The sequence below is a fragment of the Streptomyces sp. RKND-216 genome, assembly GCF_004795255.1.
Taxonomy (GTDB): domain Bacteria; phylum Actinomycetota; class Actinomycetes; order Streptomycetales; family Streptomycetaceae; genus Streptomyces; species Streptomyces hazeniae.
This window is the reverse complement of record NZ_SSBQ01000002.1, coordinates 3,635,634-3,692,579: the sequence shown is the minus strand read 5'-3', so window position 1 is coordinate 3,692,579 and position 56,946 is coordinate 3,635,634. Positions and strand designations below refer to the sequence as shown.

At 72.9% G+C, this 56,946-nt stretch carries 50 protein-coding genes and 1 tRNA gene (1 of these 51 cut by a window edge); 17 read left to right on the top strand and 34 right to left on the bottom strand.

The features are described 5' to 3' along the window. Positions 1–41 precede the first annotated feature (41 nt). Positions 42–548 carry an ATP-binding protein gene (locus tag E4198_RS16500; protein ID WP_136183836.1) on the bottom strand — a complete coding sequence of 169 codons (507 nt, stop codon included), beginning with the start codon at positions 546–548 and terminating at the stop codon, positions 42–44. A gap of 131 nt (positions 549–679) precedes the next feature. Beyond that, complete coding sequence (locus tag E4198_RS16495; RefSeq protein WP_027764008.1) at positions 680–1,060, bottom strand: STAS domain-containing protein; 381 nt, start codon at positions 1,058–1,060, stop codon at positions 680–682. 247 nt (positions 1,061–1,307) lie between these two features. On the opposite strand from E4198_RS16495, the gene E4198_RS16490 reads away from it, so the two are divergent. Beyond that, positions 1,308–2,297 carry an RNA polymerase sigma factor SigF gene (locus E4198_RS16490; protein ID WP_136183835.1) on the top strand — a complete coding sequence of 330 codons (990 nt, stop codon included), beginning with the start codon at positions 1,308–1,310 and terminating at the stop codon, positions 2,295–2,297. Positions 2,298–2,375: 78 nt separating this feature from the next. Here E4198_RS16490 and E4198_RS16485 read toward each other — a convergent pair whose 3' ends face one another. The 5 genes from E4198_RS16485 to hutU all read right to left on the bottom strand — a co-directional run bounded on the left by E4198_RS16485 (position 2,376) and on the right by hutU (position 8,878). After that, positions 2,376–3,326 (bottom strand): GNAT family protein, encoded by a 951-nt coding sequence (locus E4198_RS16485; protein ID WP_136183834.1) that lies wholly within the window; start codon positions 3,324–3,326, stop codon positions 2,376–2,378. Between the two features lie 58 nt (positions 3,327–3,384). Next, complete coding sequence (hutI, locus tag E4198_RS16480) at positions 3,385–4,557, bottom strand: imidazolonepropionase (protein ID WP_136183833.1); 1,173 nt, start codon at positions 4,555–4,557, stop codon at positions 3,385–3,387. A gap of 75 nt (positions 4,558–4,632) precedes the next feature. After that, positions 4,633–5,997 (bottom strand): formimidoylglutamate deiminase, encoded by a 1,365-nt coding sequence (locus E4198_RS16475; protein ID WP_247597715.1) that lies wholly within the window; start codon positions 5,995–5,997, stop codon positions 4,633–4,635. Next, complete coding sequence (locus E4198_RS16470; RefSeq protein ID WP_136185429.1) at positions 5,973–7,175, bottom strand: allantoate amidohydrolase; 1,203 nt, start codon at positions 7,173–7,175, stop codon at positions 5,973–5,975. Before E4198_RS16470 ends, E4198_RS16475 begins: the two co-directional genes overlap by 25 nt. 38 nt (positions 7,176–7,213) lie before the next feature. After that, entirely contained in the window at positions 7,214–8,878 is a 1,665-nt protein-coding gene (gene hutU / locus E4198_RS16465; RefSeq protein ID WP_136183832.1) for a urocanate hydratase, read from the bottom strand. A 184-nt stretch (positions 8,879–9,062) separates the two neighbouring features. Between hutU and E4198_RS16460 the strand changes: the two genes are divergently transcribed. The 4 genes from E4198_RS16460 (at position 9,063) to E4198_RS16445 (ending at position 13,044) form a co-directional block, all read left to right on the top strand. Further along, positions 9,063–10,439 (top strand): diaminopimelate decarboxylase, encoded by a 1,377-nt coding sequence (locus E4198_RS16460; protein ID WP_136183831.1) that lies wholly within the window; start codon positions 9,063–9,065, stop codon positions 10,437–10,439. Positions 10,440–10,548: 109 nt separating this feature from the next. Next, positions 10,549–11,979 (top strand): APC family permease, encoded by a 1,431-nt coding sequence (locus tag E4198_RS16455; RefSeq protein ID WP_136183830.1) that lies wholly within the window; start codon positions 10,549–10,551, stop codon positions 11,977–11,979. Between the two features lie 81 nt (positions 11,980–12,060). Beyond that, on the top strand, positions 12,061–12,441 hold the full coding sequence (locus E4198_RS16450; RefSeq protein ID WP_136183829.1) for a VOC family protein: 381 nt from the start codon (positions 12,061–12,063) through the stop codon (positions 12,439–12,441). A gap of 9 nt (positions 12,442–12,450) precedes the next feature. Further along, complete coding sequence (locus E4198_RS16445) at positions 12,451–13,044, top strand: TIGR03086 family metal-binding protein (protein ID WP_136183828.1); 594 nt, start codon at positions 12,451–12,453, stop codon at positions 13,042–13,044. Positions 13,045–13,089: 45 nt separating this feature from the next. Here E4198_RS16445 and E4198_RS16440 read toward each other — a convergent pair whose 3' ends face one another. Beyond that, positions 13,090–13,962, bottom strand: coding sequence for a MurR/RpiR family transcriptional regulator (locus tag E4198_RS16440; protein WP_136183827.1), 873 nt, complete (start codon positions 13,960–13,962; stop codon positions 13,090–13,092). Between the two features lie 115 nt (positions 13,963–14,077). On the opposite strand from E4198_RS16440, the gene E4198_RS16435 reads away from it, so the two are divergent. Beyond that, positions 14,078–14,524 (top strand): hypothetical protein, encoded by a 447-nt coding sequence (locus E4198_RS16435; RefSeq protein WP_168711454.1) that lies wholly within the window; start codon positions 14,078–14,080, stop codon positions 14,522–14,524. An 86-nt stretch (positions 14,525–14,610) separates the two neighbouring features. Here E4198_RS16435 and E4198_RS16430 read toward each other — a convergent pair whose 3' ends face one another. Further along, a complete protein-coding gene (locus E4198_RS16430; protein WP_136183826.1) occupies positions 14,611–15,996 on the bottom strand; it encodes a cystathionine beta-synthase in 1,386 nt (461 codons plus the stop codon). Between the two features lie 246 nt (positions 15,997–16,242). On the opposite strand from E4198_RS16430, the gene E4198_RS16425 reads away from it, so the two are divergent. The 3 genes from E4198_RS16425 (at position 16,243) to E4198_RS16415 (ending at position 20,227) form a co-directional block, all read left to right on the top strand. After that, the gene (locus E4198_RS16425) at positions 16,243–17,307 is read left to right on the top strand and encodes an SGNH/GDSL hydrolase family protein (RefSeq protein WP_136183825.1); all 1,065 of its coding nucleotides are present in this window, start codon (positions 16,243–16,245) and stop codon (positions 17,305–17,307) included. Positions 17,308–17,640: 333 nt separating this feature from the next. Continuing rightward, positions 17,641–18,861, top strand: coding sequence for an acetyl-CoA C-acetyltransferase (locus E4198_RS16420; protein WP_136183824.1), 1,221 nt, complete (start codon positions 17,641–17,643; stop codon positions 18,859–18,861). 322 nt (positions 18,862–19,183) lie between these two features. Beyond that, on the top strand, positions 19,184–20,227 hold the full coding sequence (locus E4198_RS16415; protein ID WP_136183823.1) for a hypothetical protein: 1,044 nt from the start codon (positions 19,184–19,186) through the stop codon (positions 20,225–20,227). A gap of 19 nt (positions 20,228–20,246) precedes the next feature. Here E4198_RS16415 and E4198_RS16410 read toward each other — a convergent pair whose 3' ends face one another. After that, a complete protein-coding gene (locus tag E4198_RS16410) occupies positions 20,247–20,561 on the bottom strand; it encodes a hypothetical protein (protein ID WP_168711453.1) in 315 nt (104 codons plus the stop codon). A gap of 130 nt (positions 20,562–20,691) precedes the next feature. On the opposite strand from E4198_RS16410, the gene E4198_RS16405 reads away from it, so the two are divergent. Further along, positions 20,692–20,919 carry a DUF4287 domain-containing protein gene (locus E4198_RS16405; RefSeq protein ID WP_027764025.1) on the top strand — a complete coding sequence of 76 codons (228 nt, stop codon included), beginning with the start codon at positions 20,692–20,694 and terminating at the stop codon, positions 20,917–20,919. Between the two features lie 111 nt (positions 20,920–21,030). Here the strand turns inward: E4198_RS16405 and E4198_RS16400 are convergent, their stop codons facing one another. Then, a complete protein-coding gene (locus E4198_RS16400) occupies positions 21,031–21,900 on the bottom strand; it encodes a Bax inhibitor-1/YccA family protein (protein ID WP_136183822.1) in 870 nt (289 codons plus the stop codon). A 240-nt stretch (positions 21,901–22,140) separates the two neighbouring features. On the opposite strand from E4198_RS16400, the gene E4198_RS16395 reads away from it, so the two are divergent. Continuing rightward, the gene (locus E4198_RS16395; RefSeq protein WP_136183821.1) at positions 22,141–22,905 is read left to right on the top strand and encodes a GvpL/GvpF family gas vesicle protein; all 765 of its coding nucleotides are present in this window, start codon (positions 22,141–22,143) and stop codon (positions 22,903–22,905) included. A gap of 20 nt (positions 22,906–22,925) precedes the next feature. Here E4198_RS16395 and E4198_RS16390 read toward each other — a convergent pair whose 3' ends face one another. The 5 genes from E4198_RS16390 to E4198_RS16370 all read right to left on the bottom strand — a co-directional run bounded on the left by E4198_RS16390 (position 22,926) and on the right by E4198_RS16370 (position 26,031). Continuing rightward, positions 22,926–23,396, bottom strand: a complete 471-nt coding sequence (locus E4198_RS16390) for a hypothetical protein (protein WP_136183820.1) — start codon at positions 23,394–23,396, stop codon at positions 22,926–22,928. 83 nt (positions 23,397–23,479) lie between these two features. Next, positions 23,480–23,977 carry a hypothetical protein gene (locus E4198_RS16385; RefSeq protein ID WP_136183819.1) on the bottom strand — a complete coding sequence of 166 codons (498 nt, stop codon included), beginning with the start codon at positions 23,975–23,977 and terminating at the stop codon, positions 23,480–23,482. Positions 23,978–24,188: 211 nt separating this feature from the next. Further along, positions 24,189–24,698: a M23 family metallopeptidase gene (locus E4198_RS16380; protein WP_136183818.1), complete on the bottom strand. Its 510-nt coding sequence runs from the start codon at positions 24,696–24,698 to the stop codon at positions 24,189–24,191. A 153-nt stretch (positions 24,699–24,851) separates the two neighbouring features. Then, positions 24,852–25,421, bottom strand: a complete 570-nt coding sequence (locus tag E4198_RS16375; RefSeq protein WP_136183817.1) for a hypothetical protein — start codon at positions 25,419–25,421, stop codon at positions 24,852–24,854. Between the two features lie 524 nt (positions 25,422–25,945). Then, positions 25,946–26,031: transfer RNA gene (locus E4198_RS16370), tRNA-Leu, on the bottom strand. 428 nt (positions 26,032–26,459) lie between these two features. Between E4198_RS16370 and E4198_RS16365 the strand changes: the two genes are divergently transcribed. Then, positions 26,460–27,239, top strand: a complete 780-nt coding sequence (locus E4198_RS16365) for an ABC transporter ATP-binding protein (protein WP_247597714.1) — start codon at positions 26,460–26,462, stop codon at positions 27,237–27,239. A gap of 125 nt (positions 27,240–27,364) precedes the next feature. After that, positions 27,365–29,902 carry an ABC transporter permease gene (locus tag E4198_RS16360; protein ID WP_136183815.1) on the top strand — a complete coding sequence of 846 codons (2,538 nt, stop codon included), beginning with the start codon at positions 27,365–27,367 and terminating at the stop codon, positions 29,900–29,902. A gap of 96 nt (positions 29,903–29,998) precedes the next feature. Here the strand turns inward: E4198_RS16360 and E4198_RS16355 are convergent, their stop codons facing one another. From E4198_RS16355 to mfd, 14 genes are all read right to left on the bottom strand, one after another. Continuing rightward, positions 29,999–31,315: a cyclopropane-fatty-acyl-phospholipid synthase family protein gene (locus E4198_RS16355; RefSeq protein ID WP_136183814.1), complete on the bottom strand. Its 1,317-nt coding sequence runs from the start codon at positions 31,313–31,315 to the stop codon at positions 29,999–30,001. Between the two features lie 172 nt (positions 31,316–31,487). Then, the gene (locus E4198_RS16350) at positions 31,488–32,885 is read right to left on the bottom strand and encodes an NAD(P)/FAD-dependent oxidoreductase (protein WP_136183813.1); all 1,398 of its coding nucleotides are present in this window, start codon (positions 32,883–32,885) and stop codon (positions 31,488–31,490) included. A gap of 529 nt (positions 32,886–33,414) precedes the next feature. After that, positions 33,415–34,188, bottom strand: a complete 774-nt coding sequence (locus E4198_RS16345; RefSeq protein WP_136183812.1) for an endonuclease/exonuclease/phosphatase family protein — start codon at positions 34,186–34,188, stop codon at positions 33,415–33,417. 309 nt (positions 34,189–34,497) lie between these two features. Next, positions 34,498–35,439 (bottom strand): Ppx/GppA phosphatase family protein, encoded by a 942-nt coding sequence (locus E4198_RS16340; RefSeq protein ID WP_136183811.1) that lies wholly within the window; start codon positions 35,437–35,439, stop codon positions 34,498–34,500. After that, positions 35,436–36,002: a DUF501 domain-containing protein gene (locus tag E4198_RS16335; protein ID WP_136185426.1), complete on the bottom strand. Its 567-nt coding sequence runs from the start codon at positions 36,000–36,002 to the stop codon at positions 35,436–35,438. Before E4198_RS16335 ends, E4198_RS16340 begins: the two co-directional genes overlap by 4 nt. 139 nt (positions 36,003–36,141) lie before the next feature. Beyond that, the gene (locus E4198_RS16330; RefSeq protein WP_136183810.1) at positions 36,142–36,669 is read right to left on the bottom strand and encodes a septum formation initiator family protein; all 528 of its coding nucleotides are present in this window, start codon (positions 36,667–36,669) and stop codon (positions 36,142–36,144) included. Between the two features lie 167 nt (positions 36,670–36,836). Continuing rightward, positions 36,837–38,117 carry a phosphopyruvate hydratase gene (eno, locus tag E4198_RS16325; RefSeq protein WP_136183809.1) on the bottom strand — a complete coding sequence of 427 codons (1,281 nt, stop codon included), beginning with the start codon at positions 38,115–38,117 and terminating at the stop codon, positions 36,837–36,839. A gap of 225 nt (positions 38,118–38,342) precedes the next feature. Beyond that, the gene (locus tag E4198_RS16320; RefSeq protein WP_281727989.1) at positions 38,343–39,317 is read right to left on the bottom strand and encodes a transglycosylase family protein; all 975 of its coding nucleotides are present in this window, start codon (positions 39,315–39,317) and stop codon (positions 38,343–38,345) included. A 149-nt stretch (positions 39,318–39,466) separates the two neighbouring features. Next, positions 39,467–40,702 carry a cytochrome P450 gene (locus tag E4198_RS16315; protein WP_136185425.1) on the bottom strand — a complete coding sequence of 412 codons (1,236 nt, stop codon included), beginning with the start codon at positions 40,700–40,702 and terminating at the stop codon, positions 39,467–39,469. Positions 40,703–40,861: 159 nt separating this feature from the next. Next, a complete protein-coding gene (locus tag E4198_RS16310; protein WP_136183807.1) occupies positions 40,862–41,854 on the bottom strand; it encodes a nucleoside triphosphate pyrophosphohydrolase in 993 nt (330 codons plus the stop codon). Positions 41,855–41,907: 53 nt separating this feature from the next. After that, entirely contained in the window at positions 41,908–42,561 is a 654-nt protein-coding gene (locus E4198_RS16305) for a SurA N-terminal domain-containing protein (RefSeq protein WP_136183806.1), read from the bottom strand. A 151-nt stretch (positions 42,562–42,712) separates the two neighbouring features. Next, the gene (locus E4198_RS16300) at positions 42,713–43,363 is read right to left on the bottom strand and encodes an HNH endonuclease family protein (RefSeq protein ID WP_247597713.1); all 651 of its coding nucleotides are present in this window, start codon (positions 43,361–43,363) and stop codon (positions 42,713–42,715) included. 190 nt (positions 43,364–43,553) lie between these two features. Further along, positions 43,554–43,898 (bottom strand): isocitrate lyase/phosphoenolpyruvate mutase family protein, encoded by a 345-nt coding sequence (locus E4198_RS16295; RefSeq protein WP_136183805.1) that lies wholly within the window; start codon positions 43,896–43,898, stop codon positions 43,554–43,556. A gap of 188 nt (positions 43,899–44,086) precedes the next feature. Continuing rightward, positions 44,087–47,632, bottom strand: coding sequence for a transcription-repair coupling factor (gene mfd / locus E4198_RS16290; RefSeq protein WP_136183804.1), 3,546 nt, complete (start codon positions 47,630–47,632; stop codon positions 44,087–44,089). A gap of 187 nt (positions 47,633–47,819) precedes the next feature. Between mfd and E4198_RS16285 the strand changes: the two genes are divergently transcribed. Beyond that, the gene (locus E4198_RS16285) at positions 47,820–48,062 is read left to right on the top strand and encodes a type II toxin-antitoxin system prevent-host-death family antitoxin (RefSeq protein ID WP_027764043.1); all 243 of its coding nucleotides are present in this window, start codon (positions 47,820–47,822) and stop codon (positions 48,060–48,062) included. Next, positions 48,062–48,436: a type II toxin-antitoxin system VapC family toxin gene (locus E4198_RS16280; protein WP_136183803.1), complete on the top strand. Its 375-nt coding sequence runs from the start codon at positions 48,062–48,064 to the stop codon at positions 48,434–48,436. The genes E4198_RS16285 and E4198_RS16280 overlap by 1 nt, the downstream gene beginning before the upstream one ends. A gap of 57 nt (positions 48,437–48,493) precedes the next feature. Here the strand turns inward: E4198_RS16280 and E4198_RS16275 are convergent, their stop codons facing one another. The 4 genes from E4198_RS16275 to E4198_RS16260 all read right to left on the bottom strand — a co-directional run bounded on the left by E4198_RS16275 (position 48,494) and on the right by E4198_RS16260 (position 53,474). Continuing rightward, the gene (locus E4198_RS16275; RefSeq protein WP_136183802.1) at positions 48,494–51,073 is read right to left on the bottom strand and encodes an FtsX-like permease family protein; all 2,580 of its coding nucleotides are present in this window, start codon (positions 51,071–51,073) and stop codon (positions 48,494–48,496) included. Then, complete coding sequence (locus E4198_RS16270; RefSeq protein WP_136183801.1) at positions 51,070–51,906, bottom strand: ABC transporter ATP-binding protein; 837 nt, start codon at positions 51,904–51,906, stop codon at positions 51,070–51,072. The genes E4198_RS16275 and E4198_RS16270 overlap by 4 nt, the downstream gene beginning before the upstream one ends. A 528-nt stretch (positions 51,907–52,434) precedes the next feature. Then, complete coding sequence (locus E4198_RS16265) at positions 52,435–52,956, bottom strand: SUKH-3 domain-containing protein (protein WP_136183800.1); 522 nt, start codon at positions 52,954–52,956, stop codon at positions 52,435–52,437. Next, entirely contained in the window at positions 52,953–53,474 is a 522-nt protein-coding gene (locus E4198_RS16260) for a YwqJ-related putative deaminase (protein ID WP_247597933.1), read from the bottom strand. The genes E4198_RS16265 and E4198_RS16260 overlap by 4 nt, the downstream gene beginning before the upstream one ends. A gap of 247 nt (positions 53,475–53,721) precedes the next feature. On the opposite strand from E4198_RS16260, the gene E4198_RS16255 reads away from it, so the two are divergent. Both E4198_RS16255 and E4198_RS16250 read left to right on the top strand, forming a co-directional pair. Further along, positions 53,722–54,696, top strand: a complete 975-nt coding sequence (locus E4198_RS16255; protein WP_136183798.1) for an SMI1/KNR4 family protein — start codon at positions 53,722–53,724, stop codon at positions 54,694–54,696. A gap of 5 nt (positions 54,697–54,701) precedes the next feature. Further along, on the top strand, positions 54,702–56,946 hold the 5' portion of the coding sequence (locus E4198_RS16250) for an SUKH-4 family immunity protein (protein WP_136185423.1). It continues 128 nt past the right edge of the window; only the first 2,245 of its 2,373 coding nucleotides appear in the window; its start codon is at positions 54,702–54,704; its stop codon lies beyond the right edge, outside the window.

Here is a 56,946-nt window from a genome sequence, read left to right as displayed (position 1 = left end):
TCGGGGGCCTCACCCGTGGTGCGGGAGGGTCGGGCGGGGGATCAGGCAGGGGCGGCCAGTTCGGCCCAGACCGTCTTGCCGGCGCCGTCGGCGTTGCGGACGACGCCCCAGTCCATGCAGAGCCGCTGAACGATGAACATGCCGTGCCCGCCGGGACGGCCGGGCCGGTGCGGGGTGCGGGTGGAGGGGGCGCCGCTGCCGGCGTCCACGACCTCCAGCCGCAGCAGCTTCGGGCCGCTGCCGATACGCAGTTCCTCGGGACCGCCGGCGTGCAGGCAGGCATTGGTGACCAGCTCGGAGACGACGAGCAGCACGTCCTCGGCCGCGGCACGCTGATCCGCGTTCACAGCGGGCAGCCAGCCCCAGTCCTGGAGCGCTCTGCGAGTGAAGTCACGTGCTCGCGAGACGGTGCCGCCGGCACCGACGAGGCGCAGCCTGCGCACCTGGCTCAGCGGCCGCTCCCGCTCGGCCTCCGGCACCGCAGCGGACGGCGCGGCGCCGTCGGGCTCCTGGCCGCGGTCCGCCGGAAACGGCCGGGTGGTGCTCATCAGTGGTTCACCTCACCGGGTACCTTGAAGATTCGAAAGGTCTCCTGCCCTGCCGGACGATGAGAACACCCACGGATTCGGACGGGATGGTGTGATGCGCATAACGCGCGGATCACGGACAGGCGAAGGGGCTACGCACCGGCAGCGCTCGACAGCGCGCTGTCGAGGTCCGGATGCACGGTGAACACGGCGTCCGCCCCGGTGATCTCGAACACCCGGGCGACGGCCGGGCGCATCCCGGCCAGGTGGACGGCACCTCCGGCGGCCTCCGCCCGGAGGCGGGCGCCGAGCAGCACGTTGAGGCCCGTCGAGTCGCAGAACTCCAGCCGCGAGCAGTCGACGACGAGGCGGCTGTACCCCTCCTCGACGCAACGCTCCAGCGGCTCGCTGAACAGCTCGGCCGTGTGGTGATCAAGCTCACCCGCAGGCGTCAGTACGGCGCTGGCGCCCCGGTGCCGGACGTCGACCGTCAGCCGACCTCGGCTCGCTCCCCCGGGTACCCCGCGGTCCATGAAAAGCCCTTCCGATCGCATGACATGAGCCCCCTCTGCTGCCCACGGCAGACGTTCCGAACCCTACGCCCTCACCGTCGCATGCGGTAGCCGAGTGCCCGCGCACCCGGACAAAGCGGCCATCGCAGACTTGCCATGCACGTGCATCTGCCGGTAGGACCTATAGAGATATTCGAAACCACGTCGGCTTGGAGGCGCCGCACTCCGCAGTGCACGTCACGGCTCCGGCAGCCATATGCCGAGAATCATGGAGGACACCATGTCACCCCGGCTCGATCACGGGATATCGGAGACCACCGACCCGGCCGTTACGGACGCTCTGTCCCTGGAGTCCCTGGGCACGAGCCCGGACGCGAGCCCGGACACCCTCGCTCACGCCGTCGAGGCGTCCGCGGTCCACGCCCCCGAGGGGGTCGTCGGCGACATCCTCGAACAGCTCCACCTGCCGGAACTGCCCTCCTTCGAGGACGTCGGACCGGTCGACGCGCGGGCCCTGTCCAAGACCCTCTTCGAGCGCCTCGAGAGCCTCGACGAAGGGACGCACGAGTACTCCTACGTCCGCAACACGCTGGTCGAGCTCAACCTCGCGCTGGTGAAGTTCGCGGCCTCCCGCTTCCGCTCCCGCAGCGAGCCGATGGAGGACATCGTCCAGGTGGGCACGATCGGCCTGATCAAGGCGATCGACCGCTTCGAGACCGACCGCGGCGTGGAGTTCCCCACCTTCGCGATGCCGACCATCGTCGGCGAGATCAAGCGCTTCTTCCGCGACACCTCGTGGTCCGTGCGCGTCCCGCGCCGGCTGCAGGAGCTCCGCCTCGACCTGGCCAAGGCCGGCGACGAGCTCGCCCAGCGCCTGGACCGCGCCCCCACCGTGGACGAGCTGGCCGAACGGCTCGGCCTCTGCCGCGACGAGGTGGTCGAGGGCATGGCCGCCTCCAACGCCTACACCGCGAGCTCGCTGGACGCGCAGCCGGAGGAGGACGACTCCGAAGGCGCCCTCGCCGACCGCATCGGCTACGAGGACAACGGCCTGGAGGGCATCGAGTACGTCGAGTCCCTGAAGCCGCTGATCGCCGACCTCGCGCCGCGCGACCGCACGATCCTGTCGCTGCGCTTCGTTGCGAACATGACGCAGTCGGAGATCGGCGAGGAGCTGGGCATCTCGCAGATGCACGTCTCCCGGCTGCTCGCCCGCACCCTGGGCAGGCTCCGCAAGGGCCTGATGATCGAGGAGTGAGCCTCCCGGGCCGCCCGCGTACGTGAGGGAGCCCCCGCCTCGGGCGGGGGCTCCCTCACGTACGCGGGCGGCCGGACGCTACGCGGCGTCGTCCCAGAGCAGCGAGCTCATCCGCCAGCCGGCCGGCGTCCGCACGAACTGGGTGGTCTTGGCACCGGAGCCCTCGAACCACTCGCCCGCGAGGTATCCGGACTTGCGGTATGCGCTGAAGCGGTGCGCGATCGAGCCGAAGATCTCGGTCCGCTCGGAGACCTCCCGCTCGGAGAACTCCGTCAGCCTCCCGTCGGTGAGCATCTCCCGCCGGGGCTCGATGAAGGCGTCGAGGTCGTACGTCACGAGGGCGCCCCCGACGTTGCTGATGATCCGCCCCTGCGGGATGAACACCTCACGGATGGCGTCGACGTCCGGCCGGCTACCGCCGGTGTTGGTGAACGCGCCGAGGAACACCCGTGTCAGGGCGTCGATCTCGGCCTTGTCCGAAGAGGCCGGGCGTTCCCACTCCTCGCGGAGCACCGACCAGATCTCGGTGTCGCGCCGCACGCCCCGGTACGCGGAACGCCCCCGCAGCACGCCGTCGCGGGTCATGCCGAGCCGGCGGGCGACGTCGATGCTGCGGTCGTTGCCCGTCGCGACCCACCATTCGACCCGGCTCATGCCGCGCTCCGTGAACGCCCAGTCGATCAGCGCCCGGCACGCCCGGGTCACCAGCCCCCGGCCGGCCCCGTCCGCCTCCAGCCAGCAGCCGACCTCGCACACCCCCTCGGCGGCGTCGAACTTCGTGAACATGACGCCGCCGACCAGCGTGCCGTCCAGCCACACCCCGTAGATCCGGGCTGCGTCCTGGGCCTGGCGGTCGGCGTAGCGCTGGAGGACGGCCGTGGCGGAGGCCAGGTCGGTGCTGAACGTCGCCCAGGGTATCCACGGGTCGACGTGCGGGCGGGCTCTGTCGATGTGGGCGAGGAACTCTTCGGCGTGCGAGGGCTCCAGGGGGCGGAGCTGAGCGTCGTCTCCGAGCGGCAGCGCGAACACGGGCACCTTCCTGATCACGAGGTGACGAGCCGCTCGGCGGGGCGGGCGGCCGGACGGGTCAGACTTCGCGGACGCCGCGGCGCCACACGGCGGCGGTGAGGGGAACGCCCGGACGGTACGCCAGGTGGACGTGGGAGGGGGCGTCGAGCAGGACCAGGTCGGCGTACGCGCCCGGCGACAGCCGGCCCACGTCCTCGCGGCGCAGGGCGCGGGCTCCTCCCGCGGTGGCACCCCACACCGCCTCGTCCGGGGTCATGCCCATCTCCCGCACCGCGACCGCGATGCAGAACGGCATGGACGAGGTGAACGACGACCCCGGGTTACAGTCCGTGGACAGCGCCACGGTCGCGCCCGCGTCGAGCAGCCGCCGGGCGTCCGGGTAGACGGCGCGGGTGGAGAACTCGCAGCCCGGCAGCAGCGTGGCGACCGTCTCCCCCTGGGCCAGGGCGTCCACGTCGGCGTCGGTGAGGTGCGTGCAGTGGTCGGCGGAGGCCGCGCCCAGCTCCACGCCGAGCCGCACCCCCGGACCGTAGGAAAGCTGGTTGGCGTGGATGCGCGGGGTGAGGCCCCTCGCCTTGCCGGCGGTGAGGATGGCGCGGGCCTGGTCGCCGTCGAACGCGCCCTGCTCGCAGAACACGTCCACCCAGCGGGCGTGCGGGGCGCAGGCGTCCAGCATCGGACCGGTGACCTGCGCGACGTATCCGGCCGGGTCGTCGGCGAACTCCGGCGCGACGATGTGCGCGCCGAGGTAGGTCACCTCGTCGGTGTGCTCCCCCGCGATGCGCAGCGCGCGGGCCTCCTGCTCGGGAGTGAGGCCGTAGCCGGACTTGGTCTCCTGCGTGGTGGTGCCCTGACACAGCGCCTCGCGCAGGTAGCGGGCCAGGTTGGCGCCCAGCTCGGCGTCGGAGGCGGCACGGGTCGCGGCGACCGTGCTGCGGATGCCGCCGGCGGTGTAGGGGCGGCCCGACATGCGTGCGGCGAACTCGCGGGTGCGGTCGCCGGCGAAGACCAGGTGCGAGTGGGAGTCGACGAAGCCGGGGAGGACGGCGCGCCCCTCGGCGTCGTGGGCCTCGTCTGTCGCGGGGGCGTCGGCTCCCGGGCCCGCCCAGGCGACGCGGTCCCCGTCGAGGACGAGGGCCGCCCCCTCGATCACGCCGAGGGGACCCTCCCCGAGGGTGGGGTCGTTGGTGACGAGGGTGCCGATGTTGCGGATGAGGGTGCTCTTGGTCATGGGCTTCCTGGGCTTCCTGGGCTTCTGCGGCGTGGCGGGGTCGCGGGGTGGGAGTGGCGTGAGGTGGCCCGTCGGTCACATGTGGACCGCCGCGATGGCGTCGGCCAGCGCTCCGGGGACGTCCGGGACCGTCGTGTGGACACCGTCCCGGACGACGTGCGTGCCGTTGACGACCGTGTGCCGCACGTCGGCCGCCGTCGCCGCGAAGACCACCGCCTCGGTCGCCATCCGGGCCGCGGGCCCGGCCGTCCGCACGGAGTCCAGGGCGACGGTGGTGAAGTCCGCGAGCATCCCGGCCTCCAGCCTGCCCGTCTGCGGCCAGCCCAGCGCCCGATGACCGTCCTCGGTCGCCGCCCGCAGCAGCTGCGCGGCCGTCCAGTGGCCGCGGCTGCGCGTGCGGAGCCGTTCGTCCAGCTCCATCGCGCGGGCCTCTTCCAGCAGGTCGATGACGGCGTGGCTGTCGCTGCCCAGCGAGAGGGGGCTGCCGGCGCGCCGCACGGCGGCCGCCGGGCCGATGCCGTCGGCGAGGTCACGCTCCGTCGTGGGGCACATGCACACGCCGGTCGACGAGCCGCCGAGCAGCGCGATGTCGCCGTCGGTGAGGTGCGTGGCGTGCACGGCCGTCGTGCGCGGGCCGGTGACGCCGTGCTCGGCGAGCAGTTCGGCGGGGGTGCAGCCGTGCGCCTCGCGGCACGCCTCGTTCTCGGCGGGCTGTTCGGAGAGGTGGACGTGCAGCGGCGCCTGCCGCTCCTCCGCCCACTGCGCCACGGTGCCCAGCTCCCGCGCGGGGACGGCGCGCACGGAGTGCACGGCGGCCCCGAGGCGCACGGTGCCGTCCTCGTCGGCGTGCAGCCGTCCCGCCCGTTCCGCCCACGCCTCGGCGGTGCCGTCGGAGAAGCGGAGCTGGTGTCGCTCCGGCTCCCGGCCGAAGCCGGACGAGAGGTAGCAGGTGTCCAGCAGGGTCAGCCGGATGCCGGCCTCCGCCGCCGCCGCGATCAGCGCTCCGCCCATCGCGTTCGGGTCGCCGTAGGGCCGGCCGTCGCGGTCGTGGTGCAGGTAGTGGAACTCGCCGACGCAGGTGATGCCGGCCAGCGCCATCTCCGCGTAGACGGCGCGGGCCAGCGCGAAGTACGACTCGGGGGTGAGCCGCGAGGCGACCTGGTACATGGTCTCCCGCCAGGTCCAGAAGGTGCCGGACCCGACCTGGACGGTGCCGCGCAGCGCGCGGTGGAAGGCGTGACTGTGGGCGTTGGCGAGGCCGGGGATCGTGAGGCCGCGCAGCGGCTCGGCGCCGGGCGGCGGCGCGGTGACGCCGGTGCCGACGGCCAGGATGCGGCCGTCGGCGCTCACGTCGAGGGCGACGCCTGGCTCGACGGTGCCGTCGAGCCAGGCGTACTCGGCCCAGTACGTCGTCGTCACCTGCTGGTTGTCGGCTGACACGCGAGATCCTCCAGTACGTCGGCGAGTGCGGTCACTCCGGCCACGCAGTCGTCCTCCTCCGCGAACTCGGCCGGCGAGTGCGAGACGCCGGTCGGGTTCCGTACGTACAGCATGGCGGTCGGCACGGCGGCGGAGAGGATTCCCGCGTCGTGTCCGGCGCCCGTGGGGAGCACCGGTACCCCGCCGAGGCGTGCCCCAAGCCGGTCGCGCAGGGCGTGCGCGAACTCCACGACCGGGGTGAACGACTCCCGGGTGACGTTCACCCGCACGCCGTCGCGGCCGCCGCGCTCGGTCGCGGCCTGCTCAATCTGGGCGACGACGGCGGCGAGGGTGTCCTCGTCGGCGGCTCGGGAGTCCAGCCAGCCGCGCACCAGCGAGGGGATGGCGTTGACGCCGTTCGGCTCGACGGCCACCTTGCCGAAGGTGGCCAGGGCGCCGGCGAGCCGCGCCTTCTTGCGGGCGGCGAGGACGGTGTTGGCATACGTGAGCATCGGGTCCCGGCGGTCGTCCAGGCGGGTCGTGCCCGCGTGGTTGGCCTCGCCGTGGAAGTCGAACCGCCAGCGGCCGTGCGGCCAGATCGCGGACGCGACGCCCACCGGGTGCGGCGTGTCGGCCAGGGCACGGCCCTGCTCGACGTGCAGCTCAACGAACGCGCCGATGCGGGCGAGGCGTTCGGGGTCGGGGCCGATGGCCTCCGGGTCGTACCCGGCGCGCTCCATCGCCTGCGGCAGCGTCACGCCGTCGGCGTCGCGCAGCGCGTGCGCCTTCTCGACGGTGAGCTGTCCGGCGGCCAGGCGGGAGCCGACGCAGGCCAGGCCGAAGCGGGCGCCCTCCTCGTCGCCGAAGTTGGTGACGGCGAGCGGCCTGCTCGGCCGCGCGCCGCGGGCGAGCATCTCGTCGAGCGCGGCGAAGGACGACACGACGCCCAGCGGGCCGTCGAAGGCTCCGCCGTCCGGCACGGAGTCCAGATGCGAGCCGGTGACGACGGCGTCGCCGGCTGTGGGGTCGCCGAGCCAGGCCCACTGGTTGCCGTTGCGGTCCAGCTCGTAGGTCAGCCCCCGGGACTCGGCCTGTTCCCGGAACCAGGCACGGCAGTCGGCGTCGGCGCCCGTCCAGGCGTAGCGCCGGTAGCCGCGCGTCGCCGTGTCCCGGCCGACGGGTGCGAGGTCCCGCCACATCTCCTGGAAGGACGGCGGCCCCGCCTGGGCGTCGACGGTCACGCGTCGTCACCCTCGCGCATGGGGACGCGGACGCCGCGCTCCGCCGCGACGGCGTCGGCGCGGTCGTAGCCCGCGTCGACGTGGCGGATGACGCCCATCCCCGGGTCGTTCGTCAGGACGCGGCGCAGCTTCTCGCCGGCCAGTGCGGTGCCGTCGGCGACGGTTACCTGCCCGGCGTGGATCGACCGGCCCATGCCGACGCCGCCACCGTGGTGGAGCGACACCCAGGACGCACCGGAGGACACGTTGACCATGGCGTTGAGCAGCGGCCAGTCGGCGATGGCGTCGGACCCGTCGAGCATGGACTCGGTCTCGCGGTACGGGGAGGCCACCGAGCCGCAGTCGAGGTGGTCGCGGCCGAGCGCCAGCGGTGCGGAGAGCTCGCCGCTCGCCACCATGTCGTTGAAGCGTTCGCCCGCGCGGTCGCGTTCGCCGTAGCCGAGCCAGCAGATACGGGCGGGCAGGCCCTGGAAGCGGACGCGTTCACCGGCCATCCGGATCCAGCGGGCGAGCGACTCGTTCTCGGGGAAGAGGTCGAGGATCGCCTTGTCGGTGGCGGCGATGTCCTTGGGGTCGCCGGAGAGCGCGGCCCAGCGGAAGGGGCCCTTGCCCTCGCAGAACAGCGGCCGGATGTAGGCGGGGACGAAGCCGGGGAAGTCGAAGGCGCGCGTGTAGCCCGCTGTCCGGGCCTCGCCGCGGATCGAATTGCCGTAGTCGAAGACCTCCGCGCCGGCGTCCATAAAGCCGACCATCGCCTCGACGTGCCGGGCCATCGACTCCTGCGCACGCTGCGTGAACTCGGCGGGCTTCTCCGCCGCGTAGTCGGCCATGTCGGCGAACTCGACGCCGACGGGAAGGTAGGCGAGCGGGTCGTGGGCGGAGGTCTGGTCGGTGACGATGTCGATGGGGGCGTCCATCTCCAGCATCCGGGGAAGGATCTCCGCGGCGTTGCCGAGCAGGCCGACGGACAGCGGACGGCGGGCGTCCCGCGCCTCGGTGGCGAGCTGGAGGGCGTGCTCGAGGGAGTCGGCGCGCACGTCCAGGTAGCGGTGCTCGATGCGCCGCTCGATCCGCGAGGGGTCGCACTCGACGCAGATGACCACGCCGTCGTTCATCGTCACGGCGAGCGGCTGGGCGCCGCCCATGCCGCCGAGGCCGGCGGTGAGGGTGAGGGTGCCGGCGAGCGTGCCGCCGAACTTCCTGGCGGCGACGGCGGAGAAGGTCTCGTAGGTGCCCTGGAGGATGCCCTGGGTGCCGATGTAGATCCAGGAACCGGCGGTCATCTGGCCGTACATGGTCAGGCCGAGCTGTTCCAGGCGCCGGAACTCCTCCCAGTTCGCCCAGTCGCCGACCAGGTTGGAGTTGGCGAGCAGCACGCGCGGCGCCCACTCGTGGGTCTGCATGACGCCGACGGGGCGACCGGACTGGACGAGCATCGTCTCGTCGTCCTTGAGGGTCTGCAGCGTGCGGACCATCGCGTCGAAGGACCGCCAGTCGCGGGCGGCCTTGCCCGTACCGCCGTAGACGACCAGCTTGTCGGGGTGCTCGGCGACCTCGGGGTCGAGGTTGTTCTGGAGCATCCGCAGGGCGGCCTCCTGCTGCCAGCCCCGTGCGGTCAGCTCGGTGCCGCGCGGCGCCCGTACGGGTCGGGGTCCTGCCATGACGCTGCCTCCCTGGTCGGTGGACGGTCGGTGTGAGTGGTCGGTGTCGGCCCGCTCCTGCCCGCCCGGGTGTCCCCGAGTGTCCGGCACGGAGCATCCATCTATTCATACACCCTACGGAGTGAATATTTTCAGTCAACAACCACCGTCGGATTCCCCCGGCGGGGATGACAGGCTGGGAGTCATGGAACCCGCAGGCCCTCCCGCACCCGCCCCGTCCCGGTCCCTCGCCCACCGCCGTGACCTGGCCGTACGCGCCGCCGTGGCGGACGGCCTGATCGACGGCGGCCGTCTGCCGGTCGCCGCCCTGCTCGACCTCACGACGATCCGGGAGACCGCCGCGGCCCTGCACGCGGCCTTCGCCGAGGTGGCGGGCGAGGGCCAGCGCGTGCTGCACACCTTCGCCGTGAAGGCGGGCTCGCTCGTGCCGGTGCTGCGGCTCCTCGACGACTTCGGCATCGGCGCCGAGGTGGCCAGCCCCGGCGAGCTGGCCCTCGCCCGCGCAGCCGGCGTGCCGGCCTGCCGCACGGTGCTGGACAGCCCGGCCAAGACCATCGCCGAACTGCGCGAGGCCCTGGATCTGGGCATCGCCCTGAACGCCGACAACCCCGAGGAGCTGGCCCGCCTCGACGACCTCCTCTCCGACGGCTCGCGCGGGGCGCGCGCGGCCGGGGAGGAGGCGATCGGCGTGCGCATCAACCCGCAGATCGGCGGCGGCGCCATCGACGCCATGAGCACCGCGACGGCCACCTCGAAGTTCGGCATCGCGCTGCGTGACGAAGGGGCGCGGGCCTGGGTCGTCGAGGCCTACCGGGCCCGCCCCTGGCTGACCCGGCTGCACTGCCACGTCGGTTCGCAGGGCATGCCGTTGGCCGACATGGCGGCCGGGGTCCGGGCGACGTACGAGCTGGCGGAGGAGATCAACGCGGCCGTCGGACGGCAGCAGATCACCGTGCTGGACATCGGCGGCGGCCTGCCGGTCAACTTCGCCACCGACGAGGTCACGCCCGGCTACGCGGACTACGCGCGGCTGCTGGCCGCTCAGGTCCCCGGCCTCTTCGACGGCCGCTACGGGCTGGTCACCGAATTCGGGCGGTCGCTGCTCGCCAAGGCGGGCGTGATCGTGGCGCGGGTCGAGTACGCCAAGTCCGCGGGCGGGCGCCCCATCGCCGTGACGCACGCGGGCGCGCAGGTCGCCGTGCGCACGGTGTTCGCGCCGGATGCCTGGCCGATCCGGGTGGCGGCCTACGACGCCAAGGGGCTGCCCAAGGAGGGCCCTGAGGTCACCCAGGACGTCGCCGGTCCCTGCTGTTTCGCGGGAGACCTGGTCGCCAAGGGCCGCGACCTGCCGCTGCTGGCCGGCGGGGACCACGCGGCCCTGCTGGACACCGGGGCGTACTACTTCTCCAACCCGTTCGGCTACAACTCGCTCCCCCGGCCCGGAGTTCACGGCTTCGTCGCCGAGGGCGACACGGTGCGCTTCCGCACCGTCCGCGCGCCGCAGTCCCTCGGCGACCTCGTCGCCGAGTCCGGCGGTCTCCACCGCGACGCCCTGCTCTGAACGTCGGCCTCCGCACCGTCCGGAGCGCAGGCCCCGCCCGACAGGACCCCGCCATCGCACGGCGGCGCGGAGGAGCATTCTCTGCGAGCGCCGGGGAACCCTTCCGGCCATGGCGAATCAACTCCATGCAGACGGGCCGGGTGCCGTCGGCGGCGCAGAGGACGAGGGCCGTACACCGCTGAAGCGTGCGATCGGACCGAAGCTGCTCGTCCTGTTCGTCGTCGGCGACATCCTGGGCACCGGCATCTACGCGACGACCGGCGAGATCGCCGGACGGGTCGGCGGCGCGCTGTGGCTGCCGTACGCGATCAGCTTCGTGGTGGCACTGCTGACCGCCGCCTCGTACGCGGAACTGGTCGGCAAGTACCCGCGGGCGGCGGGCGCGGCGCTGTACACGCAGAAGGCGTTCCGGGTGCCGTTCCTGACGTTCATCGTGGCGTTCATGGTGATGTCGTCGGGCCTGTCCTCGGCGAGTGCGGCGGCGCGCGCGTTCAGCGGCGACTACCTCCAGACGTTCGTGGACATCCCGCCGACGCTCATCGCGATCCTGTTCGTGCTCGCGCTCGCGGCGCTGACGCTGCGCGGCGTGTCGGAGTCGGTGAAGACCAACGTGGTGCTGACCGTGGTCGAGCTGACGGGCCTGGCGGTCATCCTCGCGATCGGCGTGTGGGCGGTGCTGTCGGGCGACGGCGAGCCCTCGCGGCTGACCGAGATCGATACGGGCACGGGCCAGGCCGTGGTGAGCGGCGTGCTGGGAGCGACGGCGCTGGCGTTCTTCGCCTTCGTCGGCTTCGAGGACTCGGTGAACATGGCCGAGGAGACCCGCAGGCCCTCCCGTACGTTCCCGAAGGCGCTGTTCATCGGCGTGGCCTTCACCGGCACGATCTACATCCTGGTCGCGCTGGTCTCCTCGCTGCTGGTGACACCACAGAGGCTGGAGTCGTCGTCCGGGCCGCTGCTGGAGGTGGTCGAGGCCGGCGGGCTGGACTTCCCGCCCAAGCTGTTCGCCCTGATCGCGCTCTTCGCGGTGACCAACTCCGCCCTGATCAACATCATGATGGCGTCCCGCCTCGTCTACGGCATGGCCAACGAGCGCGTCATCCCGCGCGGCATGGGCCGCGTACTGCCCTCCCGCCGCACGCCCGTGGTGGGCATCGTCTTCGTGTCCCTGATCGCCGTCGGCCTGGTGTCGACGGGGGAGATCGGCGGCCTGGGCGACACCACCTCGTTCCTGCTGCTGTGCGTGTTCTTCGTGGTGAACGTGGCGGTGCTGGTGCTGCGCAAGGACCGCGTCGCGCACCACCACTTCCGCACCCCGACCGTACTGCCGGTCGTCGGCGCGGTCACCGCGCTGGTGCTGGCCAGCCCGCTGGCCGACCGCGACACCGGTGTCTACGTCCGGGCGGGCGTGCTGGTGGCCATCGGCATCGCGCTGTGGGTCGTGAACAAGCTGGTGCTGCGCGCCTCCGCCTCCGACGGGAAGTCCGACGACGGAGCCGGCGAGCGGGCGAAGAGCGACGGGGCCGGCCCCGGCCGATGATTTCCGGGTCCCCCGGGGGTCGGTACGGATGAGCACGGTGCCGCGAGCGCGGACCGTACCGACCCCGGAGGGAGCCCCACCATGGCAGCGACGAAGGACGTCCTCGGCACCAGCGGCGTGCTGATCGCCAGCACCGACCCGGACCGGCTCGTGGCGTGGTACCGGGCGGCGCTGGAGCCGCTCGGCGCGGTGTGGCAGGAGCACATGCTGCTCGTGGCGGGCGGCATGTACGTCGGTTTCGACGGGCGGGACGACATCGAGGGCAAGCCGGCCGAGCCCGGCCGGTACATGGTCAACATCAGCGTCACCGACATCCGCGCCGCCGAGGCGCACCTGAACACCCTCGGCGTGACGTGGGTCCGCCCCGTGGAGGACGTCGGCGACGGGGTGTTCTTCTCCACCGTCATCGACCCGGACGGCAATTTCCTCCAGTTCATCCAGGTGCCCGGCGAAGGCCGCTGACGGCAGGTCATGGCCGGGCGGGGAGAGGAGACGGAGAGCGCGGAACTGCTGGAGCGGGCCGTCGGGTACGCGCTGTGCAGCGTGCGCCAGGTGACCCCGGCGCTGCTGTCCCGGCCGACGCCCTGCCGCGGCTGGGACCTGGCGGCGCTGCTGGGCCACGCGAACGACTCGCTGGCCGCGCTGCACGAGGGCACCGCGGCGGGACGCGTGGGTCTGCTGCCTGCCGCCGAGGCGTGCGGCGACCCGGTGGCGGCGTTCCGTCTGCACGCCTCCCGGCTGCTGGGCGCCTGCGCGGCGCGCGCGCCGGGGCGGGGGCGGCGCGGGCAGGCGGTGGTCACGGTGGACGGGTGGCCGCTGGAGAGCGCCGCCCTCGCGGCGGCGGGCGCGCTGGAGGTCGCCGTGCACGGCTGGGACATCGGCCGCGCGACCGGACTGCCGCGCCCGATACCGCCCGCCCTGGCGGCCGCGCTGCTGCGCGCGGCCCGCGGGCTGGTCCCGGAACCGGCCGAACGGTACCCGCTGTTCGCCCTGCCGGTGGCGGTTCCGGCGCGGGCGGACCCGGGCGATCGGCTGGTGGCGTTCCTGGGGCGCGATCCGCGCTGACCCTGCGGAGCGGCCGCCCCGGGGGGCGCGGGGCAGCGCGCGGGCTCAGTCGAGGAAGAGCCCGCGCGCCGCGGCGCGGGCGTCGAACTCCTCCAGACGGGCCTGCGCGTCGGGCAGGCCGTCGCACATCGCCTCCAGCAGCACCCGGCCCAGCAGCATCGGCGCGCAGGCGGTGTCGAAGGCCAGCCCAGTGCCGACGGCGGCGGGCAGCAGCAGGTCGTCCGGGCCGGCGACGGGCGCGAACGCGCTGTCCGCGACCGTGATCACGCGCAGCCCGGAGCCCCGCGCCTGCTCCAGCGCGTCCGCCAGTTCCCGCGGGTGGCGCGGCAGGGCGAAGCACAGCAGCACGTTCGCCCCGGCGCGTGCCGCCGCCTCCAGCCGGTCGGACAGCATCGAGCCGCTCTCGTCCAGCAGCCGCACGTCCGGATGGACCTTGGCGGCGAAGTACGCGAAGCCCCGCGCCTGCGCGGAGGCGGCGCGCAGGCCGAGGACCGGCAGCGTGGGCGAGGCGGCGAGCAGCCGTCCCGCCCGCTCGACCGGCTCCGGGTCGGCCAGCAGTTCGGCGAGGTGCCGGAGGTTGTCGATCTCCGCCCGCACGGCCTGCTGGTATGCGTTCGGCGGCGCAAACTCGCCCTCCCCGGGGACAGGCGCGGTGGCCGGCACCTCCCGCAGGTGGCGGCGCAGGGCGGGGTAGCCGTCGAAGCCGAGAGCCACCGCGAACCGGGTCACCGACGGCTGGCTGACGCCCGCCAGCTCGGCCAGCTCCACGCTGGACAGGAACGGCGCGTCGGCCGCGCGCCGCACCATGCAGTGCGCGATCCGGCGCTGCGTCGGAGTGAGCCGCCGCCCCTCGAAGAGCTGCTGCAGCCGCCCACTCGCCGGGACGCCGTTCCCCGCAGCCGCCTGGTCACCATTCATCACCCGTCGACTCTGCATGACTCTATGCAGAACGGGCAAGCGGGGGCGTGTCCCCCGGGCGAGTGGGGGGCTGGCCCCACTGTGCGGCACCCGCGCGCTCCGTACGGTGAACACCATGGAGAGCATGGGCGGCAGCGGCGGTGAGCTGCGGAAGGACCTCGACGCGACCTTGCAGACACGCAAGGAGCTGGGTCCCGAGTACGAGGACGAGCTCGTCGAGAGCTTTCTGGAGAAGCTGGACGGCGCGGTGGAACGCCGCGTGCGGCGCCAGCTCGCGGAACGGCAGATGGAGGTCGCCCGCGGCCACGGTGCGGGGGTGCGCGGCGGGGCGCTGTCCTCGGCGTCCCCTGCCTACCCCGACGGCCTCGGTCCACGGCTGTGGCTCGCCGTCACCTCCCTGGTGCTGGCGGTCCCCCTCTCGGCCATCGCCGTCGTCAATGCCGGCCTGGCCGGACTCCTCGTGTGCTGGACCGGCGTCGTCGCGGTCAACGCCGTCCAGGCGGCGCGTGACGTCTTCGGCCGCCGCGGCTCCCGCGACGCGGACGCCGACGGCTGGACCTGACGGGCCGCGCTCCGCACGGCCCGCGCGGGCCGTACACGGCCCCCGAACTCGAGGGCCGCCCCCGGCGGCGGGGGCGGCCCACAGCGCTACTTGTCGCGCGCCAGGAACGCCAGCAGGTCCTGCCGGCTCAGGACGCCCGTCGGCTTCCCGTCCTCCAGGACGAGCGACGCGTCCGCGCCCTCCAGCACCGCCATCAGGTCCCCGACGCTCTCCCCCGAGCCCACGTGGGGCAGCGGCGCGCTCATGTGCTTCTCCAGCGGTTCGCCCAGCGACGCCCGCTGTGTGAACAGCGCGTCCAGCAGTTCCCGCTCCACGACCGAGCCGACGACCTCGGCGGCCATGACGTCCGGGTGGCCGGCGCCGGGCTTGACCACCGGCATCTGCGAGACGCCGTACTCGCGCAGCACCTCGATCGCCTCGCCGACGGTCTCCTCCGGGTGCATGTGGACGAGCGAAGGGATCGGCCCCTCCTTGAAGCGCAGCACGTCGCCGACCCGCCCCGCGGCGGACTCGCCCTCCTCCAGGAAGCCGTAGTCGTTCATCCACTCGTCGTTGAAGATCTTGCTGAGGTAGCCGCGACCGCCGTCCGGCAGCAGCACCACCACGACGTCGTCCTCCCCGAGCCGTTCGGCGACCCGCAGCGCGGCCACGACGGCCATGCCGCACGAGCCGCCGACCAGCAGGCCCTCCTCGCGGGCGAGGCGGCGCGTCATCTGGAAGGAGTCCTTGTCGGAGACGGCGACGATCTCGTCCGCGACCTCACGGTCGTAGGCGTCCGGCCAGAAGTCTTCACCGACGCCCTCCACCAGGTAGGGGCGCCCGGAACCGCCGCTGTAGACCGACCCCTCCGGGTCGGCGCCGACGACGCGGACCTTCCCCTCGCTGGCGTCCTTGAGGTAGCGCCCGGTGCCCGAGATCGTGCCGCCCGTACCGATGCCGGTCACGAAGTGCGTGATCCGCCCGTCGGTCTGCTTCCACAGCTCCGGGCCGGTGGTCTCGTAGTGCGACCGCGGGTTGTCCGTGTTGCTGTACTGGTCCGGCTTCCAGGCGCCGGGCGTCTCGCGCACCAGACGGTCGGACACGTTGTAGTACGAGTCGGGGTGCTCGGGGTCCACCGCCGTCGGGCAAACGACCACCTCGGCGCCGTACGCGCGCAACACGTTGATCTTGTCCAGCGACACCTTGTCCGGGCAGACGAAGATGCAGCGGTAGCCCTTCTGCTGGGCCACGATCGCCAGGCCGACGCCGGTGTTGCCCGAGGTGGGCTCGACGATCACCCCGCCGGGCTGCAGGGCGCCGCTGCGCTCCGCCGCCTCGATCATGCGCACGGCGATGCGGTCCTTCACCGAGCCGCCGGGGTTGAAGTACTCGACCTTCGCCAGCACGGTCGCCCGCAGGCCCTTCGTGACGCTGTTCAGCTTGAGCAGCGGGGTGTTGCCGACAAGATCGATCATCGACTCGTGATACTGCACCTGTTCTCCACGCCTCTCGGGGGTTGACCCTTGTCAGGTTTTCGGGGGGTTCGCCCCCAGGTGAATCCAGCGGTTGCCGCCACCTCTCTACCCGTGTCGACACCCTATTGCGCACCACGCGCACGCCCGGGGCGCGTATCACGGAGGGCTACGCGGGGCAACACAGTGTTGAGGAAGGAAGCTCGGCGGAACTGAACGCACCGCCCACTCGTCACGTATCGAAACACTGGGAGGCGGACCACCACCATGCCGATGTCGAAGGCGGCGACCGCCAGAGTGGCGCGCCGGATCGCAACCGCTGCCGCGTACGGCAGCGGGGGCCTCGGGCTGATCGGGGGCGCGGCCGTAGGTCTGCTGTTCACCGAGGCGCAGATCGCCAAACGCCGGGTGGGCGGCTCCGACGACTCGCCACCCGTGGCGGACGGCCTCTACGGAGCAGCGTACGCCGCCCGGCACCGGGCCGGCGGGCACGGCGAGTTCGGCGGCCCGCACGTCCGTCCGCTCCGGCTGGCCATGCTCGGCGACTCCACGGCCGCCGGCCAGGGCGTGCACCGCCCCCGCCAGACGCCCGGCGCACTGCTGGCCTCCGCGCTGGCGGCGGTCGCCGAGCGGCCGGTCGAGTTCCGGAACGTCGCGCTGCCCGGCGCGCAGTCCGACGACCTGGAACGCCAGGTCACCATGCTGCTCGGCGAACGCGACGGGGCACCCGACGTGTGCGTGGTGATGATCGGCGCCAACGACGTCACGCACCGGATGCCGCCCGCACGGTCCGTGCGCCTGCTCTCCGACGCGGTCGCCCGGCTGCGCACCGCGGGCTGCGAGGTCGTCGTGGGCACCTGCCCCGACCTCGGCACGATCGAGCCCGTCGCTCAGCCGCTGCGCTGGATCGCACGACGGCTGAGTCGTCAGCTCGCCGCCGCGCAGACCATCGCGGTGGTGGAGGAGGGCGGCCGCACGGTCTCCCTGGGCGAGCTGCTGGGGCCGGAGTTCCAGGCCAACCCGCGGGAGCTGTTCAGCCCCGACAACTACCACCCCTCGGCGGAGGGATACGCGACCGCCGCGATGGCGATACTGCCGACGGTGTGCGCGACGCTGGGCCTGTGGCCGACGGAGGAGGAACGGCCCGACGCGCGCCGCCGCGAGGGCATCCTGCCGGTGGCCCGCGCGGCAGCGGAGGCCGCGGCCGAGGGCGGCACGGAGGTCGCCTCCGTGCGCGGACCGTGGGCCCTTCTCAAGCACCGCCGCCGACGGCGCCTGCCGCCCGCGGAGGACCGCGAACCGGCCCGCCCCGCCGACGCCGACGCGCGCTGACGCCCGCGGCCGGCCCACGCGGCAGCGCCTCCCCCGAGCCCGGCCGGGCCGCAGCCTGGAGCCGGGCCACTCCCCTCGGGGACGTGGCCATCGCAGGTCCGACACCCGCCCGAACCCCTCCGCCGGGGGCCCGGGGCCATGGGCAGGCCGTGGCGGACCGGGCAGCGACAGGGCCGGGGGCGGGCTGGGGGACGTCGGCAGGCACCCGGAGGGGAAAGCGTACGCTTAGGAAAGAGGTCCGCGTCACACCGTGGGAGCCGTGACCCGCCCCCTACGTGCGGGTAGCTTCACGTGACAGACCCGCCCGTCCACGCCGCCCCGAGGGAGCCCGTGATGCCCGAAGCCGTGATCGTCTCCGCCGCCCGTTCGCCGATCGGCCGTGCCGTCAAGGGCTCGCTGAAGGACGTGCGCCCGGACGACCTGACCGCGGACATCGTCAAGGCCGCCCTGGCGAAGGTTCCACAGCTGGACCCGAGGCAGATCGACGACCTGATGCTCGGCTGCGGTCTCCCCGGCGGCGAGCAGGGCCACAACCTGGGCCGCGTGGTGGCCGTACAACTCGGCATGGACCACCTTCCGGGCTGCACCGTCACCCGCTACTGCTCGTCCTCGCTGCAGACGACCCGGATGGCGATGCACGCCATCAAGGCCGGCGAGGGCGACGTGTTCGTGTCGGCCGGCGTCGAGACCGTGTCGCGGTTCGCGAACGGTTCGTCGGACGGCATGCCCGGCACCCACAACCCGCTGTTCGCGGACGCGGAGGCCCGTACGGCGGACCGGGCGGAGAACGGCGCCGAGACGTGGACCGACCCGCGCGAGGACGGGAAGGTCCCCGACATCTACGTCGCGATGGGCCAGACCGCCGAGAACCTCGCCCGGCACAAGGGCGTCTCGCGGCGCGAGATGGACGAGTTCGGAGTGCGCTCGCAGAACCTCGCGGAAAAGGCCCTCGCCGACGGCTTCTGGGAGCGCGAGATCACTCCCGTCACGCTGCCGGACGGCACCGTCGTGGCGAAGGACGACGGACCGCGCGCGGGCGTGACACTGGAGGGCGTCGAAGGGCTGAAGCCGGTGTTCCGGCCCGACGGCCGGGTCACCGCCGGAAACTGCTGCGCGCTCAACGACGGCGCCGCCGCCCTGGTGATCATGTCGGACACCAAGGCCCGGGAGCTGGGCGTCACGCCGCTGGCCCGCGTCGTGTCGACGGGCGTGTCCGGGCTGTCGCCGGAGATCATGGGCCTCGGCCCCGTGGAGGCGTCGAAGCAGGCCCTCGCGAGGGCCGGGATGACGATCGGCGACATCGACCTGGTCGAGATCAACGAGGCGTTCGCCGCGCAGGTCATCCCGTCCTACCAGGACCTCGGCATCGACCTGGCCCGGCTGAATGTCAACGGCGGCGCCATCGCCGTCGGCCACCCCTTCGGCATGACGGGCGCCCGCATCACCGGCACGCTCCTCAACTCCCTCCAGTGGCACGACAAGCAGTTCGGCCTGGAGACCATGTGCGTCGGCGGCGGTCAGGGCATGGCGATGGTGCTGGAACGGCTCAGCTGAGCGCTTTCCCGATCACACCGGCCGAACGAGCGAGAATTTGAGCCGAGCGTCACCTGCCGGTCACTTTCGGCAGGGAAATGCAATCGAACAGATCGGAATTGTTGCCCGCCTCACTTTCTCCGTCCCGACGAGTTCGAAGCGCCCTCAGGATGTGATATATCCCCTGGGGGCGCTGCGTTCTTCCTGGTCACGAACGTAGATCCCGGACCGCCGTGCATTTCCATCTGTCCCATTGATGGCGCTTTGCACTACGGTCGTGCAAGTCTTACCGAGAAACTGCGGTAGGAATTCGGGAGACCGAAACGGAACCGGGAGTACCTCAGTGAGCGCCATATCCCTCATCCTGCTGGCGGCCGCGGGCCTGGCCATCGCGCTGGGCGGCGCCGCCCTCCTCCTGCTGCGCGGTCTGCACCGCGAACTCGCCGACCTGGGCGGCCGCCTGGACACGGCGGTCGCGGCCCGCGCCACCGCAGACACCGCCACGGCGGCCATGTCTGCCATGTCCGCCCTGTCGGTGCCCGCGGCCCGCCCCGCTCCGGTCGAAGAGATCCGCACCGCGGTGGCCCAGGCGCTCGCCGAGGAACGCGAGCGGGAACTGGCCGAGGCGCGCGCCTTCTGGGCCGCGCAGGAGACCCGGGACGGCGAGGCGTCGCTCCTCGCCGGGCACGGCACCGAGTACGAGGTCTCCCCGGAAGCGGACCGCGCCTTGCTGGAGGCCCTGCTCGACGGGCGCCTCGACGGCTCCGAGGGCCTCAAGGACCGCGACGGGGACCTGTTCGTGCCCCGCCAGGCAGAACCGGGCGACGGCCTCACCGACGACCTCACCGACGACCGAGAGAGCCCCTTCGGCGCCGCTCTCACCGGTGCCCTGGACGACTACCCGGGCCTCACGGACCTCGGCGCGTACGACGACCCGTACCCGTTCACCGCGGACACCGACGACGCGGGCGCCGACGACGCCGAACTGGCGGCCGCCCGCCGGCGCCACCCCTCGCACCCGGACTTCACCCTCTCCGGCGAGCCCGTCGGCCCCTCCCCGGTCCCCGCTGCCGGCACGCCGACGCTCGCCGAGCACGAGCGGACCGTGCGCCGCCTGACCGAGCTCGCCGACGCCCGAACGCCGCTGCTGGACGTGCGGCCCGGCCCGCTCGGCACCCTGGACATCTACGCGTTCGAGGACGGCACCACCGTCTGCATGTCCCCCGGGCACCGGGAGACGGCCGAGCAGCTCGCCGACGCGCTGGACGCGGGTCTCACCCCGCTGCTGCTGGGCGGCTCCAGCGTCTCCGGCGCCTACTCGCTGACGTTCGAGATCGGCGACGACCGGATCTACCTGCTCGCCGACCGGGTCATCGCCTCGCTGTAGCCGGGACGCGCCGCTCCGGTCACAGCTTCGCTCCGACCTCGGTGACCAGCCGGAGCACCTCAGTGAGCTGCTCCCGCGTACCGGAGTCGGCCAGCGCCACCGCCAGGTCGTGCCCGGCGACGGAGAGCTGGTCGCCCGCCGCGAACGGGCCCGCCTCCGGCAGCGGCCGCGGGTCCCGGCCCGGGAACTCCAGCAGCTGGGCGCGACGCGCCAACTCCGCGGCCAGACCATGCGCCTCGGCTGCCGCGCCGCGCAGCAGCGCACTCTGCGGCATCGCCCGCAGCCGGTCCGCGAGAAGGTCCACCTCGTCGGTCAAGGGCGTCGCATCCAGCACGCCGCCACCTTACGCGTCACCGGCCGAGCAACCGTGCGCCCCCGATCCACGGAGCGGGACGGTTGCCAATACCCCCGCACTCAGGCACCGTGGCGGGAAGGACTCCAAGCGGCAGCATCCGGAGGCGCCGATGTCCCAGACCTTCTCCGCCGAGACCCATCAGAACCTGCTCTCCCGCATTCCGCAGTGCACCGGTCGCGAGATCTCCGAGTGGATCCGCACCGTCGACGAAGGGCCGTCCCTCTTCCGCTTCGAGGAAAAGGTGAGCTGGCTCCGCGGGGAGCATAACCTCACCTACGGCTACGCCAAGGCGATCGTCCACGAGTACGACCTGAGGCGCGCCGCGCGCCACCTGTGACCACGCCCTCCGGAAGGGCACCGAACCCGGAACGGACAGACGGAAGGGCCCGCGAGGCGTTCGCCTCGCGGGCCCTTCCCACGTCTGCTCCGGCCGCCGTGGGCCGCCGGGTCAGTCGCTGTTGAGGATGGACAGGAGCCGCAGGAACTCCAGGTAGATCCAGACCAGGGTCAGGGTCAGACCGAACGCGGCCAGCCACGACTCCTCGCGCGGCGCGCCGTAGGCGATGCCGTCCTCGACCTGCTTGAAGTCCAGAGCGAGGAAGGCGGCGCCGAGCACGACGCCGAGCACGCCGAACAGGATGCCGAGACCGCCGGAGCGGAACCCGAGGCCGTCACCGCCCGCGAACACGGCGAACAGCAGGTTGACGCCCATCAGCAGGATGAAGCCGATCGCGGCCGCCATCACGAACTTGTAGAAGCGCCGGGTCACACGGATGATCCGCTGCTTGTACATGAACAGCACCGCGGCGAAGACCGCCATGGTGCCGAGCACCGCCTGCATCGCCACGCCGTTGCCGACATAGCTGTTGAGGTAGTTGCTGATCGCGCCCAGGAACACGCCCTCGAAGGCCGCGTAGCCCAGGATCAGCGCGGGCGAGGCCTTGCGCTTGAAGATCTGCACGAAGGCCAGGACCATCGCGATCAGCGCCGCGGCGATGGCGACGCCGAGGCTGACGTTCAGGATCCACGCGGCGGCGGCCGTGACGATGACCGTGCCCAGGGTGATGCCGGTACGGGCGACGACGTCGTCGATCGTCATCCGGCCGGTCTGCGCCGGCGCGGCCGGCGGGGCACCCTGCGGGTGGGGCTGTCCCGGCGCAGCGGTCTGCTGCGCGTAGGGGTTGGTCGCGTACGGGTTGTTCGCCGCCGGACCGGCCGCGTACGGGTTCCCGGCCTGCTGCTGGCCGGCGAAACCGGTGGCGGCACCGCCGTCTCGGCTGAGTCCCCGTCGCGAGAAGACCGGGTTGCTGCTCCTCATCTCACTCCTCCATGACCGCACGGCGCGGCCTTGCCTCCAGAGTAATGCCTGGGCAAAAACAGCACGCTAGTGCAGCGGTGAGAACGAGCGAAAGGGCCGTGATTGTTCCGAGACCGCGAGTGACCTTTCCGTTGACCCGCATGGTCCAGCAGAAGGCGCGGGCCAAGCCCCCGCGTTCCCACAATGGTGCCCGTGGCAGCAGTGCAGCGTGAACGTCGACGCACGCGGGAGGGCTGAACCGTGGACGGGACGGGCCTCTACCTGTACGGCGTGGTGCGTCCCGGCCGCCGCCTGCCGGCCGCACTGTGCGGTGTGGGCGCGCCACCCGGGGAGTTGCGGCTCGTCACCGCACGGTCGACCGCCGCCGTCGTCAGCGACGCGCCCGCCGGGCTCCGCGCCCGGCGCCGTGATCTGCCGGCCCACTGGGACCTGCTGCTGGCCCTCGCGTCCGGCGGGCGACCGGTGCTGCCGATGGGTTTCGGCAGCGTCGCCCCGGACGAGCAGACGGTCCGCGAACGACTCGCCGCCGCCGAGCCGTGGCATCTGGAGTCGTTGGAGCGCGTGGCCGGCCGGCTCGAACTGAACGTCAAGGCGGCCGTGTCCGATGACGGCCTGGAAGCGCTGATGCGCGAGGACCCGCAGGTGCGGAGGCTGCGGGACGAGCTGCACCGGGACCCCGGCTACGTGGCGAGCATCCGGCTGGGCGAGACGGTGGCGGCCGGCCTGGGCCGCCGGGCGCGGCACGCGGCCCGCGAGGTGATGGACGACCTGGCGGCGCTGGCCGTGGCGTCGGCCGAGGGGCCGGCGGCGCCCGACTCCGTGCGCAGCACCTCTTTCCTCGTCGACGCCAGACGACAGGACGCGTTCCGTGCCGTCGCCGAACGCCTGGCGGCCCGGCACCGGGACGCCGTGGTGCTCCGGGTCAGCGGCCCGCTGCCCTGCTACAGCTTCGTCACGCGGGAGGCGCCCGCCCCCGCCTCCCGTACCGCGACCCGGACCGGCTGAACCGGGGAGGGGCCCACCGCTCAGACGTGGATCGCGAGCTTGAACTGCGCGTGGAGCAGGCGCCGGGGCCGGTCGTCGTTGTGCGCCACCTTCAGGCCCAGCGGGGTGTCGGGATGCACGAAGATCGCGTGGGTCTTGGTGAAGCACTGCATCCCGGGCGACGGCCGCCGGTGATCGGTGCCGGTCGAGTCCTCCCCGCCCGCCAGGCCGAGCGGGTCGCGCACGAAGCGGTCCCGCAGCTCGGTGTAGTCACCGGCCTCCCAGTGGATGTTCGCGACCAGGTCGCCCCAGCCGTCGGCCGCGGGCCAGATCAGCCCTGACCGCTCGTCCGGATATGTGGACCCGTCGCCGTCGGGCTGTTGGGTCTGGTGCATCCCGTGCCGGTCGTACGACTCCCGGCTTCCGTAGGGAAAGCGCACCAGCCGGTACCCACCCGGCTCGATCATCTGACCGTTCCCGTGCACGTACAACGAGCAGACCAGCACCGCCATGCCGCCTCCCGGCTTCGGACCGACGCCCCGTACACAGCTTTCCCCTTTACCCGGCCGCGGACTCGCCCCGGACGCACGGTGCTTCAGCTCGCCGCCCCGACGAGGGAGAGGGCCGCGAGCATGAGGAGGACGACCAGGACGGGGGCCAGGGCGGCGAGGGCCGGGCGCAGGCCGGCGGACCGGCGGCGGGGCGGGAGGAGCCATGAGGCGACGAGCAGGGCGGCGGGCAGCAGCAGTCCCCACTGGTAGACGGCGTGGGCGAGTTCGAGGGAGTCGTGGAAACGGGCGGCCTCCGCATCGCCGCACGAGGCGCAGCCCATCGAGGCGATCGCCAGGACGATGAAGCAGATGTAGGCCAGCGGGAACGTCACCACGGTGGCGAGGACGCGGCCGAGGAGGGCGTCGCCGCGCGACTGCGGGTTTCGGGCCACCTGCGCCGCTCCGCCGACCTCGCCGGGCGGAACGGGCGCGTCGGACGAGCCGGCGTCGGGGGACGTGGTGGGCTCGACGGACGAAGAGTCGTCGGGGGACGAGGCGTCCTCGGCTGCGGTGGCGGGCGCTGCGTCACGGATCGTCGTCATGTCCCCAGTCCACCGCGGCATCCACGTCGGCACATGAGTACGCGTGCTCAGTGTGCCGCTGTGTGTGCCCGGGCTCCCGGCGCGGCCGGTCCTCACCGCCCGGCGGCGCGCGGCGACGTGCCGAAGCCACTGCGGTGGGCCGTAACGCGGCGGGACGCGGGGCGGCGCCGTGCGTGCCTGGCGCCGCCCCGCGGACGGGAGCGTCAGGCTCCTAACAGGGGAAGCCGACTCCCCGGGCGGCCATGTAGTCGTGCGGGTTGTCGCCGAACCCGAAGCCGCCGTCGATGTGCACCTCGAAGTGGAGGTGCGGCCCGGTGGACTGACCCTCGCTGCCCATGGAGGCGATCCGCTGGCCGGAGGTGACCGTGTCGCCGACGGCGACGAAGCGCTCGTACATGTGGCCGTATTCGGTCACCGAGCCGTCCGCGTGGCGAATGCGGATCCACTGGCCGTAGCCGCTGGCCGTGCCGGAGTGCGTCACGGTACCGGCGTCCGCCGCGTAGAGGGGCGTACCGCGGCTGTTGGCGATGTCGAGGCCGTCATGACCGCTGTGGTAGTCCTGGCTGATGACGCCGGCGGCGGGGCAGGCGCCGGTGAAGGCCGGGCCGTGGGGCTGTGCGACCGCCGGTGTGGCGGTGAGCGCGGTCAGCAGTGCGCCACCGGCCAGCGCCACGGCTGCCGTGCTGCGGGCGGTTCGGATTCCGCGGGGAAACAGGGGCATGTGCTCTCCTCCGGCAAGATCGTGGGGGGTGCGCCGTCCCGTGCGCGCGGCGCCGGGACGGCGGAAGATCGTGCACACGACGAGGCGCGGCGCGGGGAGCCGCGGCCCTCCCCGTGAGGAGAGGACCCCGGCGCCCGCGGCGGCGCTCGCCGGTCAGGTGGCCGCAGCCTCGGCGATCAGCTGATGGGCGATGCCCTCGGCCTGGTCGTAGCGCTCGGGGTACGCGGAGCGCTGGACGCTCTGGGCGAGCTGACCGGCGGTGTAGCCCGGGTTGTTCGCGTCGTTGGGTATGGCCTGGTCCAGGAACGCGTTCGTGGCGTGGACCGGGTCCATGCACTGCTCGGGGGTTCCCCAGCCCTGGCTCGGGCGCTGCTGGAAGACACCCAGCGAGTCACGGTCGCCGCAGTTGAGGTTGTGCATGTGCGACTCGACCCAGCCCGCCTCGAAGGCGGCGAGCATGACCTTCGGGGTCACGGCCCGCTGGGTGGCGATGTCATGGACGATGTTGATGATCGCCGGGTCGTGAGTGGGGGGAACGGTGCAGGCCGCGTCGAGGATCTCGGCGTTCGCCCGTGTGTCACCGGCGCGCGGCGCCGGGGGGACGTCCGAGCCCGCGGCCGAGGCGGTGGCGGAGAAGCCGGTGAGGACCAGGACGCCGGCGGCGAGGCCGACGGCGCTGCGGGAGAGGAGGCGGCCTCTGCCGCTCTTCGCGAAGCGTGTCATGAGGTTGTGGCCTTCCATGTGGGGGGTCGGGAACGCGCGTAGAACGAGCAGTCCCGTGGAAAAGGCGTGCACACCTGCTGCTCACGGCCGAGGTGACTGTGGGGGGAACGCAAACCGTGGGCAAGCAATTTCGAAAAGGGAACGTACAAGCCTGCCAATGGGCCGTCAACAGGTGCGCGGAAACCGGCCTCGACGCACGCGAAGGGCGCGAACAAGCCTGATGGGGCGCGCTTTTGCCCGGGGTGAGCACCACCGCACCACAGCGGATCACCAACGGACCGCGACCGTTTCAGTGGTGGCACCACTGGCGCTTTGTGCGCGCAAACGTCGCTCTCCGGATTGCGCACAGGAAAGGGACGCCACAAAGTGACACGACGTTGCTTTCACGCGCGTGCACGTCCTGCATTCCGCCCCGGCTCCACGCAGCGGCCGACACCCTTACGCCGAACGCACCGAACGGCGGGACGGAACGACCGGAACGGGGCCTCGTCGAGGGCGCGGGGCGTGGCGGCAGGGAAAGGGGGTGGTGCCCGGAGCCGGGCTCGAACCGGCACGGCCCTGAGGGCCAACGAGGTTTAAGCTCGTCGTGTCTGCATTCCACCATCCGGGCACTGGCTCCACGCCCGCACCCCGCACGGAGCTGGCACAACGCCGGAGCGTGAGCGACGGCCCACGCGGGGTACGGAGAGAGACTATCCAGGACCGCGCCCGAGCTGGGGATCGAGTCCTCGAAGTTGTCTTATTTTAAGGCTACCTGACGACACGTCAGAGCAGGTCGGAGGGCGTTCCCCGCTCTGCCTCGCGGCAGGGGAAGAGGGCCGGAATTGACGCAAACCGTCCGGTCTGCACAACCGCGGGGAAGGCGCCCGCACCGGACCGCGTCTCAGGGGCGCCGTCCTCCCCAGGTAGGAGCGGGCCTCCCGGACGTACCTCCCAAGGCTCCCCCGGAAACCGGTTCCCGGACGGATCCCGGCGTCGCGGAAGGCCGGGACGATGGACACGTCATCCGGTAGTCCACCCCGACAGGAGCTCAGCCTCGTGACCACCACCTTCACCGGCGCCCCCGCCGCCGCCACCGCGCACACCGGCGTCGCCGCCGCCCGTGCCACGGACCTGTCCAAGGTCTACGGACAGGGCGAGACCAAGGTGGTTGCCCTGGACAGCGTCTCCGTCGAGTTCCGGCAGGCGCAGTTCACCGCGATCATGGGCCCCTCCGGCTCCGGCAAGTCGACCCTGATGCACTGCATGGCCGGGCTCGACTCCGTCACCAGCGGCAGCGCCCGCATCGGCGACACCGAACTCACCACGCTCAAGGACAAGAAGCTCACCCAACTGCGCCGGGACCGCGTCGGCTTCATCTTCCAGGCGTTCAACCTGCTCCCGACGCTGAACGCGATGGAGAACATCACCCTTCCGATGGACATCGCCGGCACCCGGCCCGACCGGCAGTGGCTGGACCGCGTGGTGGACACCGTCGGCCTCGCCGACCGGCTCAAGCACCGGCCCAACCAGCTCTCCGGCGGCCAGCAGCAGCGCGTCGCCGTCGCCCGCGCGCTGGCCTCCAAGCCGGAGATCATCTTCGGTGACGAACCGACCGGCAACCTGGACTCCCGCTCCGGCGCGGAGGTCCTCGGCTTCCTGCGCAACTCCGTGCGCGAGCTGGGCCGGACCGTCGTCATGGTCACCCACGACCCGGTCGCCGCGGCGTACGCCGACCGCGTCGTCTTCCTCGCCGACGGCCGCATCGTCGACGACATCACCGGCCCCACCGCCGACTCGGTGCTGGACCGCATGAAGTCCCTCGACCCCCGCGCGTGAGCCAGGGGGTGCCTGACACCCCTCAGGCCGTTCACCGGACCGCGTCCGGCCGGCGGCGAGCCCACCCGAGACCCCACAGCCTCCGTCCTGCGCCCGCCGCGGGACGCTCACCCAGGACTTCACACATGCTCCGAACAGCCCTGCGCAACGTGCTCGCGCACAAGGGCCGGCTGCTGATGACCGTGCTCGCCGTCATGCTCGGCGTGGCCTTCGTCTCCGGCACTCTGGTCTTCACGTCCACCGTCTCCGAGGCGTTCCAGAAGAGTTCCGAGAAGGGCTACGGCCACGTCGACGTGGCCGTCGAGCCCGGCGACGGCAAAGACGCGGAGGACGCGGCGCCCGGCCCGCCCCCGAACCTCACCCAGCAGACCCTGGACGAGGCGGAGAAGCTGCCCGGTGCCGCGTCGGCGACCGGCGTCGTCTCCGGCTTCACCGCAGTCGCCGACAAGAAGGGCGACCTGGTCGGGGACGGCTGGGGCACCCGCGGCGCGAACTACTACGGCGGACCGGACGGCGCGGACCCGCGCTACCCGATGCGTGACGGCCGGGCTCCGCAGCAGCGCGGCGAGATCGCCCTCGACGCCCGCACCGCCGAACGCACCGGCTACCGGGTCGGCGACACCGCCCGGATGTCCGTGAGCGGCCCGGTGCGCGAGGAGAAGGTCGTCGGCGTCTTCACCACCGACGACGGCAACGTCGCCGCAGGCGGCACCCTGGTGCTCTTCGACAACGCCACCGCGCAGCAACTGTTCGCGAAGCCCGGCGAGTACACCGAGATCCAGCTCGAGGCCGCCGCCGGGACCTCGCAGCAGCAGCTGAAGAAGCAGGCCGCCGGCATCCTGCCCGAGCGGGCCGAGGCCGTCACCGGGCAGAAGCTCGCCGACGAGCAGTCGAAGATGATCGAAGAGCAGATGTCGGGCATGCAGACCACCATGCTCGCCTTCGCCGGCATCTCCCTCTTCGTCGGCGTCTTCATCATCGCCAACACCTTCACCATGCTCGTCGCCCAGCGCACCCGCGAGCTTGCGCTGCTGCGCGCGGTCGGTGCCAGCCGCCGCCAGGTGACCCGTTCGGTGCTGATCGAGGCCGTCAGCGTGGGCCTGGTCGCGGCCGTCGCCGGGCTCGGTGCGGGGGTCGGCATCGCGGTCGGCCTGCGGGCCCTCGTCGGCCGGCTCGGCGCGATGCCCGACGGTCCGCTGGTCGTCACTCCGACGACCGGCGCCGCAGCCCTGGTGGTCGGCGTCCTCGTCACCGTGCTCGCCGCCTGGCTGCCCGCGCGGCGTGCGGCGAAGATCCCGCCGGTCGCCGCCATGGGCAGCGTGCATGCCCCGGCCACCACGCGTTCGCTGGTGCTGCGCAACACCCTCGGCGCGCTGCTCGCCGGCGGGGGCGCCGCGCTGGTGCTGTACGCGACGGGCATGGACGACGGCAAGCTCCCGATGGGCGCGGGCGCGGCACTCCTGCTGGTCGGCGTCTTCGTGCTGACGCCGCTGCTGTCCCGCCCGCTGATCGCCGCCGCCGCGCCGGTGCTGCGGCTGTTCAAGGTGAGCGGCAGGCTCGCCCGGCAGAACGCGGTGCGCAACCCGCGCCGGACCGCCGCCACCGCGTCCGCGCTGATGATCGGCCTGACGCTGATCACCGGACTGACCGTCGTCGCCGGCGGCGTGCAGCAGGCCATCGGGAAGATGGCCGCCGACTCCCTCAAGGCCGACTACCAGGTCTCCATGGCGAACTTCTCGCCCCTCTCCCCCGACGTGGAGAAGAAGCTCTCCGCGCTGGACGCGGTCGAGGCCAGCTCGCCGCTGCGCAACTCCGCCTCCCGTATCGACGGCGAGACCGAGTACCTGACCGGCGTCGACGGCGCGTCCATCGGCCAGCTGCTGACGCTCGACTTCACGCAGGGCTCCTGGGCCGGCGTCGCCGACGGGGACAAGGTCGTCGTCGACACCACCACCGCGCGGCAGCACGACTGGAAGATCGGCTCCGACTTCCGTGTCACCTACGCCGACGGCAAGCGGGGCACGCTCACCGTCAGCGGCCTGTACGAGAGCAACCAGCTCGTCCGCGGCATCATGCTGGACACCGGCACCCTCACCCCGCACATGGCCAAGGTGACGGACATGCAGGTGATGGTGAAGACCCAGGACGGCGCGAGCGCCCAGGTGAAGGACGCACTGGAGAAGGCCCTCGGGAACAACCCGGCCGTCCTCGTCCAGGACCAGCAGGACATCTCCGAGGACATCGCGAAGATGATCAGCCTGCTGCTGAACATCCTCTACGGTCTGCTGGCCATGGCCGTCGTCGTGGCCGTGCTGGGCGTCGTGAACACCCTGGCGATGTCGGTCTTCGAACGCGGGCAGGAGATCGGCATGCTGCGCGCGATCGGCCTCGACCGGCGCGGCGTGAAGCGGATGGTGCGGCTGGAGTCGCTGGTGATCTCGCTGTTCGGCGGGGTGCTGGGCATCGGCCTCGGCGTCTTCCTCGGCTGGGCCGTCGGCGAGCTGATCGCCGCGGCGGGCCTGACGACGTACGCGCTGGTACTGCCCTGGGACCGGCTGGCCGTGTTCCTGGGGCTGGCGGCGCTGGTCGGGGTCCTGGCGGCGCTGTGGCCCGCGCGGCGCGCCGCGCGGCTCAACATGCTGGCGGCCATCAAGACCGAATGACCCCCCTTCCCCGACGGCGGGGCGGCGCCCTTCCGGGGGTGCCGCCCCGCGGTGCGCGGAGCGGTACTCCGCGCGCCTTCCCGCGCCGGGAAGGCGTCAGCCGCCCCAGAGGCGGGGGCGGAGGGGAAGGCGGGAGTCCCCGTCAGGCGTGGTCCGGACGGCCAGCACCTGGTTGACGCCGATGCGGTTGCGCTCGAAGGCCAGCGCCGACGCGGCCATGTAGAGGCGCCACACACGCGCCCGCCCCGGCGACACGAGCCGCACGGCGTCCGCCCAGCCGCGCTCCAGGTTCCGCACCCATGCGCGCAGTGTCAGCGCGTAGTGCTCCCGCAGCACGTCGACGTCACGCACCTCCAGGCCCGCCTCCTCCAGCAGCGCCACCGTGCGGCCGAGCGGCGCGAGCTCCCCGTCGGGGAAGACGTATGCGTCGATGAAGTCGTCCACGGCGTACGCCGCCTCGTCCGCGACCGGGCGCCGCGCGATCTGGTGGTTGAGCAGCCGCCCGCCGGGCGGCAGCAACCGGTGCAGCACCTCGGCGTACTCGCGGTAGCGCTCCGCGCCGACGTGCTCGGCCATGCCGACCGAGGCGATGGCGTCGTAGGGGCCGTCGGGGATCTCGCGGTAGTCCTGCACACGGATCTCGACGCGGTCGGTCAGGCCCTCCTCGGCGATCCGCTTCCGCGCGTAACCGGCCTGCTCGCGGGAGAGGGTGACGCCGACGACGTCCACGCCGTATGCGCGGGCGGCGTGCAGGGCCAGCGAGCCCCAGCCGCAGCCGACGTCGAGGAGGCGCATCCCGGGGCGCAGGCCGAGCTTGCGGCAGATCAGGTCGAGCTTGGCCCGCTGGGCGCCTTCGAGGGTCCCGCCGGGCTCCCAGTAGGCGCACGAATAGACCATCGACGGGCCGAGCACCAGCGCGTAGAAGTCGTTGCCGACGTCGTAGTGGTGGCTGACGGCCGCGCGGTCGCGGCGGCGGGTGTGCCGCAGGCCGCCGCGGCGGCGGGCCTCCTCCGGCGGGGGCGGCGGCGCGGGCCACGGACCGGCCAGCGCGACCAGTTCGCGGGCGGCGGTCCGTACGGCGGGGTCCCGCGCGAGGGCGAGCAGGCCCCGGCGGGAGGCGCCCTCGTCGCTTGCGCCGGAGTCGCCCCTCTCCCAGAGGAAGCCGGCGATCAGGTCGAGCAGCGCGTACAGGTCGCCGTCGACATCGATCTCGCCGGCCACCCAGGCGCGGGCCAGGCCGATTTCACCGGGCCGCCACAGCAGCCTGCGCAATGCTCGGCGGTGACGGATCACCAGGGCGGGCGCCCCGGGCGGACCGGCCTCGCTGCCGTCCCAGGCGCGAAGACGCACCGGGAGCGGAGTTCCGAGGACTCTTCCGGCGAGTGCGTGCAGCCGCGGTGCGGCACCGGCCATGGCACACCTCCGAGGGGAGAAGCGACGACTCGAGAGCGACGACTCCTCCCATAACACACCGGAGTCGTCCGGTATGCCTACCGTTTCCGGGAATCACCGGCACGCGGTACGCCGAAGGGGCGTGAGCCCCACGGATGGCTCACGCCCCTTCGGCGTACGGATGGTGGCGAGGTCAGCCGGCGTTGGCCTTCTCCTTGGCGGCCTCGGCCTTGACTGCGGTCTCGGCCTTGGCGGACGCGGCGGCGGTGACCGGCGCGGCGGCCTCGTAGAACTCCTCGCGCGGCTTCTCCATCGCGCCCAGCGAGACGACCTCGCGCTTGAGGAACATGCCGAGCGTCCAGTCGGCGAAGACCCGGATCTTGCGGTTCCAGGTCGGCACGGCCAGGCCGTGGTAGCCGCGGTGCATGTACCAGGCGAGGCGGCCGCGCAGCCTGATGCGCAGCTTGCCCAGGACGACCATGGCGACACCCTTGTGCAGGCCGAGGCCCGCGACGGCGCCCTTGTTGGCGTGCTTGTAGTCGCTCTGCGGGAAGCCGCGCATCCCGGAGATGACGTTGTCGCCGAGCACCTTGGCCTGCCGCAGCGCGTGCTGGGCGTTCGGCGGGCACCACGCGCCCTCGCCGGCGGCCAGGTCGGGGATCTGGGCGTTGTCGCCGGCGGCCCAGATGTAGTCGGTGCCCTGCACCTGGAGGGAGGGGCGGGTGTCGACGTGGCCGCGGGGACCGAGCGGCAGACCGAAGCGCTTCAGGGCCGGGTTCGGCTTGACGCCCGCGGTCCACACGATGGTGTTGGAGTCGACCTCGAGGCCGTTGGAGAGCACCACGTGGCCGTCGATGCAGGACTCCATGGAGGTCTTGAGGTAGACCTCGACACCGCGGTCCTGAAGGTGCTCCTTGCCCCACTCGCCGAGCTTGGGCCCGACCTCGGGGAGGATCTTGTCGGCAACGTCGACGAGCACGAAGCGCATGTCCTCGCGCTTGACGTTCGGGTAGTAGCCGGCGGCGTCGCGGGCCATGTCCTCGACCTCGCCGATGGTCTCCGCACCGGCGAAGCCGCCGCCGACGAAGACGAAGGTGAGTGCCCGGCGGCGAACGTCCTCGTCCTGGGTGGAGTCGGCCTTGTCGAGCTGCTCCAGCACATGGTTGCGCAGGCCGATGGCCTCCTCGACACCCTTCATGCCGATGCCGTTCTCGGCCAGGCCGGGGATCGGGAAGGTGCGGGAGACGGCGCCGAGGGCGACGACCAGGTAGTCGAAGGGCAGCTCGTACGCCTCGCCGACCAGCGGGGAGACGGTGGCGACCTTGCGGTCCTGGTCGATGGTGGTGACGCGACCGGTCAGCACCTCCGCCTTGGGCAGCACGCGCCGCAGCGGGACCACGACGTGGCGCGGGGAGATGGACCCGGCGGCCGCTTCGGGGAGGAAGGGCTGGTAGGTCATGTACGACCGGGGGTCGACGACGGTGACGGTGGCCTCGCCGTACCGCATCTTCTTGAGGATGCGGCGAGCCGCGTACAAGCCGACGTACCCGCCACCTACTACGAGGATTCGAGGACGCTCCGTGGTGCTCATGCCATCGAGTATCCAGCACCCGTGAGGGGGGTGCTCGTGAGGGCCTTCACAAGCACCCCGGGCACTTCTGTTACTATGCGCGGCCCACGCTCGCCGGGCACGCGCACGAGAGGTGTACCGCCGGGCCTCACGCCCCCTCCATCACCGCCGTGAGCTGCGGTGACGGAGATGTCACGAGTGGACCGGTGACGTCACCAGGCGCTCTCCGCGGCCGCCCCGCACGGGCGCCGGGCGGGCCCGCGGAGCGCCCTGCGGCGTCGTGCGGGCGCTTATCCGGCCTTCACATCGCCGTGGCGCGGGCGATCGGGGACTTTTCCTTGTGAAGAAGTTCACGAAGTTCGTCGCGCCCGGTCTCCACACGGCCCGCGAAGACCTCCGCAGGCCGCTCACCAGGGCGCGGCCACGCTCCGACGGGCTCCGGACTCCGGGCCACGACGCGACGACGCGACGACGCGACGGACGGCCCAGCCGGGCGCTCCCCCGGCGTGGGCCGTTGTCGGGTCACGTCACGAACAGCCCCGGGAAACGGTCAGAAGGTCGCGGTGAAGCGGTACGCGTGGTGGTCGGAACCGGACTTCGGGAGGCGCTTCACCTTGGAGTTGCGCACCGAACCGGTGGCGTACGCCTGGTCGATCGGCACGCCCTTCACACCCTCGACGCGGATGTAGTCGACGTTGGCCGGCAGCTTCAGCGCCTTGTGCCGGTTGAAGTCACCGACCACGAAGATCGGAAGATTGGGGTGCTTCTGGTGCAGGTTCCTGACCGACGTGCGGAGCTTCTCCGCGTGCTGCAGCCAGCGCGCCTGGCGGTTCGGGTGCTTGTGCCAGGCGCCGGAGATGAAGTGCGTGTTCATCGCGATCAGCCGCTTGCCCGTCTTCCGGTGCTTCAGGACGGCCCAGACGACGTAGCGGTTCGGCGTCACCTTGGCCTCGCCCTTGTGCGTCAGCTTGGCGTGGCCCTTGACGAACTTGAACGTGTCCTTGCGCCAGGAGATCGGCACCGCTCGCGCCGGCTTCTTGTCCGGCAGGAAGTGACGGTACGCGCCGAGTTTGTTCTTCAGCCGCTCCCGGTCCTGGGGGTCGTTCACCTCCTGCCAGCCGATGACGTCGGCGAACGGCTTGTACTCGGCGTTGCCGCGCAGCACGTTGTGCGTGCCGACCGTGAGAGTGACGGCGGCCTTCGTCCCGGACGACGCGCCGGCCTCCTGGGACGGTGCGGCGTGGGCGGACACGGCGGAGAGGGCGACCAGGGAAGCCATCGGGATCGCCACCGAGGCGACCAGCGTCTTCCTGCGCTGTTTCACGGGTAACTCCTCGCTGCTGAACGGTCTGTGCGGGCGACACTCTGCTCATCACCCGAGCCACGGGCAACGCGTCGGCCGGCGCATCGCTGCCTCCCGGTGAGCGGCGCACGGCCGATACGTGGTCACCCCTGCACGCTGACCGACCACAAGTACCGGCCGGACATACAACTGGCCTACAAACCCGGGCAGTCCGCGTTCACGACGAGCGGTGTCCGACGCCGGAGGCCGACACCCCGGGCCGTTCCGGGAAAGCGGAGCAGCGCCCCCGGCGATGACCGCCGAAGGCGCTGCTCCGGCGAGCACCGCCGGTCAGGGCCGTCGATCGGGTGCGGCGCAGCTGTGCGCGATGCCGTCGAGGATGTCGTGCTCGCTGACGACGACCTCCTCGGCACCCGTCCGCTCCATGACCGTGCGCAGCACCAGCGCCCCGGCCGCGATCACGTCCACCCGCCCCGGATGCATCACCGGGACCGCGGCCCGCTCGTCGTGCGTCGCGGCCAGCAACCAGGCCGTGACGCCATCGACCTGACTACGCGTCACCCGTGCGTGATGGATTGCGGCGGAGTCGTACGCGTCGAGTTCCAGCACCATGCCCGCGACGGTGGTGACCGTCCCGGCCAGCCCGACGAGCGTGCGCGCCTCGTCCAGCGGCACGACGTCCGCGGCCAGGTCCAGCGCGGCGTCGACGTCCGCACGGACGGCGGCGACCTGGTCGGCGGTGGCGGGGCCGCGCAGCCCGTGCCGCTCGGTGAGCCGGACGCAGCCGACGTCCACGGAGCGGGAGGCGCGCACCCGGTCGTCGCCGAGCACGAACTCGGTGGAGCCCCCGCCGATGTCCACCACGAGGTACGGGCCCGGGTGCGCGGAGCCGGCCAGCTCGCGGGTGGCGCCGGTGAAGGAGAACTCCGCCTCCTGCTCGCCGCTGATCACCTCGGGCTCCACGCCGAGGAGGTCCACCACGCCGCGCACGAAGTCGTCCCGGTTCTCCGCGTCCCGGGAAGCGGACGTGGCCACGAACCGCACCCGCTCGGCGCCCAGCGCGCGGACCCGGTCGGCGTAGTCGCGGCAGGCGGCGAAGGTGCGTTCCAGCGCCTCCGGCGCCAGCCGCCCCGTGCGGTCCACGCCCTGACCGAGCCGCACGATCTCCATCCGGCGGTCCAGTTCCTTCAGCTCGCCGGTCTCCGGGTGCAGGTCGGCGACCAGCAGCCGGATCGAGTTGGTGCCGCAGTCCACGGCCGCGACGCGCGTCATCGGGCGCCCTTCTCTCGGTCGTCCGCCCCGCCGTCCGCCGGTTCTTGGCCGCACAGCGCGACACACGGGCCCTTGCGCCACCACTCCGGCAGCATGGCGAGGGCCTCGTCGCCCAGCGGGTTCACCCCCGGCCCGGCGGCGAGGGAGTGCGCGACGAGCACGTGCAGGCATTTCACCCGGTCCGGCATGCCGCCCGCGCTGGGGAAGCCCTCCAGCACCTCGACGGCGTCCCGCCGCGCCAGGTAGTCCTCGTGCGCGGCCCGGTAGGCGGCGGCCAGCTCCTCGTCCTCCTGGAGGCGGGCCGTCATCTCCTTCATCACGCCGTCGGCCTCCAGCGTGCCGATCGCCGAGGCCGCACGGGGGCAGGTCAGGTAGTACGTGGTCGGGAACGGCGTGCCGTCCTCCAGCCGCGGCGCGGTCTCGACGACGTCGGGCAGGCCGCACGGGCAGCGGTGCGCGATGGCGCGCAGGCCGCGCGGAGGGCGGCCGAGCTGTTCCCGGAACGCGGCGACGTCCGCGTCGGTGGGGGGCGTGGAATCGGTCTGGGGCGGAGGGGTGTCCATCTCGGGGGTGTTCTCTTCGCTGCCGGTGTCGGGTGTGCGGACGTTCCGTGCCGTCACGCGGCGCGGCGGTCCGGTCGGCCGCGCCCGCGACGGCGGGGTACGCGGGAGAGCTTACGGGCCGGTCGGGGCGGCGGGGCCCCTACCGGGAGCCGGCCTCGTTCGGGCCGGCGGCGCCCCGTCGGGCGTCGTCACGGTCGGCTGCGTCGCCACGGTCGGCTGCGTCGAGGCCCTCCCACAGGTTGCGGTACCAGGGCCGGTCGGAGGCGTCGCCCTGCGGGCGCCGTTCGTCCTCGGCGCCGCGCTCCGTCAGGTAGCCGGTCTCGCCGGGGCGCAGCATGTGCAGCCGCTCGCGTGCGCGCTGCTCGACGAACGCGGGGTCCTGCCAGCGCGCCTTGAGCCGCCGCAGGTCCTCCACGCGCTCCTGGCGCCGTTCGGCCTCCTGGCGCAGCTCGTCGATCTCGGACTGCTGGGCGATGTACTGCCGCAGCGGATAGGCGAGGGCCACGACCAGCGAGCACAGGACGAGGGCGAGCAGGGCCGCACGGCCGGTGAGGCGGCTGCGGCGCGGGGCGCGTACGCGGCGGCTCTGGGCCCGGTAGACGCGCTCCGCGGCCTGGGAGCCGAGTGCCCGGAGTCTCGCGGTGGTCGAGAAGCGGTCCGCAGGCACGTTCCTCCCCGGCGTCGGACGTCACGGTCTCCTCGGCGCGCGTGCCGCACACGCGCCCGTCCCCGCCACCGTACGGGAACGATGGCGGGGACGGGCGCGGAGCGCGTCGCGGGTGGCACCGGTTTCGCCCGGTCGGCACGTTGCGGCGCCGCGGGCCGGCTCCGGTCTCAGCCCTTGAACCGCGGGAACGCCGAACGGCCCGCGTACACGGCGGCGTCGTCGAGGATCTCCTCGATGCGCAGCAGCTGGTTGTACTTGGCGACGCGGTCGGAACGGGCGGGGGCGCCGGCCTTGATCTGGCCGCAGTTCACCGCGACGGCCAGGTCCGCGATGGTGACGTCCTCGGTCTCGCCGGAGCGGTGGGACATCATGCACTTGAAGCCGTTGCGCTGGGCCAGTTCGACGGCGTCCAGGGTCTCGGTGAGCGAGCCGATCTGGTTCACCTTCACCAGCAGGGCGTTGGCGGCCTTCTCCTCGATGCCGCGGGAGAGGCGCTCGGGGTTGGTGACGAACAGGTCGTCGCCCACGAGCTGCACCTTGTCTCCGAGCTTGGCGGTCAGCGTCGTCCAGCCGGCCCAGTCGTCCTCGTACAGCGGGTCCTCGATGGAGACCATCGGGTACGCGTCGACGATCTCCTCGTAGTACGCGGCCATCTGGTCGGCGGTGCGGTTCTCGCCCTCGAAGACGTAGGAGCCGTCCTTGTAGAACTCGGAGGCGGCGACGTCCAGGGCGAGGGCGATGTCCTGGCCGGGGGTGTAGCCGGCCTTCTGGATCGCCTCGACGATGAGGTCGAGCGCCTCGCGGTTGGAGCCGAGATTCGGCGCGAAGCCACCCTCGTCGCCCAGGCCGGTGTTCAGGCCGCGCTCCTTCAGCACGGACTTCAGCGCGTGGTACACCTCGGCGCCCCAGCGGACGGCCTCGGAGAACGACTCGGCGCCGACCGGCGCGATCATGAACTCCTGGACGTCCACGTTGGAGTCGGCGTGCGAGCCGCCGTTGAGGATGTTCATCATCGGCACCGGGAGCTGGTGCGCGTTCGGGCCGCCAAGGTAGCGGAACAGCGGCAGGTCGGAGGCCTCGGAGGCGGCGTGCGCGACGGCGAGGGAGACGCCGAGGATGGCGTTGGCGCCCAGCGAGGACTTGTCCGCGGTGGCGTCCAGGTCGAACATCGCCTGGTCGATCAGGCGCTGCTCGGTGGCGTCGTAGCCGACCAGCTCCGGGCCGATCTGCTCGATGACGGCGAGGACGGCCTTCTCGACGCCCTTGCCGCCGTAGCGGCCGGTGTCGCCGTCGCGCAGCTCCAGGGCCTCGAAAGCTCCGGTGGAGGCGCCGGACGGGACCGCAGCACGGCCGGTGCTGCCGTCGTCGAGGCCGACCTCGACCTCGACCGTGGGGTTGCCTCGCGAATCGAGGATCTCGCGGGCCACTACGACGTCGATGGACGGCACGTGGGTCTCCTTCGTGTGTGTCTGGTTCCTGCCCCCGCAGCCTAACCGCACGGGCCTCCCGGGTCGTTTGTTCCGGTGGTAAAGAAAACACTCCGTTACGGAACCGAGCCATAACGGAGTGCTCAGGAAGCGGTCACCGAGCGGAGGGAACCGGTCGGCTAGCGGCGCGTCCGCGCAGCGGCGGAGCACCGCTCGCCCGGACGGCCGGTGCGGGTTCGCCGCGGGTCAGCGCAGCTCGCCGCCGGTCAGCAGGTCGAGGCGCTGGCCGGGAAGGATCAGGTCGGGGTCGTCGCCGACCGTCTTCCGGTTGCCGTCGTAGAGCGCCGTCCAGCCGCCCGTCAGGTCGTGCTCGGCGGCGATGGCCGACAACGAGTCACCCGGACGCACCAGGTAACCGTCCTCGGCACTGCCGGGCTTGCCGTGCTTGCCGCGCGAGGAGCGGTCTTCGTCAGCACGCTCGTCGCCCGGGTCACCGCGGTGACGGCCGCCGCCCTCCCCGTCCCCGCGCCCCTCGGACTCGGAGGGGTCCAGGCCGGAGCCGGTGCCGCTGGCGCCGTCGGAGGACTCCCCGGGCGCGGGTTCGGTCTCGCCGGACGGGGGGTCGCCCGAGGGGTCCTCGCCGTTCGCGTCGTCACCCGTCGAACCACCGCTCGTGGAGCCACCCGTGGAGTCGTCGGGGTCGCCTCCGCCCTCGGACGATCCGCCCGAACCGTCGGTGCCACCCGAGCCCTCGGAGTCCTGCCCGCCGTCGGAATCGTCGGAGTCGTCGGAGCCACCCGGGGCGTCCGGGAGTTCGGGCGCGTCCGGGACCTCCGGGTCGGGAACGTCGGGGAGTTCGGCGTCCGGCAGCTCGGGCACCTCCGGCACCTCGACGTCCGGGAATCCCGATCCCTCCGGCAGCAGCCCGGCGCCACCCGAACAGCTGGGCCACGCGCGAGGGCCCTGGTCGGCGAGGATCTTCTCGGCGACCTCGATCTGCTGGCCGCGGCTGGCGAGGTCGGGGCGCGCGGCGAGCACCTTGCCGCCGTACTCCTCCCACATCTCCATGGTCAGCTGGAGCCCGCCGTAGTACCCGTTGCCGGAGTTGGCACTCCACAGGCCGCCGCTCTCGCACTCGGCGACGCGGTCCCACGTGGCGCCGTCGGCCGCCTGGGCGCCCCCCGCCGCGAACAGCGGCAGGGCGAGGCCGGCGCCGGTCACGCCCGCAGTGACGAACAGCGCCGGAGCCTGACGGGGTCGCCGGTGACGGCCGTTCCCGGAGCGCATGCGAACCCTCTCGTCGTTCCGTGCGAATCGATCGACGAACGTAGCCGCACGGCCAGGTCCATCACAAGCCAATGTCACCAGGATCACGTGAAGGTCACGGGCAAAGTGCGCAATCCGCGCATGATGAGGCCGCCACGCCAGCGCAAGTCGTCCGGATTGGACGCCAGTTGCAGATCCGGCAGACGTCCGAAAAGTGCGGACAGCGCGATCTGCCCTTCGAGCCGGGCGAGTGGCGCGCCGAGACAGTAATGGATGCCGTGCCCGTACCCCAGGTGCTGGTTGTCGGAGCGTGCCAGGTCGAGGACGTCCGGATCACCGAACCGATCCGGGTCGCGGTCGGCGGCCGCCAACACCACCAACACCGGCTCACCGGCGGCGATCTGCCGCCCCCCGATTTCCAGCGGCCGCGTCGCGAACCGCCAGGTCGCCATCTCCACCGGCCCGTCCCAGCGCAGCAGCTCCTCCACCGCGCCGGCCAGCCACGCCTCGTCCCCACGCTCCAGCGCCTCGTCCAGCCGGGCCCGTTGGGCGGGATGGCGCAGCAGCGCGTAGGTGCCGTTCCCGATGAGGTTGACGGTCGTCTCGAAGCCGGCGAAGAGCAGGATGAACGCCATCGCGGCGGCCTCGTTCTCGGTGAGGTGCTCGCCGTGGTCGGAGGCCCGGATGAGGCCGGAGATCAAGTCGTCCCCCAGGTCCTCGCGCTTGCGGTGAATGAGTTCGGCCAGGTAGCCGCGCATCTTCTTCACCGCCCGCCCCACACCGCCCCGGGGGGCGTTGCCGTGCCGCAGCATCATCGCCGCCCAGTCACGGAAGTCGTCCTGGTCCTCGGACGGCACTCCGAGCAGGTCGCAGATCGCGTAGATGGGCAGCGGGAACGCGAAGGCGTGGATCAGGTCGGCCTCGCCACGGTCGGCGTGGCGTTCCTTCGCCAGCATGGCGTCGATCAGCCCGTCCGCGAGCTCGCGCACCCGCGGCTCGAACGCGGCGACCCGGCGCGGCGTGAACGCCTTGGCCACCAGCCGCCGCAGCCGCGTGTGGTCCGGCGGGTCGATGTTCAGCAGATGCGTCATCAGGTTGGCGCTGCGTTCGCCGGGAATGCCGACCTTGCCCTTGCCGTGCGCGGCGCGCTCGGCGTGCGTCTCCGGGTTCTTGCTCAGCCTCGGGTCCGCGAGTGCTTGCCGGGCGTCCGCGTAGCGCGTGACCAGCCACGCCTCGACCCCGGACGGCAGCGTCGCCCGGTGCACGGGCGCGTGCGTGCGCAGCCACGCGTACGCGGGGTACGGGTCGGCGGCGAACCGCCAGTCGAACAACGGCGGCATGTCGGGCGGCGGAGCAGGTCTGTCGTCGTGCACGCCCCGACCGTATCCGCCGCAGCCTACGACGGCGGGCGGCCGGTCAGGCCTGCGGGAAGTCCTTCGTCGCCAGGGACAGGGCGAATCCCAGGGGAGCCAGATCCAGGTCGTCGCCCCCATGGCCGGTCACGCCCCGCTCCCGGCCTCCGCGGTGCGGAGGGTGTCGCGGTAGGTGCGGGCGGCGGCGCGGAGCGCGGTCTCCGGGTCGGTGCCCTCGGCCTCCGCGCGGGCGGCCAGCGCGAGGAGTTCGTACCCGACGCCAGGGGCGTCGGCGGGCGGCGCCGGGAGACCGGCCGACCGGGCGCGGCTCGACAGCTTCGCGGCCAGAGCCAGCGCGGGCTGCCCCAGCGGGACGCCGTCGGTGACGGACTCCCGCCGCTTCTCCACGGCCTTGGTCCGCATCCAGTGCGCCTTGACGTCCTCGGGCGTCTGCGCGCTCTCGTCGCCGAAGACGTGCGGGTGCCGGTGGATCAGCTTCGTCACGATGCCGGCGGCGACGTCGTCGACCGAGAAGGGCTCGTCCGGGTCGTCCTGCGCGATGCGCGCGTGGAAGACGACTTGGAGCAGCACGTCGCCCAGCTCCTCGCGCAGTTCGTCCCGGTCCCCGGCCTCGATCGCCTCGACGAGTTCGTACGCCTCCTCGATGCCGTACTTGGCCAGGTCCTCGTGGGTGCGCACGCTGCTCCACGGGCAGTCGCGGCGGATGCGGTCCATCACCTGCACCAGGTCCAGCAGCCGCGCGCCCGGCAGGTCGTAGGCGCCGGGGAGCAGTTCCAGCGCGGGCATCTCCTCCCGGCCGGAGCCGGCCAGCCGGGCCAGGCCGTCGGTCAGCCGCGGCTCGCCCTCGGCCGTGGCGAGCACCACGACCGTACGGCCGCCGTCGCGGCACGCGTCGACCAGCTCGCGCGCTGTGGGCTCCCCGACCTCGACCGCGACGCCCGCCTCCCGCACGTACGGAAGCTGTGGGTGGCCGGAGTCGGCGCACACCACGCGGTCCGCGCCGCGCAGCGCCTGCCAGGCGGGCCAGGACAGCAGGCCGGGCGCGACGCGGTGGCTGGTGGTCAGCAGAATGATGCGGCCGGACGCGGGTGCGGGCTGGGGAGCGGGTGAAGGGGACACATCTGCAACCTAACCCAGCTCCCCCGCACGCCGGGGCCCGGCCGGCGGCGGCCTCAGGCGCGCTGCTGCTCCAGCGCCTTCTCCCCGGTGACGTCGTTGAGCCACGGCATCTTCTCGGTGGTCAGCGCGCTGCTCTTGGCGTCCCAGGTGCCGTACCGGGGGTTCACGACGATGTCCATCTCGCCGGACAGCTCGGAGAAGCGCTTGTTGAGCTCCTGGTTGCCCTGTGGGGAGGCGGGGTCGATGTCCCAGGCCTTGGCGACCTTCTGCACGGCGACGTTCAGCCAGACCCAGTCGTCGGCGGCGGACGGGGCGATGCCCTGCTGCTCCAGCAGAGCCTGCCGGAAGCCCTTCGCGCCGCCGGTCTGCTGCTCGTACACCTCGCGCTGCCGCTGCAGCTCGCTGCGGGAGACGCCGACCCCGGCGTCCTTGAGGGCCTGCTCGACGACGCGGTGGCGGATCATGCCGTCCAGGGTCGAGCGGGTGAGCTGCCCGGTGCGGCGGATCATCTGCTCGCCCTGCGGCATCTTCCGCTGCGCCGCGCGGGCCTCGCCGACCCGGGACTGGAGCTGGGCGAGGGAGATGCGCTCGCCGTCCACGACGGCCGCGGACCCGGGATGCGTCTCGCCGCAGCCCGTCAGCAGCGGCGCCGCCAGCAGCAGTGCGGCGGCGGTGGAGACGGTGACGGCGGACCTACGGCGGTGCATGGAAGCCTCCCGGGCGGCGGCGAAAGCGGTTGTGCGCTGTTTCACAACCTGGCGATGATCGATGGTAGGGAGTCCGCGCGGCTGTGACCACCGCTTCGACACACCCGCCGCGTATCGGCCCCGCCGCCGGAACGGATGCGTATTCGCGGTGTCACTCTCCGCAGCTGCGGAGCATCGAGGTCAGCGCGGTCTTCTCGGCCTCGGTGACCGACAGCGCGTAGTGGTGTTTCACCGCCACCCAGTGGCCCGCGTAGGTGCACCAGTAGGAACGGCGCTCGGGCTTCCACTCGTCCGGAGGCTCGTCGCCCTTGGACTGGTTGACGTTGTCGGTCACCGCCCACAACTGCGGGCGTTCCAGGTCGTTGGCGAAGGCTTCGCGCCGCTCGTCGTCCCAGGCGCGGGCGCCGCTGCGCCACGCCTCGGCCAGCGGCACCATGTGGTCGACGTCCACGTCGGAGGCGTCCGTCCACACCCCGGCGTCGTACGGGCTGTGCCAGGTGCCGGAGACGGCGGAGCAGTCGGCGTCGGTGCGTACGTCCTTCCCGTCCCGCTTCAGCACGACCTCGCGGGTGTCGCACGCGCCCTCCTGGTCCGACCAGTGGGCGAACCGGTCGCGGGAGTAGCCGTCCATGGTGCCGGGCTGCCGCACGTCCAGCTCCGCGAGGAGGCGCCGGGCCTCGCCGTCGCCGGGGGCCGCGGTGGACGCCGGCGGCTTCGGCGCGGCGTCCTCAAGATCCTCCACGCCCTCCCGGACCGTGCCGCACGCCGTGCACACCGCCGCGAGCGACACGGCCAGCGACACCGCCGACAACGTTCTCGTCCACCGCCGTGCTCGCGACGCCCGCCCCATCACTGCCACGCTGCCTCCTCGGCTCCCCTGCTCCCCGCCGCTGCCACTGCCACTGCCACTGCCACTGCCTCCTGTGCGGGCGGCCTCATCCTGACAGCCCGGACCCGCCGGCGGGAGGGCGCCCGCCGGATCCGACGCGACGTCAGCCGCCGGTGGCTCCCGCGCCGTCGTCGCCGCCGAGCAGCGCGGCGGCCTCCTCGGCCAGCGCGCCGAGCACCCGGCGGTGGGGGAACGGGCCGTACGAGACGCGGGCCACGCCGAGTTCCGCGAGCCGCTCGGGAGACGGAGCGCCGGGGGTGCCGAGGAGGCTCAGGCGACCGGGACCGAAGCGTTCGGCGAGCGCGACGACGGCGTCCTCGGCTGCCCCGACGGTGAGCAGATCCCCGCCGACGTCATGCTGGACACCGTGGAACGGATCGCGGCGCCATTCTCGGCCTCCAGGGGCGGGGCTGGGTGAGCGCACGGGCTCGGGCGGCGGCTGCGGCACCCCACCCGCGGGTTCGGGCTGCGGGTGCCGCGCCGACGCGCATGCCGTGCGCCGGGGGCCCGGGCCAGCGGTTTCCCGTGACCTACGTCCGGCCCGTCTCTGCATCCCGGACGCCACCCGGGCCGCCCGTCACACCCGGAGCGGACGGGCTCGGCGTCGCGGTGGGGGCGGGGCGGCGGAGCGGGCCGTCAGGTGCCCGGGACGGAGGTCAGGAACTCGCCGACCCAGGCGAGCAGGTCGCGGCCGACGACGGGCTTGCCGCCGATCCCGCCGCCCGACTTGGGCCGCGGCACCAGCACCTGCCGCGTCGTCTGCTTGATCACCGACCGCGGGTACAGCCGCTTCAGCCGCAGCTCCTGCGACTCCCGCAGCTCCACCGGGGAGAAACGGATGTTGGAGCCCTGGAGCGTGATGTCGGTGACGCCGCACGAGCGGGCCAGCATCCGCAGCCCCGCCACCAGCAGCAGGTTCTCCACCGGCTCGGGCAACGGGCCGTACCGGTCGGCGAGTTCCTCCCGGACGGCCGTGATGTCTGCCTCGGAGTTCGCCGACGCGATCGCCCGGTACGCCTGAAGCCGCAGCCGCTCGCCCGGCGCGTAGTCGTGCGGGACGTGCGCGTCGACCGGCAGCTCGATCTTGACCTCCAGCGGGGCCTCCTCGACCTCGCCTCCGGACTCCAGCGCGGACCGGTAGTCGGCGACGGCCTCGCCCACCATCCGCACGTACAGGTCGAAGCCGACGCCGGCGATGTGCCCGGACTGCTCGCCGCCCAGCAGGTTGCCCGCGCCGCGGATCTCCAGGTCCTTCATGGCGACGTACATGCCCGCGCCCATCTCGGTGTGCTGCGCGATGGTCGCCAGCCGCTCGTGCGCGGTCTCCGTCAGCGGCTTCTCCGGCGGGTACAGGAAGTACGCGTAGCCGCGCTCCCGGCCGCGCCCGACCCGGCCGCGCAGCTGGTGCAGCTGCGACAGGCCGAAGTTGTCGCCGCGCTCCACGACGAGCGTGTTGGCGTTGGAGATGTCGATGCCGTTCTCCACGATCGTCGTGGACACCAACACGTCGAACTTCTTCTCCCAGAAGTCGACGACGACCTGCTCCAGTGCCGACTCCGACATCTGCCCGTGTGCGGTGGCGATGCGGGCCTCCGGCACGATCTGCCGCAGCCGCGCCGCCGCCCGGTCAATCGACTCCACCCGGTTGTGGATGTAGAACACCTGGCCCTCGCGCAGCAGTTCACGCCGCACGGCCGCGCCGATCTGCCGCTCCTCGTACGGGCCGACGAACGTCAGCACAGGGTGCCGCTCCTCCGGCGGTGTCGTGATGGTCGACATCTCGCGGATGCCGGTCACCGCCATCTCCAGGGTGCGCGGGATCGGTGTCGCCGACATGGTCAGCACGTCCACGTTGGCCCGCAGCTTCTTCAGCTGCTCCTTGTGCTCGACGCCGAACCGCTGCTCCTCGTCGACGACGACCAGGCCCAGCTCCTTGAACTTCACCTCCGAGGAGAACAGCCGGTGCGTGCCGATGACCACGTCGACCGTGCCGTCCCGCAGGCCGTCCAGCACGGCGCCCGCCTCGGTGTCGGTCTGGAAGCGGGACAGCGCCCGCACCTTCACCGGGAACTGCCCGTACCGCTCGGTGAACGTGCCGAAGTGCTGCTGCACCAGCAGCGTCGTCGGCACGAGCACCGCGACCTGCTTGCCGTCCTGCACCGCCTTGAACGCGGCCCGCACGGCGATCTCCGTCTTGCCGTAGCCGACGTCGCCGCAGATCAGCCGGTCCATCGGGACCGACTTCTCCATGTCCTCCTTGACCTCGGCGATCGTGCTGAGCTGGTCCGCGGTCTCCACGTACGGGAACGCGTCCTCCAGCTCGCGCTGCCACGGCGAGTCGGGGGCGAACGCGTGCCCAGGGGCGGCCATCCGCGCCGAGTACAGCTTGATGAGGTCCGCGGCGATCTCCTTGACCGCCTTCTTCGCACGCGCCTTGGTCTTCGTCCAGTCCGCGCCGCCCAGCCGGTGAAGCGACGGCTGCTCCCCACCGACGTACTTGGTGACCTGCTCCAGCTGGTCGGTGGGCACGAACAGGCGGTCGCCGGGCTGCCCGCGCTTCGCCGGCGCGTACTCCACCAGCAGGTACTCGCGGGTGGCGCCCTGCACGGTGCGCTGGACCATCTCGATGTAGCGGCCCACGCCGTGCTGTTCGTGCACGATGAAGTCGCCGGCCTGCAGCGTCAGCGGGTCGATGGTCTTGCGGCGCCGCGCGGGCATGCGGGCGCCCTCCCGCCCGGCCGCCTTCTGCCCGGACAGGTCCGTCTCGGTCAGCACCGCCAGCTTCAGCGCCGGGTCGACCAGGCCGTTGTCGATCGAGCCGCAGGCCACGTGCACGACGGACGGCTCGATGCCGCCCAGGTCGCCCTCCAGCCGGGCCGCGATGCCCTCGCTGCCCAGCACCTCGACCGTGCGGGCCGCGGGACCGTGGCCCTCGGTGACGTACACGCAGCGCCAGCCGTCGGCGAGCCAGCCCTTGGTGTCGGCGAGCGCGCGGGCGGTGTCCCCGCGGTAGGTCTCCGGGGCGCGCATGCCGAGCTGGAGCACGTCGTCCTCGTCGCCGGCCACGGAGGTGTCCGGCGCGAAGGGGCTCACCGACCACCACAGCATGCCCAGCTCGCGGGCCCGCTCCCGCACGTCCGCGATACCCCACAGCGAGGCCGCCCCGAGGTCGACCGGCGCCTCGCCTCCCCCGGCGGAGGCGGCCCACGACGCCTCCAGGAACTCCCGGCTGGTCGCCACCAGGTCCGCGGCCCGGGTACGGACCCGCTCCGGGTCGCACACCACGCCCATCGCCCCGGACGGCAGCACGTCCAGCAGCAGCTCCATGTCGTCCACCAGCACCGGCGCCAGGGACTCCATGCCCTCCACCGCGATGCCCTCGGCGATCTTCCCGAGCAGTTCCTCCAGCTCCGGGTGCTGCTGCGCCAGCTCGGCCGCACGCCGCCGCACGTCGTCAGTCAGCAGCAGCTCCCGGCACGGCGGCGCCCACAGGCCGTGCTCGGCGATCTCCAGGGACCGCTGGTCGGCGACCTTGAAGTACCGGATCTCCTCGACCTCGTCGCCCCAGAACTCGACCCGCAGCGGGTGCTCCTCGGTGGGCGGGAACACGTCCAGGATGCCGCCGCGCACCGCGAACTCGCCGCGCTTCTCCACCAGCTCCACCCGCGCGTACGCGGCGGCCGCCAGGCCCTCGGTGATCTCCCCCAGGTCCGCCTCCCGACCCTGGCGCAGCGCGACAGGCTCCAGGTCACCCAGGCCCTTGACCTGCGGCTGGAGCACGGACCGTACGGGCGCGACCACGACGGAGACCGGACCGGTGGTGGCGTCCGAGGGGTCCGGGTGGGCGAGGCGGCGCAGCACCGCGAGGCGACGGCCGACGGTGTCGCTGCGCGGCGACAGCCGCTCGTGCGGCAGCGTCTCCCAGGACGGGTACTCCACGACGCCGTCCGGCGGCAGCAGGCTGCGCAGCGCCGCCGCCAGGTCCTCGGCCTCGCGGCCGGTGGCCGTCACGGCCAGCACGGGGCGGCCGGCCTCGCGCGCGAGCGCGGCGATCGCCAGCGGCCGGGCGGAGGCGGGGCCGACCAGGTCGACGTGGTGGCGGTGGCCGTCGGCCGCGGCCCCGACCGCCTCGTCGAGGGCGGGGTCGCGCAGGACCGCGTCGAGCAGACCGTGCAGGCTCATGGGGGCATCCGTCCGGGGTGGCGGACCGGGGGCGTCCGGTCGGGTGGGCAACACGAAGAGCCCGACATGCGTCCGCAGGCCGGGGTCTCCAGCGTACGACCACCCGCCGACAGCCGTCCGCCGACCGGACCGGCTATGCTTGGTCCAGCAGTTAGTCCACCTTTCGTCCCGGCCCTGCGAGGCACTCATGGACGCAGCCCACCAGTACAACGTGCACGAGGCCAAGACCCACTTCTCCCGGATACTGGAGCAGGTCGCCACCGGCGAGGACGTCGTGATCAGCAAGGCCGGCACCCCGGTCGCCAAGGTGGTCCCTCTGCGGCCGACGGTGCGCCGCACCGGCAGGGGGTCGCTGCGCGGGCAGATCCACCTCCACGACGACTTCGACGAGCTCCCCGACGACCTCGCGGAAGCCTTCGGGATGCGCTGATGCGACTGCTCCTCGACACGCACGTGGTGCTCTGGTGGCTGGACGACTCGCCGGAGCTGAGCGACGAGACGAAGCATCTGATCGACACGGAACCGGCCATCTATGTCAGCGCCGTGACACCGTGGGAGATCGCGATCAAGCAGTCGCTCGGCAAGCTCGACGGTCCTGCCGACCTGCCGGAACGCGTCCGGGACAGCCAGTTCAGCCCGCTGCCGATCGGCGCGGGGCACGGCGTCCGTGCCGGACGCCTGCCCGCCCACCACCGCGATCCGTTCGACCGCGTCCTGGTGGCCCAGGCCCAGACCGAGGGCATGACGGTGGTGACACGGGACAAGTGGATCCCGCAGTACGACGTACCGGTCATGCCGGTGTGAGACGGCGAGGGCGCCCGGAGCCGGACTCCCGGCCCCCGGACCCCCTCGCCGTTCCCGTCACTCCGTGGCGATGGCCGCCAGCACGTTCATGCGACCCGCGCGGAACGCGGGGATCAGCGCGGCGACCAGGCCGACCAGGGCGGACCCGGCGAAGACCCAGCCGATCGTCGCCCACGGGATCTCCAGCACCTTCATCCCCTCCAGGGCGAGCAGCTGCTGCGCGGTCGCGCCCCAGCCCATGCCCAGGCCCAGCCCGAGCAGCGCGCCGAACAGGGCGATGACCACCGACTCCAGACGGATCATGCGCCGCAGCTGCCGCCGCGACAGGCCGATCGCCCGCATCAGGCCGATCTCCCGGGTGCGCTCCACCACCGACAGCGCCAGCGTGTTCACCACGCCCAGCACCGCAACGACGATCGCCAGCGCCAGCAGCCCGTACACCATGTTGAGCAGCTGCCCGACCTGATCCTGGAGGGTCTGCTTGTAGTCGGCCTGGTCGCGCACCGTGTACTGCGGGTACGGCTCCAGCGCCTTCTGCAGCGCGGCATACGCGGCGTCCTCCTCCCCGTCCACGGCGCTGCCGAACATCAGCGCGTTCAGCGGCATGTCCTTCTGCGCCACGTACCGCTCCGCGGTGGCGATGCTCGCGTACATCGCGCCCTTGTCGATCACGGCCTCGTCGGAGGTGACCGCCCGCACCGTCAGCTCGGCCGTACGCCCCTGCGCGAAGTCGACCCGCAGCGTGTCGCCGGTCCGCAGGCCGTGCTTCTTCGCGAAACCCGCGAACACCGACATGCTGTCCTTCGCGTACGCGTCCGCCAGTTCGCCCTGCGTCGTCTCCACCCGCAGCACCTCGGCGTACGAGGGGGTGGCCGCGTTGAGCGTCTCGCCCTTCAGCGTCGTCCCGTCCGGGGTGGTGATCGCGATGTCCAGCACCCTGTACTCGGTGACGTCGGCCAGCCCCTCGGCGCTCCGCACCTTCTCCGCGGCCTGCGGGGTGATCGGCTGACCGGTGTCGGAGCCGACGATGAAGTCGGCGCCCACCGACTTGTCCAGCTCCTCCGTCGCCGAGGCCACCATGGAGGAGCCCACCACCGACAGCGACGCGACCAGCGCCAGACCGATCATCAGCGCCGCCCCGGTGGCTCCGGTGCGGCGCGGGTTGCGCAGCGCGTTGCGCTCCGCGAGCCGTCCGACCGGGCCGAACAGCCGCAGCACCACCAGGCTCAGCGCCCGCACCACCACACCGGCCAGCAGCGGGCCGACCACGATGAAGCCGACCAGCGTCAGGACCACGCCCAGCGCCAGCATCCCGGCACCCGCCGACGCCTCCTCGGCACGCGACGCCACGTACAGTGCCGCCGCGCCGACCGCCGTGAGCAGCACGCCCAGCACAGCCCGTACGGCGCCCGCCCGGCCGTCGGCCGGAGTACCCGCGTCGCGCAGCGCCGCCATCGGCGACACCCGGCCCGCGCGGCGGGCCGGCAGCCACGCGGCGAGCACCGTCACCACGACGCCCAGCGCCACACCGATCACGGGGGTGGTCGCCTTGACCGTCAGCTCCGAGGTGCTGAGGTTCATGCCCATCGCGCCCATCAGCTCCATCAGGCCGACGGCCAGGCCCACCCCGGCACCGATGCCGACGACCGACCCCACCACGCCCAGCAGCAGCGCCTCGGTCAGCACCGACCGGTTGACCTGCCGACGGCTGGACCCGATGGCGCGCATCAGCCCGATCTCCCGGGTCCGCTGGGCGACCAGCATGGAGAAGGTGTTGACGATCAGGAACACCCCGACCAGCAGCGCGATCCCGGCGAAGCCGAGCATCGCGTACTTCATCACGTCCATGAACTCCGCGACGTCCTGCCGGCTGTCGTCCGCGGTCTCCGCCTGCGTGCGGTAGGTGTACGCGTCGGAGCCGACCGCCGCGACGACGTTCTCCTTCAACTGCTCGTGCGTCACGCCCTCCTCGGCCGTGACGACGACGCCGGTGTACGCACCTCGGTCGCCGAGCAGTACCCGCTGCGCGGTGGCGGTGTCGAAGTAGACGACCGCCGCACCGGGGTTGGTGACCTCGAAGGCCGCGATGCCGGAGATGCGGGCCGTGTGGTCGCCGGTCACGGCGAGGGTGCTCAACTCGTCGCCGACCTTCAGGCCGTGCTTGTCCGCCGTGTCGGCGTCGACCATCACCTCGGTCGGTCCGCGCGGCGGGTGGCCGGCGGTGACCTCCATCGAACGCCGGTCGGCGCCCGTCCAGTTGGAGGCGATCGTCGGCGCGCCCGTGGTGGAGCCCATGTTCTCGTTCTCGGCGTTCACCACCGTCACGCTCATGCTGACGACGACGCCCTCGGCGGACCGCGCGCCCTCCGCCCGCTCCGCCTTCGCCAGCGCTCCGGCCGGCAGGGACGCGGGGCGTCCGGTGGCGGACACCTCCTCGTCCTCACCGGTCTCCTTCGGCGACACCGTCACGTCCCCCGAGGTGGCGGCGAACAGCTTGTCGAAAGTGGCGTTCATGGTGTCGGTGAACACCAGCGTGCCGCTGACGAACGCCACCGACAGCACCACGGCGACCGCGCTCAGCGCCATCCGGCCCTTGTGCGCGAGCAGGTTTCTCAGCGAGGTCTTCCACACGGTCACGACGCACTCCCCGCCACCGCGCCGGCCGCCCGCTCCCCGCGCACCCGGAGCGGCTCGCCCGCGGGCGCGAACATCCGCATCCGGTCCAGCACCTTCTCCGCGGTGGGGCGGTGCATCTCGTCCACGATGCGCCCGTCCGCCAGGTACAGCACCCGGTCCGCGTACGCGGCGGCGACCGGGTCGTGCGTCACCATCACCATCGTCTGGCCGAGTTCGTCCACCGAACGCCGCAGGAACTCCAGCACCTCCGCGCCGGAGCGCGAGTCCAGGTTGCCGGTCGGCTCGTCACCGAACACGATCTCCGGACGCGCCGCCAGCGCTCGCGCCACCGCGACGCGCTGCTGCTGGCCACCGGACAGCTGGTTCGGGCGGTGCTTCAGCCGCCCGCGCAGTCCCACGGTGTCCACCACGCGACCCAGCCAGGCCCGGTCCACCTTCCGGCCCGCGATGTCCATGGGCAGCGTGATGTTCTCCGCCGCGTTCAGCGTGGGCAGCAGGTTGTACGCCTGGAAGATGAAGCCGATCCGGTCGCGGCGCAGCCGCGTCAGCTTCTTGTCCTTCAGCCCGGTGATCTCCTGGTCACCGACCCGGATGCTGCCCGAGGTCACCGTGTCCAGACCCGCCAGGCAGTGCATCAGGGTCGACTTGCCGGACCCCGAGGGTCCCATGATCGCGGTGAACGCGCCGCGTTCGATGTCCACGTCAACACGGTCCAGCGCCACCACCCGGGTCTCCCCCGAGCCGTACGCCTTCACCACCTGCCGCGCCGCGGCCGCAACGGCCGCACGGCCCCCGTCGCCCCCGGTCCAGGTCTCCGCTACCGCCGTCGTCACGTGTCCTTCTCCTCCACCGAAACCGTTCGGTCGCCTCGTGCCGGGACGGTTCTCCCGGCCAGTGTTCAGCCTCCTGGAGCGGCGGCGGCGCCACGATGGTGCCCGTCGCCGTTCCCGTGCGGGGGTTTGCCCCACCCCGCACGCCCGGCGGCCCGTAGCAACACGGTAGGAACGCCCACCCGGCTCCTCGTCCTGCCCAGGGACGAGGAGCCACCGATCCCCCGGTGGGTGCCACCCCTAGGGGGTCGCGGCGACGGTCCCCGACACCCCTGCGGCGACGCGGGCCGCCCGCTACACGACGACGGGCACGCCCCGGCCCGACCCGGTGCACCCGGCCGAGGCCGCCGGCCAGCAGGTCGGCATGGGCGTCGTGGTCGAACACCTCGACCGCGCCGCCCGGAGCCGCGCCCATCCCGTCCATCGGCGACACCGGCCGGCGTAAAGCGTCGTGCCGGAGAACTCTGCGGGGGCGAGAGACGCCCATGCCACGCAACCTACCGACGGGCACCGACAGGTCAGGTCCGCACTTCAGGTCCGCGCGAGCCGGGCGGGCAGCAGGCCGGCGAGGAGGGTGGCGAAGGCCGCGTCGGCGTCCTGGCCCAGGAACCAGTCGCCGGTGTGGTCCAGGCAGTAGACCCGGCCCTCGGCGTCGACGGCGAGGAGACCGGTCGCGTCGTCCGGGTCGCCGCCGACCGGAACCTCCGCGCCCAGTGGCGCCACCGCCGAGTCCAGCGCCCGCCCCAGGTCGGCGAGCGTGCGCGCCGCGTACAGACCGTGCAGCGGGTCGAGGTGCAGCCCGGTGGGCGCCAGGTCGCGGCCCGGGCCGCGCGGCACCAAGTGCAACCCCCCGAACTCGGCCCACGCCTCGACCGCCGCCGGGAACACGGCGTGCTCGTGCCCACCGGGCGCCACGTGCGCCCGGAGGGTGTCCGCCCACACCTCCGCCTCCCGCATCTCCCACCGGCCCGGACGCCAGCCCGCCTCTCGCAGCACCGCATCGACGGCGACGGGGAACCGGGTGGCGGAGCTGCGCGCGTGCGGAACGCTCACGACCCCTCCGCCTCCCGCTCGCCCGCACCCGCCTCGGCGTAGGCGCCGGGGTCGACGGCCGCGACCCCGAAGTGGTCCAGCAGACGGGCGCACGACCGGCACGGCGGCGCGTAGGCACCGTGCCGCGGATCGCCGTCCTCCCGCACGTGCCGGGCCGTCAGCCGCGCCTGCTTCAGTGCCTTGCGGGCCTCACCCTCACTCATGGGCCACTCCGCCTTCCGGCCACTGCGCGCCGCGTCCGCCGAGTTCAGGAAGCGCGACAGCAGCACGGCTTCGGAGCAGCGCCCGGGGCTCCGCCCGCGGTCGGCCGTCGGCAGGCCGGCGAGGAAGTCCGCGACAAGCGGGTGGAGTCCGGGCGGGGTGTCGGACCGGCTGCCGGTGCCGGTCAGGGTGCCGCCGCGGACCGAGAGAGCCCCCGCGACGGCGGGAAGGATGCCGTCGCGGCGGTGGTGGAGAAACGGCGCCGCGGCGAACGCGGCGGCGGGCCCGCCGGACCCAGCCGCCGCGCCGTCCCGCATCAGGCCGAGCCGCGGGTCGTCCGCCCGCGGCCCGGAGGGCGGGGCCGGCGGCGACCCGGCCTGCCGTGGAGCGATGTTCATGGTCGTGCTGTCCTTCCGCGACCCCCTGGCGTGGAGATCCGCGCTCAGTATGCCGGGAGACGCCCCCTCCGGACCGCGGGTTCCGCCGCCGAGCGGCGATGACCGGGCCCGTACCGAACGCATAGGCTGTGCGGGTCAGCCAGACGCAGCAGGGGAGCTTCCAGCCATGACGACAGGTCGGCGAGGGACGACGACCGCGCCTCCGAACGCGGCCTACGCCGGGCAGGTCGTGCGGTTTCCCGATCCGGTGCGCGCCGCACGCCACCCGGACGGGGTACGGATGGACGGAGCGGGCCACCCGGACTTCTCCCGCTACGCGCGTGCCGCCGCCGAGATCGCCGAACCCCCGGAGGGCTTCGGCGGCGACGAACTGCGCCTGACCGACGTCGTCTCGGCCAACGCCGCCCTGCACGCCGCGGGCCACGAACTGTGGGCCGGGCTGCCGCCGGTCGCCACCCCGCACGGCTGGGTCTGGCACCACGTCGCCCACTCCCGCCGGATGGAACTCGTCCCGGCCGAGGTCAAGGCGCTGCTGCGGCACCACGCCGGACTGGCCACCGCTGCCGTCGACCACGACAAGCTCGGCACCCGGCCCCTCCAGGAGACCCGGCCCGTCCACGTCGCCGTCCCCCAGCCGGTCGCCGTCACCGAACGGCAGGTGGTGGAGGCGGAGGAACATCTCGGCTACCGGCTCCCCGCCGCCTACCGCAGCTTCCTCAAGGCCGCCGGCGGCAGCGCACCGCGCGGCGTCGCCCTCGATCCCGACCTCGGGCTCCTCCTCGACCAGCCGTTCTTCACCCTGCGCGACGAGGCCGCCGTCAACGACCTCGTCTACGTCAACAAGTGCCTGCGCGACCACCTCACCAAGGACTACCTGGGCGTCGTGTTCGCGCAGGGCGGCATCGTCGCGGTCAAGGTGCGGGGCGAGGCGATCGGCAGTGTCTGGTTCTGCCCCCACGACGACGCCCGCGACCGCGACGGCCTCGACGTGCGGCAGCGCACCGAGACCCTCCTGCGGCCCTGCGGCGACGACTTCGACGACTTCCTGCTCCGGCTCGCGGGCAACCCTCCGGAGCTGGAGACCGTGGCGAAACTGATGGTCGACGGCGGCTTCGCGCGCGCCGTACCGGTGGAGGGGTGAACGCAGTGGTGACCTTCGCAGAGGCACAGGACCGCGCCGAGCGCTGGATCAACGCGGACGTACCCGGCTACCAGCGCCGCGCCGTGCAGCTCCGCGAGTTCGACCTCGGGTTTGTCGTCTGGGCAGAGGACCGGGAGGACGGCCCCACGTCCGAGGGCGCCCGCGCCCGCCTGGTAATCGCCCGCGACGGCGGCGAGGCCACGCTGTGGCCGGGGCTGCCCGTGGACGAGGTCGTCCGCCGGTACACCGAGGAGTACGGCGACGCCGGCCCCGCGCCCGCCCCGGTCCCGCCGCAGCGGGTCGACCTGGAGGCCACGTCCTTCCTACTCACGCCACCGGAGTGGCTCCAGGAGACCGCGGACCGGATGGGCATCCCCGCCCGGCGCCGGCCCGACGACGAGTCGGCCCCGGGCGCGGCCGCGCCCGCCGGTACGAGCAGCGGTACGGGCGCCGGGTCCGACCGGACCGGCGCCGGGCCCGCCACACCCGGCGGCGCTTCCGGCGCGTGGCCGGCGGCCGGCAGCAGCGGCGGAAGCGCCAGCCCCTGGGAAGCCGCCGACACCAGCAGCTCCGGCGAGGGATTCGGCCAGGAGCCGCCCGCCACCGTGTTCGCACCGCCGCTGAGCGGCAGCGACGACGAGGACACCGCGCCGCCCGCCGCACACGGCGAAGAGACGCCGACCGCCTTCCTCACCGAGCGCGGCGCCCCGGCCAGGACCACCACCGCGCCCGCCGTCGAGGACGACCGGGCCGGCGCCGTCGACGAGCCCACCGCCACCGGCGAGCACCGCACGGGCGGCACCTCCCCCGGCCCGTCCGGCACCCACGGCAGGTCCCAGGGCGCCGGCACCCCGCCGCCTCCGCCGGTAGCACCCCCACCGGCCCCCGCACCCGGCGCCGGCCTCACCGACTTCGACACCGACCGCCGCCCGTCCTCCCCGCCCAAGTCCTCCCGCGGCCCGTCCGTGCCGCCCCCGCCCGGCCCACCACCGGCACCCGGCACCCCGAGCGGCGCCGGAAGCACCGGCGGCGGCAGCACCGGCGGCTACGTGCCGACCCAGATGGTCTCCGCCGACGACATCGCTTCGCAGGGCAGCGACGCCCCGGAAGGCGGCTCAGCCCCGGACGGGCCCGCCGACGGCCCCGGCAGTCTCCACCACGCCGCGACCATGCTGGCCGGCCCCCTCCCCGGCGGTCCCGGCGCCGCCCCGACGCCCCCATCCCCCGCCGCACCGCAGCCGCCGCACACTCCCGGCACACCCCCACCGGGCGTCCCCGCCCCGCACCCGGGCCCGCCCCCACACGCCGCGGCCCCGATGCCCCACGGCACGCCCCCGCCGCACGCCGGCGCGGCACCCCCCGCCTACGGCCGGCCCCAGCAGCCCGGCGGCGCCCCCACCGTCGGCCCCGGCTACATGGCCGTCCTGCGCTACCGCGCACCCGACGGCTCCGAACAGCAGCTCATCCGGCGCTCCGCACCCGGCACCCCGCACCCCGAGTGGCAGATCCTGCACGAACTCCGCGCGATGAACGTGCCGCCGCAGCAGGTCCTGGAACTGCACACCGAGCTCGAGTCCTGCGACCTGCCCGGCGGCTACTGCGCCCGCATGATCCGCGAGACCTGGCCCCAGGTGCGCGTCAGCCACACCGCCGCCTACGGCACCGACCACGCCTCCCGCCAGCAGGGCATGCGGCACCTCGTCGAGCACCAGGGCGAACTGCACCAGGTCGCCGACGCGCCGCCGCGCCCCGCACCCCACCGCGTACCGCTGCCCCCGCCGCACCAGATCCAGCTCGCGCCGCCCATCCCGCCGGACGCCATCGGCCACGAACTGGCCCAGGCGTTCGGCCCGCAGGGCGTCTTCCGCTTCGACCAGCGGGCCGTCTCCCGGCACGGCATCCCCGACATCGTCGGCCAGGTACTGGTCTGGGCCGGCGTACCCGTCGACGTGGGCCCCTTCTTCTGGGGCCAGGCCCAGCCCGGCCGCCCCGTGCCCACCCTCGCCGAACTCGCCCAGGAACGCGGCGCCCGGCCCGCGCCCGACGCCGGCTCGTACCTCGTCATGGGCAACGACTTCGGCCGCCAGCTCTGCGTCCAGTACGGCACCGCGCACATCGTCGCCGTCCCGCTGGACGCGGAGGCCGACGGCAGCTCCGCCACCCCGCAGTTCGTCAACACCGGGCTGCCCGAGTTCATCCGCTGCCTCGCCCTGCTCGGCCGCATGTGGCGCCTGCGCTACGGCCTCACGC

Excerpts from the sequence above, each read along its gene's own strand:
- E4198_RS16255 (WP_136183798.1), top strand. The coding sequence starts at position 53,722 with ATGACGACAGGTCGGCGAGGGACGACGACCGCGCCTCCGAACGCGGCC.
- E4198_RS16305 (WP_136183806.1), bottom strand. The coding sequence starts at position 42,561 with ATGCACCGCCGTAGGTCCGCCGTCACCGTCTCCACCGCCGCCGCACTG.
- E4198_RS16420 (WP_136183824.1), top strand. The coding sequence starts at position 17,641 with ATGCCCGAAGCCGTGATCGTCTCCGCCGCCCGTTCGCCGATCGGCCGT.
- E4198_RS16400 (WP_136183822.1), bottom strand. The coding sequence starts at position 21,900 with ATGAGGAGCAGCAACCCGGTCTTCTCGCGACGGGGACTCAGCCGAGAC.
- E4198_RS16455 (WP_136183830.1), top strand. The coding sequence starts at position 10,549 with ATGGCGAATCAACTCCATGCAGACGGGCCGGGTGCCGTCGGCGGCGCA.
- E4198_RS16350 (WP_136183813.1), bottom strand. The coding sequence starts at position 32,885 with ATGAGCACCACGGAGCGTCCTCGAATCCTCGTAGTAGGTGGCGGGTAC.
- E4198_RS16435 (WP_168711454.1), top strand. The coding sequence starts at position 14,078 with ATGGAGAGCATGGGCGGCAGCGGCGGTGAGCTGCGGAAGGACCTCGAC.
- E4198_RS16335 (WP_136185426.1), bottom strand. The coding sequence starts at position 36,002 with ATGGACACCCCTCCGCCCCAGACCGATTCCACGCCCCCCACCGACGCG.
- mfd (WP_136183804.1), bottom strand. The coding sequence starts at position 47,632 with ATGAGCCTGCACGGTCTGCTCGACGCGGTCCTGCGCGACCCCGCCCTC.
- hutI (WP_136183833.1), bottom strand. The coding sequence starts at position 4,557 with ATGACCAAGAGCACCCTCATCCGCAACATCGGCACCCTCGTCACCAAC.
- E4198_RS16280 (WP_136183803.1), top strand. The coding sequence starts at position 48,062 with ATGCGACTGCTCCTCGACACGCACGTGGTGCTCTGGTGGCTGGACGAC.
- E4198_RS16405 (WP_027764025.1), top strand. The coding sequence starts at position 20,692 with ATGTCCCAGACCTTCTCCGCCGAGACCCATCAGAACCTGCTCTCCCGC.
- E4198_RS16490 (WP_136183835.1), top strand. The coding sequence starts at position 1,308 with ATGGAGGACACCATGTCACCCCGGCTCGATCACGGGATATCGGAGACC.
- E4198_RS16440 (WP_136183827.1), bottom strand. The coding sequence starts at position 13,962 with ATGAATGGTGACCAGGCGGCTGCGGGGAACGGCGTCCCGGCGAGTGGG.
- E4198_RS16425 (WP_136183825.1), top strand. The coding sequence starts at position 16,243 with ATGCCGATGTCGAAGGCGGCGACCGCCAGAGTGGCGCGCCGGATCGCA.
- E4198_RS16360 (WP_136183815.1), top strand. The coding sequence starts at position 27,365 with ATGCTCCGAACAGCCCTGCGCAACGTGCTCGCGCACAAGGGCCGGCTG.
- E4198_RS16495 (WP_027764008.1), bottom strand. The coding sequence starts at position 1,060 with ATGGACCGCGGGGTACCCGGGGGAGCGAGCCGAGGTCGGCTGACGGTC.
- E4198_RS16355 (WP_136183814.1), bottom strand. The coding sequence starts at position 31,315 with ATGGCCGGTGCCGCACCGCGGCTGCACGCACTCGCCGGAAGAGTCCTC.
- E4198_RS16285 (WP_027764043.1), top strand. The coding sequence starts at position 47,820 with ATGGACGCAGCCCACCAGTACAACGTGCACGAGGCCAAGACCCACTTC.
- E4198_RS16260 (WP_247597933.1), bottom strand. The coding sequence starts at position 53,474 with ATGCGGGACGGCGCGGCGGCTGGGTCCGGCGGGCCCGCCGCCGCGTTC.
- E4198_RS16460 (WP_136183831.1), top strand. The coding sequence starts at position 9,063 with ATGGAACCCGCAGGCCCTCCCGCACCCGCCCCGTCCCGGTCCCTCGCC.
- E4198_RS16375 (WP_136183817.1), bottom strand. The coding sequence starts at position 25,421 with ATGACACGCTTCGCGAAGAGCGGCAGAGGCCGCCTCCTCTCCCGCAGC.
- E4198_RS16450 (WP_136183829.1), top strand. The coding sequence starts at position 12,061 with ATGGCAGCGACGAAGGACGTCCTCGGCACCAGCGGCGTGCTGATCGCC.
- E4198_RS16340 (WP_136183811.1), bottom strand. The coding sequence starts at position 35,439 with ATGACGCGCGTCGCGGCCGTGGACTGCGGCACCAACTCGATCCGGCTG.
- E4198_RS16500 (WP_136183836.1), bottom strand. The coding sequence starts at position 548 with ATGAGCACCACCCGGCCGTTTCCGGCGGACCGCGGCCAGGAGCCCGAC.
- E4198_RS16390 (WP_136183820.1), bottom strand. The coding sequence starts at position 23,396 with ATGGCGGTGCTGGTCTGCTCGTTGTACGTGCACGGGAACGGTCAGATG.
- E4198_RS16445 (WP_136183828.1), top strand. The coding sequence starts at position 12,451 with ATGGCCGGGCGGGGAGAGGAGACGGAGAGCGCGGAACTGCTGGAGCGG.
- E4198_RS16380 (WP_136183818.1), bottom strand. The coding sequence starts at position 24,698 with ATGCCCCTGTTTCCCCGCGGAATCCGAACCGCCCGCAGCACGGCAGCC.
- E4198_RS16470 (WP_136185429.1), bottom strand. The coding sequence starts at position 7,175 with ATGTGGCGGGACCTCGCACCCGTCGGCCGGGACACGGCGACGCGCGGC.
- E4198_RS16315 (WP_136185425.1), bottom strand. The coding sequence starts at position 40,702 with ATGCCGCCGTTGTTCGACTGGCGGTTCGCCGCCGACCCGTACCCCGCG.
- E4198_RS16385 (WP_136183819.1), bottom strand. The coding sequence starts at position 23,977 with ATGACGACGATCCGTGACGCAGCGCCCGCCACCGCAGCCGAGGACGCC.
- hutU (WP_136183832.1), bottom strand. The coding sequence starts at position 8,878 with ATGGCAGGACCCCGACCCGTACGGGCGCCGCGCGGCACCGAGCTGACC.